The sequence below is a fragment of the Pseudarthrobacter defluvii genome (assembly GCF_030816725.1).
GTDB classification, from domain to species: Bacteria; Actinomycetota; Actinomycetes; order Actinomycetales; family Micrococcaceae; genus Arthrobacter; species Arthrobacter defluvii_A.
In genome coordinates this window covers 2,341,487-2,397,825 of the sequence record NZ_JAUSYG010000001.1, presented here as the reverse complement: position 1 = coordinate 2,397,825, position 56,339 = coordinate 2,341,487, and the positions used below count along the sequence as shown (strand labels likewise).

The 56,339-nt window shown below is 61.7% G+C and carries 58 protein-coding genes and 2 pseudogenes (1 of these 60 cut by a window edge); 37 read left to right on the top strand and 23 right to left on the bottom strand.

The features are described from left to right. The 7 genes from QF031_RS11305 to QF031_RS11275 form a co-directional block, all read left to right on the top strand. Positions 1-759 carry the 3' portion of a type IV secretion system protein gene (locus tag QF031_RS11305; RefSeq protein WP_307427867.1) on the top strand. The gene continues 558 nt to the left of window position 1, outside the view, so the window shows 759 of its 1,317 coding nt (coding positions 559-1,317); its start codon lies off the left edge, out of view; its stop codon occupies positions 757-759. Then, the gene (locus QF031_RS11300) at positions 752-2,251 is read left to right on the top strand and encodes an SCO6880 family protein (RefSeq protein ID WP_307427865.1); all 1,500 of its coding nucleotides are present in this window, start codon (positions 752-754) and stop codon (positions 2,249-2,251) included. The genes QF031_RS11305 and QF031_RS11300 overlap by 8 nt, the downstream gene beginning before the upstream one ends. Further along, a complete protein-coding gene (locus tag QF031_RS11295; RefSeq protein ID WP_307427863.1) occupies positions 2,248-3,693 on the top strand; it encodes an ATP-binding protein in 1,446 nt (481 codons plus the stop codon). Before QF031_RS11300 ends, QF031_RS11295 begins: the two co-directional genes overlap by 4 nt. Before the next feature lie 191 nt (positions 3,694-3,884). Then, the gene (locus tag QF031_RS11290) at positions 3,885-5,513 is read left to right on the top strand and encodes a type IV secretory system conjugative DNA transfer family protein (protein ID WP_307427861.1); all 1,629 of its coding nucleotides are present in this window, start codon (positions 3,885-3,887) and stop codon (positions 5,511-5,513) included. Next, entirely contained in the window at positions 5,500-6,012 is a 513-nt protein-coding gene (locus tag QF031_RS11285; RefSeq protein ID WP_307427859.1) for a hypothetical protein, read from the top strand. The genes QF031_RS11290 and QF031_RS11285 overlap by 14 nt, the downstream gene beginning before the upstream one ends. A gap of 162 nt (positions 6,013-6,174) precedes the next feature. After that, on the top strand, positions 6,175-7,257 hold the full coding sequence (locus tag QF031_RS11280) for an ArdC-like ssDNA-binding domain-containing protein (protein ID WP_307427857.1): 1,083 nt from the start codon (positions 6,175-6,177) through the stop codon (positions 7,255-7,257). A 56-nt stretch (positions 7,258-7,313) separates the two neighbouring features. Beyond that, positions 7,314-7,817 (top strand): single-stranded DNA-binding protein, encoded by a 504-nt coding sequence (locus QF031_RS11275; RefSeq protein WP_307427855.1) that lies wholly within the window; start codon positions 7,314-7,316, stop codon positions 7,815-7,817. 108 nt (positions 7,818-7,925) lie between these two features. Here QF031_RS11275 and QF031_RS11270 read toward each other — a convergent pair whose 3' ends face one another. The 12 genes and pseudogenes from QF031_RS11270 to QF031_RS11215 form a co-directional block, all read right to left on the bottom strand. Beyond that, positions 7,926-8,210, bottom strand: a complete 285-nt coding sequence (locus tag QF031_RS11270) for a hypothetical protein (RefSeq protein ID WP_307427853.1) — start codon at positions 8,208-8,210, stop codon at positions 7,926-7,928. Positions 8,211-8,263: 53 nt separating this feature from the next. Beyond that, positions 8,264-8,806 carry a hypothetical protein gene (locus QF031_RS11265; protein WP_307427851.1) on the bottom strand — a complete coding sequence of 181 codons (543 nt, stop codon included), beginning with the start codon at positions 8,804-8,806 and terminating at the stop codon, positions 8,264-8,266. 20 nt (positions 8,807-8,826) lie between these two features. Beyond that, complete coding sequence (mobF, locus tag QF031_RS11260; protein ID WP_307433306.1) at positions 8,827-12,384, bottom strand: MobF family relaxase; 3,558 nt, start codon at positions 12,382-12,384, stop codon at positions 8,827-8,829. A 731-nt stretch (positions 12,385-13,115) separates the two neighbouring features. After that, the gene (locus QF031_RS11255; protein ID WP_307427849.1) at positions 13,116-14,120 is read right to left on the bottom strand and encodes a hypothetical protein; all 1,005 of its coding nucleotides are present in this window, start codon (positions 14,118-14,120) and stop codon (positions 13,116-13,118) included. Then, positions 14,120-14,602, bottom strand: a complete 483-nt coding sequence (locus QF031_RS11250; protein ID WP_307427848.1) for a hypothetical protein — start codon at positions 14,600-14,602, stop codon at positions 14,120-14,122. Before QF031_RS11250 ends, QF031_RS11255 begins: the two co-directional genes overlap by 1 nt. After that, positions 14,589-15,479: an oxygenase MpaB family protein gene (locus QF031_RS11245; RefSeq protein ID WP_307427846.1), complete on the bottom strand. Its 891-nt coding sequence runs from the start codon at positions 15,477-15,479 to the stop codon at positions 14,589-14,591. The genes QF031_RS11250 and QF031_RS11245 overlap by 14 nt, the downstream gene beginning before the upstream one ends. A gap of 104 nt (positions 15,480-15,583) precedes the next feature. Beyond that, a complete protein-coding gene (locus QF031_RS11240; RefSeq protein WP_307427844.1) occupies positions 15,584-16,114 on the bottom strand; it encodes an SRPBCC family protein in 531 nt (176 codons plus the stop codon). Between the two features lie 900 nt (positions 16,115-17,014). After that, complete coding sequence (locus QF031_RS11235) at positions 17,015-17,428, bottom strand: VOC family protein (RefSeq protein WP_307427842.1); 414 nt, start codon at positions 17,426-17,428, stop codon at positions 17,015-17,017. Between the two features lie 103 nt (positions 17,429-17,531). After that, positions 17,532-19,019, bottom strand: coding sequence for an amylo-alpha-1,6-glucosidase (locus QF031_RS11230; protein ID WP_307433304.1), 1,488 nt, complete (start codon positions 19,017-19,019; stop codon positions 17,532-17,534). Positions 19,020-19,139: 120 nt separating this feature from the next. Then, positions 19,140-19,718, bottom strand: a pseudogene (locus QF031_RS11225) (glycogen debranching N-terminal domain-containing protein); the annotation flags it as partial. A gap of 282 nt (positions 19,719-20,000) precedes the next feature. Further along, positions 20,001-20,231 carry a hypothetical protein gene (locus tag QF031_RS11220; protein WP_307427840.1) on the bottom strand — a complete coding sequence of 77 codons (231 nt, stop codon included), beginning with the start codon at positions 20,229-20,231 and terminating at the stop codon, positions 20,001-20,003. Between the two features lie 400 nt (positions 20,232-20,631). After that, complete coding sequence (locus tag QF031_RS11215) at positions 20,632-21,297, bottom strand: helix-turn-helix transcriptional regulator (RefSeq protein ID WP_307427838.1); 666 nt, start codon at positions 21,295-21,297, stop codon at positions 20,632-20,634. Between the two features lie 85 nt (positions 21,298-21,382). On the opposite strand from QF031_RS11215, the gene folE reads away from it, so the two are divergent. From folE to QF031_RS11130, 17 genes are all read left to right on the top strand, one after another. Beyond that, entirely contained in the window at positions 21,383-22,006 is a 624-nt protein-coding gene (gene folE, locus QF031_RS11210) for a GTP cyclohydrolase I (protein ID WP_307427836.1), read from the top strand. 47 nt (positions 22,007-22,053) lie between these two features. Continuing rightward, positions 22,054-23,307 (top strand): NAD(P)/FAD-dependent oxidoreductase, encoded by a 1,254-nt coding sequence (locus QF031_RS11205; protein ID WP_307427834.1) that lies wholly within the window; start codon positions 22,054-22,056, stop codon positions 23,305-23,307. Positions 23,308-23,459: 152 nt separating this feature from the next. Further along, positions 23,460-24,296, top strand: a complete 837-nt coding sequence (folP, locus tag QF031_RS11200; protein WP_307427832.1) for a dihydropteroate synthase — start codon at positions 23,460-23,462, stop codon at positions 24,294-24,296. Next, positions 24,293-25,123, top strand: a complete 831-nt coding sequence (locus QF031_RS11195; protein WP_307427830.1) for a pyrimidine reductase family protein — start codon at positions 24,293-24,295, stop codon at positions 25,121-25,123. The genes folP and QF031_RS11195 overlap by 4 nt, the downstream gene beginning before the upstream one ends. Positions 25,124-25,285: 162 nt before the next feature. Continuing rightward, a complete protein-coding gene (locus QF031_RS11190) occupies positions 25,286-25,795 on the top strand; it encodes a hypothetical protein (protein ID WP_307427828.1) in 510 nt (169 codons plus the stop codon). Beyond that, the gene (locus tag QF031_RS11185) at positions 25,792-27,675 is read left to right on the top strand and encodes a glycoside hydrolase family 15 protein (RefSeq protein WP_307427826.1); all 1,884 of its coding nucleotides are present in this window, start codon (positions 25,792-25,794) and stop codon (positions 27,673-27,675) included. Before QF031_RS11190 ends, QF031_RS11185 begins: the two co-directional genes overlap by 4 nt. A gap of 92 nt (positions 27,676-27,767) precedes the next feature. Then, the gene (locus tag QF031_RS11180) at positions 27,768-28,151 is read left to right on the top strand and encodes a DUF488 domain-containing protein (RefSeq protein WP_307427824.1); all 384 of its coding nucleotides are present in this window, start codon (positions 27,768-27,770) and stop codon (positions 28,149-28,151) included. 191 nt (positions 28,152-28,342) lie between these two features. Further along, positions 28,343-28,660, top strand: a complete 318-nt coding sequence (locus tag QF031_RS11175; RefSeq protein WP_307427822.1) for a DUF3040 domain-containing protein — start codon at positions 28,343-28,345, stop codon at positions 28,658-28,660. Between the two features lie 71 nt (positions 28,661-28,731). Beyond that, a complete protein-coding gene (locus QF031_RS11170) occupies positions 28,732-28,896 on the top strand; it encodes a hypothetical protein (protein WP_307427820.1) in 165 nt (54 codons plus the stop codon). 129 nt (positions 28,897-29,025) lie between these two features. Further along, positions 29,026-29,280 (top strand): YegP family protein, encoded by a 255-nt coding sequence (locus QF031_RS11165; protein ID WP_307427818.1) that lies wholly within the window; start codon positions 29,026-29,028, stop codon positions 29,278-29,280. A gap of 133 nt (positions 29,281-29,413) precedes the next feature. Next, entirely contained in the window at positions 29,414-29,878 is a 465-nt protein-coding gene (locus QF031_RS11160) for a hypothetical protein (protein ID WP_307427816.1), read from the top strand. Between the two features lie 106 nt (positions 29,879-29,984). Continuing rightward, on the top strand, positions 29,985-30,212 hold the full coding sequence (locus QF031_RS11155; RefSeq protein WP_307427814.1) for a hypothetical protein: 228 nt from the start codon (positions 29,985-29,987) through the stop codon (positions 30,210-30,212). 437 nt (positions 30,213-30,649) lie between these two features. After that, positions 30,650-30,934 carry a hypothetical protein gene (locus tag QF031_RS11150; RefSeq protein WP_307427812.1) on the top strand — a complete coding sequence of 95 codons (285 nt, stop codon included), beginning with the start codon at positions 30,650-30,652 and terminating at the stop codon, positions 30,932-30,934. Then, the gene (locus tag QF031_RS11145; protein ID WP_307427810.1) at positions 30,935-31,195 is read left to right on the top strand and encodes an IS1096 element passenger TnpR family protein; all 261 of its coding nucleotides are present in this window, start codon (positions 30,935-30,937) and stop codon (positions 31,193-31,195) included. A gap of 11 nt (positions 31,196-31,206) precedes the next feature. Beyond that, the gene (locus QF031_RS11140) at positions 31,207-31,587 is read left to right on the top strand and encodes a DUF7793 family protein (protein WP_307427809.1); all 381 of its coding nucleotides are present in this window, start codon (positions 31,207-31,209) and stop codon (positions 31,585-31,587) included. A 651-nt stretch (positions 31,588-32,238) separates the two neighbouring features. Beyond that, positions 32,239-32,373, top strand: a complete 135-nt coding sequence (locus QF031_RS11135) for a hypothetical protein (protein ID WP_307427807.1) — start codon at positions 32,239-32,241, stop codon at positions 32,371-32,373. 86 nt (positions 32,374-32,459) lie between these two features. Further along, positions 32,460-32,804 (top strand): hypothetical protein, encoded by a 345-nt coding sequence (locus QF031_RS11130; protein WP_307427805.1) that lies wholly within the window; start codon positions 32,460-32,462, stop codon positions 32,802-32,804. Positions 32,805-33,091: 287 nt separating this feature from the next. Here QF031_RS11130 and QF031_RS11125 read toward each other — a convergent pair whose 3' ends face one another. The 9 genes and pseudogenes from QF031_RS11125 to QF031_RS11085 form a co-directional block, all read right to left on the bottom strand. Next, a complete protein-coding gene (locus QF031_RS11125) occupies positions 33,092-33,298 on the bottom strand; it encodes a hypothetical protein (RefSeq protein WP_307427803.1) in 207 nt (68 codons plus the stop codon). A 795-nt stretch (positions 33,299-34,093) separates the two neighbouring features. Continuing rightward, on the bottom strand, positions 34,094-34,927 hold the full coding sequence (locus tag QF031_RS11120) for an IclR family transcriptional regulator (protein ID WP_307427801.1): 834 nt from the start codon (positions 34,925-34,927) through the stop codon (positions 34,094-34,096). A gap of 49 nt (positions 34,928-34,976) precedes the next feature. Then, positions 34,977-35,933 carry a PDR/VanB family oxidoreductase gene (locus tag QF031_RS11115; protein WP_307427799.1) on the bottom strand — a complete coding sequence of 319 codons (957 nt, stop codon included), beginning with the start codon at positions 35,931-35,933 and terminating at the stop codon, positions 34,977-34,979. 1 nt (position 35,934) lies between these two features. Then, positions 35,935-36,732, bottom strand: a complete 798-nt coding sequence (locus QF031_RS11110; protein WP_307427797.1) for an amino acid ABC transporter ATP-binding protein — start codon at positions 36,730-36,732, stop codon at positions 35,935-35,937. Next, complete coding sequence (locus tag QF031_RS11105; protein WP_307427795.1) at positions 36,729-37,679, bottom strand: amino acid ABC transporter permease; 951 nt, start codon at positions 37,677-37,679, stop codon at positions 36,729-36,731. The genes QF031_RS11110 and QF031_RS11105 overlap by 4 nt, the downstream gene beginning before the upstream one ends. Before the next feature lie 15 nt (positions 37,680-37,694). Beyond that, the gene (locus QF031_RS11100; protein WP_307427793.1) at positions 37,695-38,618 is read right to left on the bottom strand and encodes an ABC transporter substrate-binding protein; all 924 of its coding nucleotides are present in this window, start codon (positions 38,616-38,618) and stop codon (positions 37,695-37,697) included. 55 nt (positions 38,619-38,673) lie between these two features. Further along, complete coding sequence (locus QF031_RS11095) at positions 38,674-39,120, bottom strand: hypothetical protein (RefSeq protein ID WP_307427791.1); 447 nt, start codon at positions 39,118-39,120, stop codon at positions 38,674-38,676. Positions 39,121-39,122: 2 nt separating this feature from the next. Continuing rightward, positions 39,123-39,797 (bottom strand): hypothetical protein, encoded by a 675-nt coding sequence (locus QF031_RS11090; RefSeq protein WP_307433300.1) that lies wholly within the window; start codon positions 39,795-39,797, stop codon positions 39,123-39,125. 123 nt (positions 39,798-39,920) lie between these two features. Next, positions 39,921-40,175, bottom strand: a pseudogene (locus tag QF031_RS11085) (Rieske 2Fe-2S domain-containing protein); the annotation flags it as partial. A 183-nt stretch (positions 40,176-40,358) separates the two neighbouring features. Here QF031_RS11085 and QF031_RS11080 point away from each other — a divergent pair. The 5 genes from QF031_RS11080 (at position 40,359) to QF031_RS11060 (ending at position 45,539) form a co-directional block, all read left to right on the top strand. Next, entirely contained in the window at positions 40,359-41,021 is a 663-nt protein-coding gene (locus QF031_RS11080; protein WP_307427789.1) for a GntR family transcriptional regulator, read from the top strand. 322 nt (positions 41,022-41,343) lie between these two features. After that, complete coding sequence (gene hxlB / locus QF031_RS11075) at positions 41,344-41,943, top strand: 6-phospho-3-hexuloisomerase (protein ID WP_307427787.1); 600 nt, start codon at positions 41,344-41,346, stop codon at positions 41,941-41,943. Between the two features lie 61 nt (positions 41,944-42,004). After that, complete coding sequence (gene hxlA / locus QF031_RS11070; protein ID WP_307427784.1) at positions 42,005-42,628, top strand: 3-hexulose-6-phosphate synthase; 624 nt, start codon at positions 42,005-42,007, stop codon at positions 42,626-42,628. Positions 42,629-43,131: 503 nt separating this feature from the next. Then, positions 43,132-44,640, top strand: coding sequence for a glucose-6-phosphate dehydrogenase (zwf, locus tag QF031_RS11065; protein ID WP_307427782.1), 1,509 nt, complete (start codon positions 43,132-43,134; stop codon positions 44,638-44,640). Next, the gene (locus QF031_RS11060) at positions 44,637-45,539 is read left to right on the top strand and encodes a glucose-6-phosphate dehydrogenase assembly protein OpcA (RefSeq protein WP_307427780.1); all 903 of its coding nucleotides are present in this window, start codon (positions 44,637-44,639) and stop codon (positions 45,537-45,539) included. The genes zwf and QF031_RS11060 overlap by 4 nt, the downstream gene beginning before the upstream one ends. Before the next feature lie 447 nt (positions 45,540-45,986). On the opposite strand, the gene QF031_RS11055 is transcribed toward QF031_RS11060, so the two are convergent. Further along, entirely contained in the window at positions 45,987-46,121 is a 135-nt protein-coding gene (locus QF031_RS11055) for a hypothetical protein (RefSeq protein ID WP_307427778.1), read from the bottom strand. A 126-nt stretch (positions 46,122-46,247) separates the two neighbouring features. On the opposite strand from QF031_RS11055, the gene QF031_RS11050 reads away from it, so the two are divergent. The 8 genes from QF031_RS11050 to QF031_RS11015 all read left to right on the top strand — a co-directional run bounded on the left by QF031_RS11050 (position 46,248) and on the right by QF031_RS11015 (position 54,223). Further along, positions 46,248-47,072 carry a LysR family transcriptional regulator gene (locus QF031_RS11050; RefSeq protein WP_307427776.1) on the top strand — a complete coding sequence of 275 codons (825 nt, stop codon included), beginning with the start codon at positions 46,248-46,250 and terminating at the stop codon, positions 47,070-47,072. A 42-nt stretch (positions 47,073-47,114) separates the two neighbouring features. After that, positions 47,115-48,262 (top strand): IS3 family transposase gene (locus tag QF031_RS11045; RefSeq protein WP_307422438.1). Its coding sequence is split into 2 segments (ribosomal slippage): positions 47,115-47,388 and positions 47,388-48,262, totalling 1,149 coding nucleotides; the frame shifts between segments, so codons are not numbered across the junction. A 513-nt stretch (positions 48,263-48,775) separates the two neighbouring features. Continuing rightward, positions 48,776-48,922 (top strand): hypothetical protein, encoded by a 147-nt coding sequence (locus QF031_RS11040; protein ID WP_307427774.1) that lies wholly within the window; start codon positions 48,776-48,778, stop codon positions 48,920-48,922. Beyond that, positions 48,919-50,352, top strand: coding sequence for an amidase (locus tag QF031_RS11035; RefSeq protein ID WP_307427772.1), 1,434 nt, complete (start codon positions 48,919-48,921; stop codon positions 50,350-50,352). Before QF031_RS11040 ends, QF031_RS11035 begins: the two co-directional genes overlap by 4 nt. 530 nt (positions 50,353-50,882) lie before the next feature. After that, positions 50,883-51,953 carry a succinylglutamate desuccinylase/aspartoacylase family protein gene (locus tag QF031_RS11030; protein WP_307427771.1) on the top strand — a complete coding sequence of 357 codons (1,071 nt, stop codon included), beginning with the start codon at positions 50,883-50,885 and terminating at the stop codon, positions 51,951-51,953. Positions 51,954-52,020: 67 nt separating this feature from the next. Beyond that, positions 52,021-52,968, top strand: coding sequence for an ABC transporter substrate-binding protein (locus tag QF031_RS11025; RefSeq protein WP_307427769.1), 948 nt, complete (start codon positions 52,021-52,023; stop codon positions 52,966-52,968). Between the two features lie 152 nt (positions 52,969-53,120). Continuing rightward, on the top strand, positions 53,121-53,738 hold the full coding sequence (locus tag QF031_RS11020; protein ID WP_307427767.1) for an amino acid ABC transporter permease: 618 nt from the start codon (positions 53,121-53,123) through the stop codon (positions 53,736-53,738). Positions 53,739-53,815: 77 nt separating this feature from the next. Further along, complete coding sequence (locus QF031_RS11015; RefSeq protein WP_442439599.1) at positions 53,816-54,223, top strand: hypothetical protein; 408 nt, start codon at positions 53,816-53,818, stop codon at positions 54,221-54,223. A 474-nt stretch (positions 54,224-54,697) separates the two neighbouring features. Here QF031_RS11015 and QF031_RS11010 read toward each other — a convergent pair whose 3' ends face one another. Continuing rightward, a complete protein-coding gene (locus QF031_RS11010; RefSeq protein ID WP_307427765.1) occupies positions 54,698-56,014 on the bottom strand; it encodes an ATP-binding protein in 1,317 nt (438 codons plus the stop codon). Between the last annotated feature and the right edge of the window lie 325 nt (positions 56,015-56,339).

Sequence of the window (56,339 nt, the reverse complement as noted above, 5' to 3'; positions counted from 1 at the left end):
TTCCGCTCGTTCGCCCTTGTTGTCCTGGCCGCCGTCGCTCCCGTGGCGCTCATGCTGCTGCCGTGGGATAAGACGAAGTCGTGGGCTCGTCGATGGTGTGAGGTCGTCATCGCTTTGGTCATAGCCAAGCCCCTTGCCGGAACAGTCCTAGCGGTCGCCGTGAAGCTCTTCGCCGATTCGAAGTCCTTCGCCGGACTGGCAGCCGGAACCGTGGGCATGGCCTTGGCTTGCGGTGCGCCGCTAATGTCCTTGCGTCTTGTCAGCTTTGCCGGAGGCGAACTCGCCGCAGCAGCCCAGACTGCCGGAGGTGGCCACATCCTGTCGCGCAGCAGCAGTGTCGCAGCCCGTCAGATCAGTCGGCAGGCGGGCGGCCGCCTCACGCTCGCAAGTCTGGTTAGCCGCTCCGCAATGACAAGGCCCATCAGCTCACGCCCCAGCATCTTCCCGACCCAAGTTTCCGCCCCCACTGTGCCCACTACGGCATTCCCGTCGGGACCCGGCGGAGAGCAGCGAGCCCTAAACGGAGCGTCCCCCACCACACCCCAAGAAGTCCTGCAACCTGCGGACCAGGGGTTCGTGACTGTAATACCACAAAGCCAAGGCGCGGCCCCGCCAACGCCTGCAAGACGGCCCCCTTTGGGGGAGCCCGCACCGCGAGCGCAGCACAGCGGAGCCGCCGCCGGCCAAGCAAGAATGCAACCTCCGAAACCCCAGCCACCAAGAATTGATCCTCCGAAGGGCGGTACCCCTGATGTCTGAAGACGCGCGTGCCCTCGAAGCCGTCAAGTTCCCCAGATATGAACGCCGCGGCTTCTTCCTAGGGCTCAAGTGGTATCAATTGCTGATCGTGAGCGGGGGAGTCGCGGTCGCCGTCGTGGCTGCTGCGAGTCACGGCCCCGCCGGAATGTTTACCTCCGGGCCTGTGTGGCTCGGGCTTGTACTGCTCGGAATCCTGCAGTACTCCCGCATCCCCTATCCGGTCTGGGGGAAACAGATCGCTTTGTTCTTTTGCCGGGCAGCAGCAAATCAGACACGCTTCCTCGCCAAGCCTCAGGCCCCACATCTTGCCGGCCGGCTTGCCCTCCCCGGAGGGCTGGGCAACTTGGAACTCCGGACGACGGCCAACGGCGAATGCTTCATTGTTGACCGCCACGGCAGGGAAGCGATCGCAATCCTGCGCTGCAGCACCAGGTCCTTTGCGTTGTTGGATTCTGACGACAAGGCGTGGGCCGTTCAAGCGTGGTCGCGTGTTCAAGCCGGGATGGCCCAGCGGCAAAGCGTAGCCCGGATCGCAATCCAGGATTACACGGTGCCTTATCCGTCCTCTGCACTGTGGGACTTCTACCGCGACCATGCCCTGCCCGCTGCGAACAGCGACGACACCCTGGGCTGGGGACGGAGCGCCTATGAGGATCTCTTGGGTGCAGCCGGGGCAACCATGAGCCACGAACTCCTCGTCGCGGTCGTGCTGGACACAAGCAAGGCACGACGGCGGATCAAGGAGTCCGGTGGAGGGCTCAACGGTGTTGAACACGTCCTCCGGCTGGAAGTCGAAGCCATGCGCACGTCGTTGGGCACCCACAGCGTGAAGGTCGAAGAATGGATCGACGAGTCGGAGCTGCTGAGAACTATACGAGCAGCATTCGATCCCGCTTCTCTGCCACCAATCAAATCGTCGTTGGCCGCTGTCCCTCTGCTGGAGGATTCAGCCACTGCCGAGACGGATCACCGTCACCTGCAGGGCCCGATGGGCGTCGAGGAACATTGGACCTATTTGCGTACCGACAGCGGGTTCCACCAAACCTTTTGGGTCGCCGAATGGCCGAGACAGAAAGTCTTCCCAGGTTTCCTGCATCCGTTAATTTACGTCGGCGAGTTCCGCCATACCTTCACTGAAGTTGTCCGGGCGGTGCCGACTGCTGAAGCACTGCGGGACATCCGCTCCGCGCAGGAGGCCCACGAAACCCGTCGCCGCATCAATGCGCGCTTCGACAGGCCGCTCACCCGTGAGCAAAAGGCCGAGGAAGAAGAAGTGGCCCAGAGGGAGGAAGAGATCGTCGCCGGCCACGGTGACGTTCGGCCGGCGGCCTACCTGACCGTCACAGCAGCCTCGTTGGAAGACCTGGCGCGGCACCGTCAGGAACTGGAATCTGCTGCCGCGGGGGCGTTCGTGGAACTGCGGCTTCTGTATGGACAGCAATGGGCGGCGTTTGTCGCCGGTGGACTGCCGCTGGGGAGAGGATTGCGGTGAACCCGGCCATGAAGAGCTTCGAGTACCTTCCTTCCGGGAAAAAGGGGAGGGAAAGGAAAGCGCGACGGCGGACGTCACCGTCCCTGGCCACGGGGACGGACTCAGCACTCACCAAGAGACGGTTCGATTTTGAGGCCTTCAGTCTCGGTGGGGACTGGGGCAGCAAGGAGCCGAACTCCCTGCGGGGACCTCACCGGTTGCGTCCTGCCCCGCACCGCGCCTCAACGATGACCTTCGCCGCCGCGTACCCCTTCCTTACTGAGTCAGGTCTTGGTCACGAAGGAACCTACATCGGCACCGACGTCTTTGGGTCCGGGGCCTTCTCGTACGACCCCTGGATCCTTTACGACAAGGGCATCATCAGCGGCCCGTCCATTGTTGTGATCGGCACCGTAGGTACCGGCAAATCGATGTGCGGCAAATCCCTGGTAGCACGGTCCATCACGCTGGGGCGGAAGGCAGCTGTCGCCTCGGATCCCAAAGGCGAGTGGGTCGCCGTCGCAAAAGCTGTAGGTGGAAAGGTCATCAGCGTTGGCCCCGGCCGTCCTGCCAGAGTCAATCCTCTCGACGCCGGACCCCGCCCCAGCGCCCTCACTGAAGCGCAGTGGCAAGCAGTGGTGAGGCAGCGTCGACGGTATCTCCTCGTCGCCTTGGTTTCCCTCATGCGCCAAGGCCTGCCCCTCCGCCCCGTAGAGCACACAGCTTTGGACATCGCCCTCATGGAAACCATGTCTGAGAACTCGAACCCGACATTGCCCATGGTGCTGGACCACCTGCTGAAGCCTTCGAAGGAAATGATCGCGCTTGTCGGCACAGAGGGCGGAACGGCAGTCAGTCATTCCCTGAGGCGGACCGTGTCCGGTGACCTCGAAGGGATGTTCGATGCACCTTCCACCGTCGCTTTCGATGCTGATGCTCCCATGATGGTGATGGACACCTCCGCCCTGATCGGGGCATCAGAGCAGGCGCTTTCGCTGGCCGCCGCCTGCGGCGCCACCTGGCTGGAAGCGGCCATTACGAACCCCGACGGCGGTAAGCGGCTTGTCGTGTACGACGAGGGATGGCGGATGCTCGCCGACCCTTACATGCTGGCGAAGATGAGCGAACAGTGGCGGCTCGCCAGAACGTACGGGATCGCGAACCTGCTGATTATGCACAAGGTGGCCGACCTCAACGAAATCGGAGACAGCACCAGCGGACACCGACAGAAGGCACTGGGTTTGCTGACTGAGGCTGACACCAGGATCATCTACCGCCAAAAGCACGACGCAATGCGGCTGACCAAGGAAGCGCTGGGCCTGACCGAAGCCGAGTGCGAGCATGTTGAGAACCTGCCGAAGGGCGTCGGGCTCTGGAAAGTAGGGAACCGGTCATTCATTGTGGCTAACCGCGTGACCACTGACGAGCTTGCCGTGTTCGGTACTGATGACAGGATGCTGTGAGGAGGCCGGGCAGCCCGCGGGCTGCAAGCGACAACCCGTTGGTCACCGCTGGGCTCATTGGCGCGGCGGCCTACGTGTGCCTCTGCACTGTCGTCCAAGCTGCCGGGCACGTGGTGGTGTCCTGGCGATGTGGCACTTCACCGCCGTCGCCCTTCAACCTGGCGGCCGCCGTCGGACTTTTCGCCAACCGGATGGACTGGATAGTGGCGCCACGCTCCGGCTGTTCAGTAAGCACCGACGCTGTCTGGTGGGTCCTGGCCCCCGCGCTGCTTCTGGTGGGTTCGCTCGCCGTAGGTGCCGTCGTCATATGGCGACGGTGGAAGCAGTCCGGTGGATGGCTGCGGCAGGACATCCTGAACCGCGATGGCGTTGCCCGCCGTGCCGAGATCCTCCACGATTTCGGGGCCAGAGCTGTGCGGAAGCGAGGGAAGTTCACCCGACCCGGACTTGTGAACCCGACTGTGCATGATGTGTCGTGGACGCTGGGCCGCTCCCGCGGCGTCACCGTTCATGTCTCCACGGAGGAGTCGATGGTGATCCAGGGCGCCCCGCGATCCGGTAAGGGCTTGTACGTCGTCATCAACGCCATTCTTGATGCGCCCGGGGCAGTCGTCACGACATCCACGCGTGCGGACAACCTGGTAGTGACGATGAAGGCGAGGGCTACTGGCGGGCGACCCGTGACGGTCTTTGACCCGCAGGGTATGTCGGGGATCCCGTCGTCGCTTCGCTGGTCGCCAGTCCGTGGCTGCGAGGACCCGGATATCGCCACACGGCGAGCGCTGGTCATTACTGCGGATACTGAGATGAAAGGCGAGAACGCTGCCTGGCAGAAGCGCTCGCTGATCGTTCTGCAATGCCTGCTCCACGCTGCAGCTTTGTCTGGGGAAGGAGTGACGGCATTCCGCCGTTGGTCATCCAGCCCTGTCTTGGCGCGGGAAGCTCTCGAGATTCTAGGCCGGCCGGGGGCTGCGCTGGGATGGCAGGCAGACCTGATGGGCATACTGGAGGATGACTCAAGGAACACCTCGAACTCATGGATTGGGGTTTCGGCGGCGGTAGCACCTTTGTCCTCGCCGAAAGTCCTGGCCGCGCTCAATCCGCAGGATGAGTCCGAGGAGTTCGATCCAAAAATGTTCATCCGGGACCGGGGAACGCTTTATCTCATCGGTACCCGCGCCGGCGCCGCTGCCGCGGGGCCCTACTTGTCAGCACTGATCGATGACATCGACAATGCAGCGCGCGAGATGGCCTTTGTGTCACCGGGCGGCCGGCTGGAGCCTCCCCTTTCGCTGATCCTGGACGAGATCGCTAATCTCGCCCCTTGGCCCGGGCTGCCTGTGGCACTGTCCGACGGCGGCGGCATCGGGATCTCAACACTCGTCGTTTTGCAGTCGTTGTCGCAGGCCCGTTCAGGTTGGTCCATTGAAGAGGCGTCGACCATCTGGGACTCGGCGATCATCAAGGTAATTTTCGGGGGCGGGTCCGACGAACAGGATCTGCGCTCCCTTGCAGGGTTGCTGGGTGAACGCAGCCTTACCCTCACCACGAGGTCCTGGTCATCCCAAGGCAGGCAGGACGGCGAGCAAATACGCGAAAGCCCCGTGATCGCTCTGGATGAAATACGGCGGCTGCCCGCGGGAACGGCGCTCATGCTGGGTCGGCGTACTCGACCGATACTTCTGGACCTTCTTGAGTGGCACAAGCGCAAGGACGCAGGGGAGCTGCGCCGGCTGAAAGCCGAGATGGAGCGCGTATTGGCCGACGGACACAGGGAACGCCAGCAGAAGGCGGAAGGGGTGCCGGATGCGCAGCCATGACGAGACGGACGAGTTCGACGTCCAGTCCGCCAATTCCTTTGGGGACGATGAAATCACCGCTCAGCTCTTTCGATCTGCTTTTAGTGGGCCTTCCGCCTCCAAGAGCGTCACCCGCCGTTGGCGGGAGATGACGCCTGAGCAGTCGCAGGAAGTCTGGGGTGTCCTCACCTCTTGGGTGAGATGGCTTGTGGCCACTTACCAACTGACGACGTCGGTCGTTCCCGATTGCTGGTGGCGGCACCCTGAGATTGTGGCTGAGCTGTACGCGCTGCACCGAGCGGAGCTCGCCTCCTACACTCAAGATGACCCGGGCTTCGGTCCGCTCGCCTTTCATGAACGGCTCCCGCACGCCGTCGAACGTCTGAGGATGCACACCCGGACTGCGGGATGCGTCGGGCTGCAGGCGCACAAGGAGCCTGCGCCCCGAATTCTGACTGATGATGATCCCGCCTTTGTTGAGTGGCGCAAGGCTGCTCACCAGCTGATTGCTGACTTCTAAGTCATGTCGCTCTTGTAGTGCTTGGCCATGAACGGGTGTCTGAGCAGCAATGCTGCGGTCCAAGAAGCATGAAGGGTGGCTGTCGTGGCCGCTACACCTGAAGTTCCCCCTACCAACTTGTCTGTCCAGGGCTCCCCGAAAGCCGGTCAAAGCGGCCGCCACATGGCCGCTGAGAAACGCATTGTCTCGTTGATGGAAGGGTTGCACTCCATCTTGGAGGAGGCCGTCGAGTCACCCTCACATTGGCAGGTCTTGCTTGATGCATCGGCCAATTTGTGGCGGTACTCCGGCGGCAACGTTGCACTGCTCATGATGCAGATGGCGCAGAGGGGGACAGATGAGCCGACGCTGGTCGCGGGGTACAAGGAATGGGAACGACACGGCCGCACCGTTCTTCGGGGCGAGCATGCCCTGTGGGTCATTGCACCCCGGACCGCCCGTGTGCAGCAGATGCTCCTGCCCGACGGTACGCGCCAGCGCATTCCTGTGGGCGACAAACCACCCAACGGCGCTATCGACGAGGGGAAGAAGACCCTCATCACCGGTTGGCGCGGCCAGGCAGTCTTCGACGTCTCGCAGACCCAGGGGGAGCCGCTGCTGGTGCCCAGACCGAGTGAAGCCTCGGCCGTCGACGCTCCGCAGCTATGGGATTCATTGGGCCGCGTTGCACGCACGCACGGCTTCTCGATCCAAGTCACCGATGCGCAGTTCGGCCTGACGAACGGTTTTACCGATTTTGCACAACACCAGGTTCAGGTAGGGGGCTGGCTGACTGCGGAGGAGCGCGTCGCCGTGCTGGCACATGAGCTCGGCCATGTCCTGCTGCATGGACCCGACGACAAGGTGGGAAAGCTGTACGGGAGCAGCGTGGAGCATCGCGGGCTTGCCGAAGTCGAAGCCGAGTCTGTGGCGTACACGATCCTTAAGGCTCATGGCATTGACCGGGGTCCCCAATCCGCCAGCTACTTGTCCGGTTGGGCTGACGCGGTGATTGAAGCGGAGCATTCAGTCGCGGCTCGCAGCTCTTCTCCGAGGCAACCCGCCTCGCGGGTCGACATTGCGAAGTCAGTACTAGGCCGTGTCACGGCGGCCACCAAGGACATCCTCGAAGTCACGAATCCTCCGGGTTTTGGCGGGAAGGTTCCGCCCGGTGATGCGTCGCCCCGGCTGCAAGGTCAGGACTCGTTCGCTGGCCCGCAGCATCCGGTCGGGCCTCCTCAGGGATTGGAGATTTCCGGCCCGTAGGGGCGATCGAAGTGTTGGACGGGAGAGCCCCGTCTGCAAATGAAAGGGCAGAAGTTATGAGTACCAAGATCCCGGTCAACATCGCCGGCAACCTTGTCGCGGACCCTGAGCTCACTTACGGCGAGTCAGGGGTTGCGCACACCAAACTGCGCGTGGCCGTGAACCAGCGGATTCAAGGAGCAGACGGGGCCTGGCACGATGGAGATCCGGTCTTCCACAACGTCTCCGCCTTTCGGGCGCTCGCAGAGAATGCCTCGAACTCGCTCAAGAAGGGGGATCCCGTCACGGTATCGGGTGAACTCGAATTCCGCGCATTCGAAAAGGACGGGGAGCGGCGGGAAGCCCGTCGGATTGTTGCTGAAACCATTGGTCCTGACCTTCGGTTCGGCACTGCAGCATACCAGCGCTCTCCCCGGGCCGCAGTAGGCCCGGAAGCTGCGGTAGATGCGGGTGTGCAAGCGGCACCGGAGGCTGCCCAGCCCGCCTACAGCATCTCGACGAAAGGGCCGGTGGCCGTGCCCCCTTTAGGCGGACCAGCTCGGGCTGACATTAGCCTCTGAGCGGGGACCAGCAGGCTCAGGACGCAGCTCTATTGCCTGGTACAGTTCCACAAATTGCGATGGCCTGGTCCTCTGGGGACCAGGCCATCGCCGTGCGCGGGAGCTTCACTACAGCGCGCTGCTGCCCTTCCACTCTCCGGGCTTTACCCGCCTGATGCTCGAGGAATGCGCCCACCCCATGTGGTACTTGCCGGAAGAATCCAGCCATTCGATAAGGCCGTACTTGTGCGTCCATCCAACGGCCTTGCCGTAGATCCCGCCTACATACACAAGCGGACGGCCATACTTCGGGAAATCCCGGAGAGGTGCAGGGTCGTCTATTGGCCGGCTGGCTTCGGCGTCCATGCGAATCATCATTCGCTCGACATCTTCAGGGGAGCCGGACTTGAACATGAAGCCATTTTAGAACATACGTTCGAATACTTTCACCGAAGGTCTCAGTGGTGTCATGGCTGCAGCTGAGCTGGCCGTCCCTCGGCGGGTGCCCAAGCCAAGCAGTCGGCGGCGCTAATGAAGTAAGCATCCGGCCACGGGGCCCCTGGCCTGACTTGTGCCGGGTCGGGGGTGATGAGCAGGATGGATCCTGGCCAGACGGGCTCCGGCAGCGCTTCTATCCAAGCGCGCTGCACATGGTCGAAGCGGTTCCACATGATGGTCACCCATGACCCGGTCGGTTGAGTCGCATCAACGTTCAGCAAAGTCACCTCTGTCGTGGTGCCGCTTGCCAGTTTGAGACTGTTAAAGGCTCTCCAGCGCTCTGCGGCATGTGCCTGCCACTGGCGGGATTGGGAGATGCGTTTCCACCAGAGCAGGCCCAGGAGAAGTGCAGCTGCCAGCCAAATGCCGCCGACAATCGCAGTCACCGAAAGCGGGAGGCTGACGGCCGGGAAAAGTGCCAGGAAGAGAACGATGAGTATCAAGACGCCGGCACTGGTCGATACCAGGGCGACTGTCGCAACTCTGGGTTTCATCACCGGATTTTCGACCATCGTCTTGTCCCTTTATCAGCTTAGAGCTGCCAGCCTGCGCTGGTAAGGACGACCTGCTGTGGAAAGTGCAATTCCCTTGAACTGGTTCCGGGGTGAGGAGGTATTACACGGGAATGGGCGTTGTCGATGGCCTGACTGAGTAGTTCACGCTGGGCAATTTGTTCGCACTCATAGTCGGCCGGAGGCAGGCCCAGGGGCAGGGGAGAGTCCGGCAGCGCCCACCTGTCGCGAAATACGGCAACGTCACGGACCAGCTGCCAGGTTTCGCAGCTGCTGCTCTCTCCGACGGCTTCGAGCAGAGCACGTTTCCACTCAGGGTCCCCTGTCAGAGCTGCAACGTTTACGGTCTCGATCCTCTGGGAGATGCGTGCCTTGACTTGCTCGATCATCTCCGCCAAGTCAGGGCGGCTGGGCGTAAGTTTCTCGGTCATGGGTCCAACAGCCGTCGACGGCATCCCCTTCACGAAGCGACGCAAGCGTGTGCTGAGAACAGCACAGCGGTCGTGGGCGCGGGTGGTGTCGTAGCCGACCTGGGCCAGTATGCGTTCAGCACTCGGGCGGCTGAGGGCTGTGGCCTTTCGCCATGCCGCGACGGCTGCGCCCCACGACGGAGATTGTTCGAATTCCTGGGACGCTCCGGGCGCTTTCTCGTCCATCCACTGTTTTAGGTCTAGCCCTGCAGCGATCTGCGCGAGATAGTCGTATTCTCCGTAGAGCCGCTCGAGGCTGTCAGCCTTCCTGAGTTCGGCGTCGCGTACCTCGTGTGCGGTCCGTTCGGCACCTTCAGCCGCCAGCACCTCGCCAAGGATGCCCTGCCATGAGAGCTGTAGGGATGGATCGACAGCCGGGTGGTCGTCGTCGTCACCTTCGCTGACGTAGGCAAAGTTGCCGGCGCGGCCACGGGTCATGCTCACGTACAGCAGCTCGCGGGTGAGCCGGCCCTGCGTGACGACCGTGTGGCCGGTGTCCACCGTAACGCCTTGGGAACGGTGTGCCGTTGTGGCATAGCCCAGCTCGACAGATGACTCAAGATACGCTCCGGGGAGTATGACACTCGCGCCGGTGTCTCGCCGTCGAGCCAGCAGCGAGGCGTCGCGAAGATAAATCTGTTGGACGTCGAACAGCGTCCCATTGCTCACGAAATTGCCGTCGCTGTCGACTAGCTTTCGGTTATTTCCGCGGGCGATGACCGTGTCACCGGAACCGGCTCGTAGGCCATCGCTGAGAAGCAGTGTGTGCTCGGGATCCACTTCACCATGGGCAACCCGATCCGCCTGCGCCCGTTCATTGAGCAAGCCGACCGTTTCATTGTCGGCGGCGATGAGGATGGATGACTTTCCTGCTCGGGTATCTTCCTGCCACGCGCGGTACGCCTTGTCAGCCATATCCACGTAGCTACCGTGCCGGATCCGCCCATGTCGGGCGTAGTCGGCAATGGCTGAGTACTCACCCCTCCGCAGCTGGAGCGATGATGCACGCTCCCATTCTTCATGGAATCTCCAGACGGTGCTAAGCCGCGTTGCCTTTCCTTCCCGATCCAGCCAGCCAAGGACACCGCCGGCATCGATCGCGTCCAGCTGGCCTGGGTCGCCGACCAAAAGAATCTTTGCATCGGCCTCCCGGGCTTGATGTACCAGGGCGGCAAGCTGGGAAGTGGAAACCATCGAAGCCTCATCAATGATGATCAGCTGGTTTGCCCGGAAACACCACCGCTCCTGGGTGGCGGCGAGATGGGCAGCTTCCTGTGCGAACGCGATGATCCGGCGCTCGCCGACGTGAGACATCTTCAGTTGGGCCTGTATAGCGAAGAAGCGCTCGGCCCTGAAACAGGCTCCTTGCCCCGCCGACTCGTGCAGCCACTTTGTGACATTCTCGGTAGCCATAGCGAGTTCGCGGCCCAGCACATCCGCGCTCGCAGCTGCTGGAGCAAGCCCGACGACGCTTCCGGCGCCGTGCTCTGCCTCCCACGCCGCCTTGACCGCGCTCAACGTCGTGGTCTTTCCCGTGCCGGCGGGCCCAACCATTGCATCCAGCCGGTGGCCGCTGAGGATGATGTCGGCAACTGCGGCTCGCTGGTCGGAGTGAAGCTCCGGCCTCTTCGCGTGCCCAACATGCTCAAGGGAATCCATGACGACGTCGGCAGGCACCACCGGGCCGCCGTCGTCGTTTCTTGCCCCCATGATCGCGTCCTCCCACGCGAGCGTTGACGTGTCGGTGTACAGCCGGGATCCGTGAAAGTCGAAGACGCTGCGTTGCCGGAGCCGGAGGTCCGGGGCTGCGGACGGAGGGAGGCTGTAGCGGTAGTCGTTCAGCGGTACTGACTGTTGTTCCGCCGCGTCGGCGACGGCGCTGATCAGTGCACTCCGGTCCGCAGCCGTGCGGCAGCGGATCTGGGCGCAGACTCGCTCAGCCTCAGCGAGTAGGTTCCAGCGGTTCCAGGTAGAGCGCCTGGCGGCGACGCGTTCACGAGCAAGCGTGGCGACGGAGCTGATCCAATCAGAGGTGAAGTCCGTAAAGGGGAACGGTGAATCCTTGGAGCGTTGTACGGCGGCGGTAACGGCAGCTGGTTGGAATCCTCTGGCTATGGACCGCGCCCGCCATTGGATTGAGAGTTCACGCAGAGGAGTGGCGAGGTCCGCCTTTGGGGTTCGCGTGGCGAGGGTGGCTTGCTGACGAAGCTTGATTATTGTTGCTGCGGTCGGCGGATGGCTGTGATCGGTGGTCCATTCCGCTACGAGGCGGTCTGTTTCCAGATTGATGAGGCGGGAACGATTGGAGAACTCACGGATTAGTTCGTCATCTATTCCGGTCAGTTGTTGGCTGGGGTTACGGGTGTTGGCGGACGGGGACCGGATTTCGGTGGCGCTTCCGAGCGTCCGGTGGAGGGCATCGAACAGGAGTCCGTTGTAGTGTTCGCTTGCAGCGACGGCGGCCTTGTACAGCGTGCGGGAGTCGAGGGTTACCCACGCTCCGTCGGTGACGCGCTGGATCCGGTTGGCGATGACCAAGTGCGTGTGCAGTTGCGGGTCGCCCGTGCGAGATTCCCAGTGGTCGAAGGCAGCGGCTATGGCTCCCATGGTGCCGATATGGGCGACGCCGTTCCGTCCGGCCCGCGTATGGATGACGTTCTCTTCGAGCCATGACAGTGTCGCTGCTACCGCTTCGTGATGGGTTCGCAGGATCTGCTCCTCAATGAGGCGAGGGCTGAGGGCCCAGAGAACCGACACAGATTTTGGCACGCTGAAGGTCAGGTCGAAGCCGACGACGGCGTGACGCACTGTCGGGGGAGCGGTCTTGTTGTCGACGACGGAGGGCTGGTTGTGAGGACGGCCGAGCGGATGCAATGTATCCGGATGCTCGGCTGAGTCGAACACTGCCTTGGCGTCGGTTTCAGTGACCGGCGCCCCGGCCGTGCGATCGATGCCTCTGAGCCCGGCGCCGATCCATCGTCCTTCGGGTGTGCCGGCGTTCATGTAGTAAGTGGTTGCATCAGCGGGAGAAACGGCAAGATCATTCATCATTGTCGTTTTGAAAAGGTAGCGGAGGCCTGACTGTGCCGAGAGCCGCGCGATGGACATCGTCACAGCCGCGGGACTCCTGCCTGCCGGTTCGCAGGATCCCATCCACGTCGGCGAAGGATTTCCAATGTCCTGAGGTCAAGCGCCACTCCCTTTGCCTGGGCAATTGAGACAAGCCACGCCGCGATATGTGCCAGATCCTGGACATTGGTCCTTTGTGCGCGTTTCAGGCGGGCGACTTCTGACTGCAAGAGGTTGTTGCCCCGGAGCTGGTCAGACTTCTCGGCTTCGAGCCTGTCGATTTCGGACGCCTGGGCCCGAAGCTTGGAGGTGAGTATGTCTCGCTGGCGTTGACATGACGTTGTCGTGGATTCCAGTCGACGTTTGATCGCTTGGAGTTGGGCTTTGAGGTGTGGGGCGTTCGTCTTCGGCGCCGGAGCCACTGCTGAACGATGGGTGAGCCGGCGTTTGCGGTCCCGGTGCCGATTGGCGCACCGGGTGGAACAGAATGTTTGACTCTTTCGCGACGGTTCGAACGAGCAATTGCAGTCAGCACAAGTTTTTGTATTCACGTCCGTTCATCAGGGATGGCGTCACTGGCAACATGACTCGCCGTGGCAGCGGCTCACGCCGACGGCCTTGGATGCCAGAGGTGTGAGGGGAAGGACTGCTGCGGTTAGCGGGTTTGAAGTGCCGGGTTGGCACGTGGAGAGGTAGCGCAGGCGGACAGTTGTACCCGCTGATGAGGTTACGCGGCTCTAGGTGCTCGACGGTCATTCGTGATGCACGCCCTATGATGCCGTGTGGGTTCTGCTGCGGCTTTCAAGTTCTCGTTCGGCGGCTTCGACAATGGACCGCTCAAGTGCGCCGAGTCGATTTCCTACGACTGGATTGGCCATCTCGCAATCGCGTATCTCCACCAGGCGCCGATGAAGCTGCGTTTGGGCGTGGCGGCAAAAGAAGAGCATCGGGGTGGCGCGCCGGTTCTGCAACACCAGCTCATGCCGGCCATAAGCAACGTTGTTCCAGATGGGGCCGATCTTGACGAGCATCACCCGCGCACGCAGCCCGAGGATGCCGTGTCTGAGACGGCCAGCCATCCGGGGGAGGAGTAGGCCGAAGCTGACAAGTAGGACAGCAAAGGTTTCGCCTATCCAATACAAGTTGGTCAGGGCAATGGCAGTGGGGCTATCGGCGCCGTCTGCTCCGGTCACAATCCCATACAGCAGACGGTCGAGGAGGACCAGGGCAAACAAGACACAGCCGCCGGCGATAAGAGTGAACGCCGAGCGGAAGACTTTCGCGCCCATGCGGGGGATGTGGCTGCGGCAGGCCCAGGCTATGTCGAGACACACCCACATAATGAATGCAGAGCCCGTCCAGAGGAAGACCGCCATGCCCGGCTGATCGCCATATCTCAGCGGCAAGTTGGGATCCGTCGTATCGACACGGCTGCCGAGAAACCCTGCCGTTACCGCGGTGCACGCCGCGAAGGTGACCCAACGACCCAAGGCGAGTTGCCGCCGTCGTACTCCTGCGTCCGGTACTGCCGCCAGCAACATTGCTGTTCGGAACTGCCAGAACCCAAGGAGGAGAGACAGAAGGGTGACCAGGCCAATGCGGTTGCGGCCGCCGAGGAGGGGATCGCCCCAGTAGTAGACGGCAGGAACGTAGAGCGTGCAAGCGATCGCGGCCAAGATGGTTGCACGGAACACGCTTCCGCGCTCAGGATCCAATGCTGCAGGGAGCCTGAGGATGGTCAACACCCAGAGGGCGGCGGCCGGTACCGCTTCCATCAGCCGAACACGCGCCGAAACGCTGAGGGCTCAGTCGTAGACTCGGTTTCGCTGTTGATTATCCGCGTCGCAAGCTGGTCGGCGAGGGCCTCAGCTGTTACCTCCGCGTCATCGGTGTAGCTGCTGCGACCGAGAGCGCGCACAACATCCACGTCGATGTCGGGGAGGAGTGCGGCGGCGACGTCCCCATGTGTTCTCTGTAGGTCATGTCGCAGGATCATGTGGCTGAATTCGTGCAGGATTATTTGCTGCCGGTGCCAGACGGACTTCACTGGCGCGTGGAGGACGATGTCCCGGTCCGCGCAGACTAGCCAGATACCGCAGAGCTCCGTTCCTGCCAAGCCGGGCAGTTCATCAATTTGTATCTTCCTGCCGCGTTGCGTTTCCAGTTTGTTCTGGATGAACTCCAGGGTGGCGTCGCCCGGCAAACCGAAGGATTTCTCCGCCTTGCGGGCTATCTTTCGCGCGTCACGATAGTTCATGGCTGGCGGTTTGCGGCTGCGGAACGTCGACCGGACCGATCTGACCCAGGGAGTATCCGCCCGGGTACAAGGATGAGCCGGCTTTGCCTGGAGTGAAATGAGGTTTGTGTCCGAGGGGCCGGCGCCGGCGGATGGCATTCCGGATGGCCAGCCCGCGCGTCATAAGGGCTGATGAGACCCAGCTCGGGCGGGGGAGTCCGAGTGCTTCGACAAGGCGCTCGTCGTCAAGCATCACGCTGATGATGTGGCTGGCGAAGGGCCGCAGCGGGCGCGGCAGCCGGCTCTGGAAGACCTGGACTGTCGCGTCCATCAACTGTTGGCCTTCAGCTGATGGAGCGACGTGTGTTGCCTCGTAGCGATCGAAGAACTGCTCGGCTTCAGCGTAGGTAGCGGGAATTTCAACAATATTCATCCGAGCGCCAAGCTCGGTGAAAAAGCTCGAAGCCGCAGCGAGTTCAGCTGACGTTGCCTGTCGCCAGCCATGGTGCTGGGTCCATCTGATGGGCACTACCAGCAGGGTGAGGAGGACGTAGAGGAAGTCATCCTTGCTGCCGGGGACGTTGCGGTGCGCGCGGTTGAGAAGAGCGATCATTTCGCGGCCGCGGTCGCTATCCAGGCCACTCGCGATGAGCTCGTAGATGACGATTGCTGTGTCGTAGGAACGCTTCATAGGCCGCTGTTGTATCTCGCCGTTGGCGTGAAGAGTTGCCGCGATGCTGGGAATGGCGAAGTTTCGATAATAGGAGAGGAAGAGGCCGAGCTCCATGTCTGCTGCCAGGTCGAATAGGACCATATGCCGGAATGTCTCTTCCCAGTCCTCCGGGGCGGCACGCTCCTGACGGCGCTGACTTGCGGCGAGACTTGTGTGGATGATCATCGTCCCCCCATTCTTCCTGCTGCTAGAGAGCGCTCAAAGTTGAGGGTGGCACGGCTCCCCAGCTCGGCGACTGGTTCCATGGTAGGACTGTTGCAATTGCCTGACTAGGGAGACGTAGACGGGTCCACAGGGCTATTTTTAGGTACCGCCGTCAGGGCTTTGATCAGCCCTTTCTCGCCCTGGCGCATCAACAGAGCATGGGCGGCTGTGAAAGCCGGCGCAGCGATCGGTGTCAGCATGTTCATCCAGTGCTCGGTAGGGCGCACACGCCATTCGATGTCCATGCGGGTTGCTTGCCCTCGATCTTCGGGCATGAGCGTTACCCGGCCTGTGCCTTCAAGGTGACCGCCGGCGTCGAACTCTATCTCTCGTGATGCAACCACCCTTGTGGGGTGGATGCTTATGGTGAGCGTGTAGCCCAAAAATGCTTTGAAACTGAGGTGCGCTGTGGTTGCCTTGAGGATGTCTGCTTGGGAGCTGCTCTCGGTTGGCCAACGCTCCAGAGGCGCCGCGAAACTGCAACCCGGCCACCACTGCGGCCAGCTCATGTCGACGTCCGCGATGATGGCCCACACTTGCTCGGCGGGCGCTGGGAGGTACCAATTGGAACTGAGATCGAAGAGACGCGACTCCATGTCGTTATCTTGGCACCTCCGCCAGTGGGCGATGCTCAACTTATCCCCTCGGTTCTGTCAGGTATGAGTTAAAGACCTAGGTGCTGAAACGTGCAAGAACGGGCTTCGCAACCCTATTCTGACGGAGTCGGCGCTGCTTCCTGACGTCCGATTGGGGTGTGCCCCAACGAGGCAGTGATTCCGCAGGCCTTGGGCAAAGGAGCGCCCCGGAGCAGCGCTCTGAAGAGTACTTTTCGGCGCTTTCGAGCGTAACGCCGTATAGGAAACTCTTCGATATACCGGACCGGCTCGCCGCTCCGGTATATCTCAACTGCTGACCGCCCCCTTCTTTTCGTGTACTCGTCTGGGGCCACTGTGTAGAAGAGAAGAACGCCTATGATCCAGAGCCCTTTGGCGTTGATTCCGGCCGGCGCAGTCTCCGAGGCGAGGTGCTCGCTCTCCAGTTCCTCAGGGTCGCGGTCGGGGTTACGGATGCACGCTGCTGCCGGTTTCGGGCAGGGTCAGGTAGACGATGAGGCAGAGGGCGACGATGGCGATTGGCCGTCGTCTGGCGAGTATCACCGGAGGAGTAACTCATCATCGTCCACAGCGCTGCAGCCAGTAAGACTGTGGATGCCGCTAGGCCATCACGATGTTGAAGGCGGCCCCGCGCAATTGTGTGCTTCCGAAACGGGCCACCGCAGGACGGCCATCGATCCTTCCGACCCGTCCACTCCGACTACAAGCCTCCCGCGGTGGTCGAGCAAGCGCGCGGTATCGAGAGTATCCGCCCCTCCCGGATGAGAGGGTGCGCTTTGTTCACTCATGCGATGACATCCAGCTCGAGCACACCGTTCGTAGCACGTAGCACCTGCCTATGGTCCGCGTGATGACCGTGGCCCCCCTTGGTCACGCTGTGAATCACGCAAACATGTGGCTGTCGAAAATTGAACGCGGGTGCTGTGCTGGGTCGGGGTGGGCTATAAGGACGCGAAGGCCGTCAGGGTCACGGCCCTCTAAAAACGTGACACCGCCGGAAGTGTGGGTATCGACATAGCTGCCGGTGCCCTGCAGCGCGCGTTTCAGGCCTTCCAGGCCCTCAGCGCTATCGGTAGCCCACATTAGGAGGTGATGGCCCAACCCGTTGGGGTAGCGTTCAGCTTGCTTGCCGCGTTCAATAATGTATAGCTGGAATCCTTCGGCAGTCAGGAGCAGGGCAGCCTCGGCCGAACGAAGGGTTACCGCACATTTGAACAGGTCCCGGTAAAAGGTCACGGACCGCTCAAGCTCGGATACGTACATAACGGATGATGCAACCTTCGCTGAATTGCCCATTCAGCCATTGTTGACCCGGGAGACGCATATGGCCAACAATAACCGTCAGGTCAGCCCGCAGTTCTCCTCAGGCACGGCGCCCGCCTGCTCCTCAGCAGGCGGGTCAGCGACTTCCGCCACCGGTGGTTGTGCTGTTGCCCATGCGCTCTTTTCCCTCCCCGCCCAGGTTCAATAACTCACTGAGAGGAGGGCGGGGCTCCTGGCGCAGCCTGATGTGTTTTGGCAGTCCACTTACGCTGACTGATGCACCGTCGATGTGAATCGATAACCGGCCGTCACCTGAGAATGGCACGTTGTCAAAATGGAAGCGAGTGTTGTGCGGGGGCAGTGTGGGGGCAAGCCATACCTCGTTCCAGGGAAGCCCCGGGTCGAAACGAAGCAGCGTCCTAATGAGGTGAACCGGTGCTGCCGATGCCCATGCCTGCGGGGAACATGAAGCGGGGTACGGTACTGGTTCAGGATATTTTGACCGGTCCAGGCCACAAAAGAGTTCGGGGAGCCGGCCGTCGAAGTGATCCGCGGCTTCGAGCAAGGAGTATGCCACCTTGCGGGCTTCGTCAACAAAGCCGTGCCGCATCAGGCCCGCAGCTGCGATCGCCGTATCGTGCGGCCATACTGATCCGTTGTGATAGCTGGCAGGGTTGTATGCGCCCATGCTTGATGCCAGCGTCCTGATTCCCCAACCGGTAAACATCTCTGGGGACATCAAGTGTCCGGCTACTTGCCCGGCCTTGTCATCGTCAATGATTCCGGCCCAAAGGCAATGAGCCATGTTTGAGGCGAGTGCGTCAACGGGTTTCTTGTCTTTGTCCAGGGCAATGGCGAAATACCCGCGGTCCGCCAGCCAGAACTGGTCGTTGAAGGCCTGCTTGAGTCTGGACGCTTTGGCCACACAGATGTCCGCGGTCTGCGGGTCCCCGATTGCCGTCGCCAGCAGTGCACGCCCGATGTATGCCGCGTAGGCGTAGCCTTGGACTTCACACAGGGCGATGGGTGGCTCGGCGAGGGTTCCGTCAGCGAAATTTATCCCGTCCACCGAGTCCTTCCAGCCTTGATTTCGCAGACCCTTCTCCGTTTTTCGCTGGTATTCGATGAAACCGTCCCCGTCCCGGTCACCGTACTCCTCCATCCAACGAATCGCTCTGTCCGCTGCCGGGAGAAGCTGACGCATGGCTGCGTCATCGAGTCCCCACCTGCTCAACTCGGCCAGGACGACAACAAAAAGCGGGGTGGCATCAACTGTGCCGTAATAGACCCCGCTGCCCCCCAGTGCCAGTTCCGCCGTGGCGCCGAGACGGACTTCGTGAAGGATCCTCCCGGGCTCTTCCTCGGAGGCTGCCTCTACTTTTGTTCCCTGGTAGTCCGCGAGGGTTAGGAGTGTCCCCTTCGCCAGGGAAGGGTCCAAGAGCAGGGACATGAACGAGGCGAGCAGGCTGTCCCTGCCAAACAAGGCCATAAACCATGGTGCCCCGGCAGCCACCACAGCACGATCAGGATGATCAGGGTTAAAAATGCGAAGAGACCCCAGATCCTCCTGGCTGCGTCTAATGACCTTCTCTACTGCCTCATTTCGTAGATTTGCTGTGGGCATGGACTCTCGCCACTGCATAACGCGGCGGAAGACATCCGGGCCCGTTCCGCGCCCCCCGGCACCGCTAGGGTTGGTCGCGTGCGCAAGAAGCGGTGTGGCGCATATGGTGCCTGACCAGTACCCGTGGGCGGCAATTGTTACGTCTACGACCAGCCACTCCTCCTCAATCCATGCCCCGGGGAATGCGACAGTGATGCGGTCCGTGTTGCCCGCCCGCTCTGACGCCAGCACCAGGCCGTCCGGGCTCATGCGACGGGAACACCGGCTCCTCGAGGTCTGTCTACCCTCTTTAACTTCGAACAAGCTGGCAAAGTCAGCATCCGCAAACAATTCCACGCGGCATTGGAGTGGAGTCTGCGAGTAGTTATGGACGGTGACTACTTCAGTTAGACCCGCCCCCAGAGTGCGTTCACGGTCGATGAGTACAGAAGTGTCAGCGTGATCATCCCTGCGGGCCCTCCCGATAAAAATACGGTGAAAGGGCTCCGGAGTGGTGGCCGACAGCGCCTCAACCGGGACACCCTGAACCTTCAGTGTCCAATCACTGATGACCCGGGTGTCCTGGAAGAACACTCCATGCGGGAGACGGGCCGACATGTCTCCGTTGGAAGAGGAAATGCAAAATGACGTTCCCTGGACCAGGGTGACCGCTCCCGGGCCCAGGGTACCGGCATTGTTATCGACGTTCCCTTGCGCCATCTTCGGCTTCTTCCGCTGTAAACACTATGGTGAAGCGAGAGCCCTGCATGATCCGAAAGACCGCGTCGCCCTCTGCAAGAGGCTTCGACGGAGCCCAAGAGGGTAGAACCGCCACGCATGATGAAAGACAAACCAAGCCGGGAAACATCCCGGTCAAGCATCGCAACCGGAAGCAGCCGTACTTTTTCCGCTGCTTTTAGGCGCTTTCGCGGGGGATTGAGAGGCCGTCCACGGTGGTACTGCAAGTGCTCACCACACTGGCTCAATCGAATTTAATTGATGTCAGCCCGGTCTGAAGTTTCCACTCCACCTCGCCTCGTCGGGAATCGGTAATCCGAATACCTTCGCTGCTCGGCGCAGATCCTCAGCGGCGGTCTCACGCAGCCGGCTCAATTCGTCGAGCCGTTCCTTGGATATTTCATGGCGCCGGAACTGATCTTCAGCGTGAGAAAACTGCTTTTCGGCCTCTTTGAGGTTGGCCTGAGCCTGTGCGACTGGGTCCACTGCAACCATTATCCCAGCATGACAGCTTTAGCGATAAAGGCCATAGGCCCACGGCCTCTGGCATTTCCCCCCTCATGCAGCTCGGAGCCTGAAGGTGCAGCATACGCAGCGACATTGTGCACGGCGTTGGCCGCAACACTCTTTCACAATGGTCGCTTTGCGGCCGTTGTTCAGCCCACAGCGCCACCTGGCTATCGCATATCAACGACGACGGTTGTGCCGCGTCGGGGTGACCCATAATGGCCCCAGGCGGGCCCGATCGAAGCGCGACACAACCGTCTGCGGGCAAGTCGACATCAGTACAGGCGCCCCAGCCCTGCTGCAGACATTCCAGCCCGGCGCTGTCGGCGGCCGGCACCAGGAGGCGGCGGCCCCCCGTTGGGTGGAAGCCAACGCGGGCTGGGGTGCGTCATTCCGTCGAAGTCGTGAGCCGTGAGCAGCAGGCTGAGCCGTCAGCAGCGGGCACAACCCGGTGTTGCTGGTCATTGCACCCGTCAAGTGTGCCCTGGAGAAGTGCAGCACTGAGACCGCAAACAAGCTGGGTGTGGTCGCTGGCAAGGCGGCGGAACGGGCAGTTACACAAAACCAGCCCCTGGCCGTCAACCTCGGGTTCGTAACCGTTGTCGGTCAGAGCTACCTCAAGGTTTCCTGCGGCCACCCCGCGTCGTTGCCCTTCGGCATAGGCAACGGCAGAGAGAGCCTTCTCAACCGGTTCTCCGGTTTGGGCCGCGGTTTCGATCGCGGAGGCGAGCAGGCGCCCCGCCAGCTCGTACTCGCGCGCCGGAATGGAGAGTTGGACTTCATCCAATACCGGCTTGTAGAACTTGCTGGGCCGTCCGGAGCCCGGGCCTGTTTTGGATCCGAGCTTCCTGCTTTCAGTTTCCAGCAGACCTTCCTGGACCAATTTCTCCAGATGGAACGAGGCAGTACTCGGGGCAAGATTGAGCTCTCGAACCAACTGGTCCCGCGTGAGGGGAACCGGGCTGCGTATTAGCGCCTGGTAAAGAGCGCGCCGTACAGGATCGGCCAGCAAAGCCGTGTCGGGATTTCGCGTTGTAATCGGCGAGGAATTCATAGGGAAATTCAATCACCTCCTGGAGGGCTTGACGGAAACAATTATACGCTCTAAATTCAAGATAACCGACTTTAGAGGGGGCGTCATGTTATCCCAGTACACCGCGCGGCAGGACGAGTACGCTGGCCCCGTCGGTGAACTCGACCGGCTTGAACAGGTTGCCCCGGCAGGAATTGACTTGGAGGGGGCCCGGGCGGCCGTCGCGGACTTGCTGGTTGCCTTGGGCAGGGATCTTTCGGACCCTGACCTGGCAGAGACACCCCGCCGTGTTGCCCAGGCCTTCGATGAGCTGCTGACTGCACGGCCGGCGTCATGGACCACCTTTGCGAACACGGAGGGGTACACAGACCTGGTCCTGGTTAAAGACATTCCTTTTCACTCGCTGTGTCAGCACCATCTGTTGCCGTTCCGCGGTGTGGCCCATATCGGCTACCTCCCGGGAAGCAGACTGATCGGGTTGTCCAAACTTGCCCGCGGCCTGGCACATTTCGCCAGGGACCTGCAGGTCCAGGAACGCCTCACCGTACAGACGGTTGAATGGCTGATGGAAACACTGGACGCCCGTGGTGCGGGGGCCGTCCTGGAAGCGGAGCACCTTTGCATGTCGCTGCGCGGGGTTCAGGCAGCCGGGACAACGACGACCACAGCGGCCTTCCGAGGGGAATTGGCCGTGCCCGGACCGTTGAACGAGCGCTTCTTTTCCAAGTAAATGATTTCCCGGGCCTGCCCGTGGCCGGAGAGTGCGGAGGAAGGGTCATGATGAACGATGTGGTAATCGTCGGGGGTGGCCTTGCCGGCGCGACAGCGGCGCAGACCCTCCGGGCCGAAGGCTTCACGGGCACCATCACGCTGGTGTGCCAGGAAAACCATCTTCCCTACCTGCGTCCGCCGCTGTCCAAAGGTTTTCTGGCCGGCCGCGAGGACGAGACGTCCCTGCTGCCCTACACAGCGGATGACTACACCGAACACGGCATTGAGCTCCTGGAGGGAGAGGCCGCCGTAGCCATCAACCGGGCGGCAGCCACGGTCACCCTGGCCCAGGGCCGGGTACTGGAATACGGCCAGCTGCTCCTTGCCACTGGAGCGTCGCCACGGACCCTGGAAGTTCCCGGAGCCGGCCTGCCCGGGGTCCACTACCTGCGGACGCTCGAGGACAGCCGTTCCCTGCGGGAGTCCCTGAAGCGGGCGGGCCCGGGCCAGGGGAGGTGCAGGGTTGTTCTGGTCGGGTCAGGCTGGATAGGGATGGAAGTTGCCGCAACCGCCACGACCCTCGGTGCAGAGGTAACGGTCCTAGGCAGGGACAAAGTGCCCCTGGCCGCTGCCATCGGTCCGGAACTGGGAAGAGTCTTCATGGATCGGCAGAAAGAAGCCGGGGTGAAGTTCTACACCGAAACGATTGTCACCGAAATCGTCGAACGCGACGGCAGGGCTGCAGGGGTCACGACCGGCAGCGGCAGCTATGTGCCCGCTGATGTGATCGTTGTCGCTGTTGGCGTGGCCCCCAATACCGCACTGGCAGAAGCTGCAGGGCTCAGCATCGACAATGGCATACTCACCGATGGGGCACTCCGGACGGACGACCCGCGGATCCTCGCTGCCGGTGACGCCGCAAACCCCTATCACCCTTTCATAGGTGGGCACCTGCGCAGCGAGCATTGGGCTAACGCCATCAGCAGCGGCAAGGTAGCCGCCAGGACCATGATGGGGAAGACGGCACAGCTGGATGATGTCCCGTACTTCTACACCGACCAGTTCGATCTGGGCATGGAGTACTCCGGTTACTCCTCACTGGCATCCAACGCCAAGATGGTCCTGCGCGGAGACCCGGCTTCGCGCAAATTCATCGCGTTCTGGCTCATGCCGGTCTCATCCACCAGGGGATGGGTCGTGGCAGGAATGAGCGTCAACGTCTGGGATATCCAGGACGACATCAAATTCCTCATCAGCAGCGGGCACGAGGTCCAGACATCGCAACTCTCGGACCCGGACATACCGCTTGGCGAGTTGTGATGCCACTCCCGACCGCGCCCCTGACACGGAAGTTACCCGAACCGGTGACAGATGAAGATGCGTGCGGGAACGGCGTGTACGAGCCGGCGTTCCTTCACCCCCTGCACAGCCTCGGGAGCAGAACCATCGATTTTCGCCGCCAGGCGGTTCTCATGGCCATCATCAACCGGACCCCTGATTCGTTTTATGACGCAGGACGGACCTTTGACCTGGACGCTGCCGTTGATGCTTCCCTGGCCGCCGTGGCCGACGGTGCGGACTGGCTAGACATCGGCGGGCAGCCCTTCGCTCCCGGCACCCCGCTCACGACAGAAGAAGAAGCAGACCGCATCATTCCCCTCATCCAGGAAGTCCGCCGCCAGTCCGGCACGATCATCTCCGCCGACACCTTCAATCCCGAAGTGGCCGAACTCAGCATCAAAGCAGGTGCCAATGCCATCAATGACACCTCTGGACTGAGCGACCAGGAGATGGCCGCCGTCATCGCAGCCACAGATGCCCACTTCATCATCACCCACAGCCTCGCCCCGCCCCGGACGCCATGGCCTGAGCCCACGTATCAGGACGTAGTCGGGGAGGTCCGCGACTTCCTGTCCCGGAAAATCGATGAAGCCATCGGCCTCGGCGTCCCTGAAAAGCAAATCATCATCGACCCAGGGCACGACCTGAACAAGAACACCCTCCATTCACTGGAACTCACCCGGCGCCTTGAACAGATCGCATCCCTGGGCTTCCCGGTCCTGGCATCCGTGTCCAATAAAGACTTCATCGGCGAGACACTGGGCAAAGCACGCGATGAGCGGGTGGAAGGGTCCCTCGCCGCCGCCGTGATTTGCCTGATGAAAGGCGCACGGATCCTGCGCATGCACAACATCGCTCCGGCGGCGTCGGCCCTGCACCTCACCGAGGCAGTCCTCGGATGGCGGAAACCACTATCACTGCACCACAACATGAAAAGACGCGGAATCCGCGTCCGGGCGGTGCCATGATCGACCGCCTTCTGCCCAGTCCCGTCACTGCCGCCACCGACACGCAACTCCTGAATTGGTATACCCATCCAGTAACCGCCGATCCCCACGTGAGTTTCAATTTCGTCTCCAGCCTGGACGGAGCCGCGACACTCAACGGCCGCTCCGGAGGCCTGGGTAACGCGGCGGACCGGCGGATCATGGTCCTGCTGCGCCGCACCGCAGACATTCTTCTCCTCGGCGCAGGAACGGTCAGAACGGAGGGCTACTCGGGGGACCTAATCGGCGCAGACGGTGTCCAGTGGCGCCAGGACAACGGCAAGAATGACCGGCCGTCCCTGGCCGTCGTCTCCGGCAGCCTGCGGATCGACCCGGACCTGCCCTTCTTCACATCAACGCCGCAGCGACCTATGGTCATCACGACCGCCGAGGCCAGCAGGGTGAGGAGGAGAAGCCTGGAGAAAGTCGCGGATGTGATTACCTGCGGGCAGCGGCGTCTGGACGTGGACCTGCTGGTCCGGGAACTGAAACGGCGCGGACACTCCCGGATACACTCCGAGGGCGGGCCCCACCTGTTCGGAACATTCCAGCAGGCCGGGCGCGTCGACGAACTCTGCCTGTCCGTTAGTCCTGTCCTCGCCGGAGGATCCGGCACCCGCATCGCCGTCAGTTCCCAGGAAAACTCTGACCCCCGCAGGATGCACCTTCAACACGTGCTCCGCTGCGGGGACATGCTCTTCCTCCGCTACCTGGCCCACCACGGATCAGGCACGACAAACAGCGCGCACGCAAAGGAGTCGGCGCAGGACAAGGGGGATGAACTGCACGGGGCGCAGGCACCGGAGTAAAAGGCCCTGCCGGAAGGGGACACGCCTGCTGAGGAAAGGACAAGAACATGGTTTCAAACACGGCCGACCAAGCTGCCGGCACGCTGGCTTCGTCGCACGCTCCCCATTCAGTGACAAATGTCTATCCGGCGAGATGGCAACCAAAAATGCGAAGAATTCCTTATGCCCTCACCGGCAGAGGCCCGGACGGCTGAGATGGACTGGGGAGGGTGGGCCATGTTCGGGCTCTTGGCAACCGGCGCCCTGACAGTAGTGATGATCGCGGCCCAAATGGCCGGTTGGACGCGTCTGGACCTGCCGCTGGTGCTGGGCACTCTTGTAACGCCTGACCCTGATCGGGCACGGGTCGCAGGATTTTTCATCCATCTCGCTGCAGGCCAGATTTTTGCATTCGGATACGCGGCCACCTTCGCGCGTCTGGGCACCGCGACTTGGTGGATCGGTGCCCTGCTAGGACTCCTCCACGTGGCGGTAGCGCTGACAGTAATCCTCCCCCTGTTGCCAGGGGTCCACCCCCGGATGGCATCGACAAGAGCAGGACCTTCGAACAGGGCAGTGCTGGAACCACCGGGCCTGCTTGGCCTGAACTACGGGATTCAGACACCGGCCGTCGCGGTCCTCGCCCACGTCGTCTACGGCGCCCTCCTCGGGTTGCTCTTGAGGACGGCATGAGGGGCCGGCCCGAGCACGCGACCGAGGAGACGGACCTGGCCAAAAACGTCCAGCACGGAGACCCGACGTGGCAGCCCTCGCCCATCCCCGATTACGGCCTCCTGGGAGACACGCGCACCGCAGCTCTTGTCTCGGCCGGCGGTTCCCTGGACTGGCTCTGCGCCCCGGCCTTCGACGGCGAGCCGATCTTCGGAGCACTCCTTGGCGGCGCCGAAGCCGGAGCGTTCCTTGCCGGACCCGTTCCGCCGGCTCACGAAGTCAGACGCCAGTACCGGCACCACAGCGCAACCCTGGAAACCGTCTGGTCAGACGGGCAAGGTCAACTCATCCTCACCGAGGCCATGGTGGCCGATCTCAACGGCCAATTGCTGCCCACGACGCTTCTGATCAGACGACTCAGCGCCGAGGGATCACCAATGACCGCAGTTATCTGTTTCGACCCCCGGCTGGGCGAACAGCACCAGCGTCCCCGCATCCGCCGCGGCCGCAACCTTGTCTGCGACTGGGGGCCCTTGGCCCTGTCCTTGGGATGCAGCCAGGAACTGGTGCTCGAACCAGGACAGCACACGTACGTGACCATAGAACCTGGCCACCCCGTCACCTTCGTACTGGCCATCGCCCACGGGGAACCCCTCATCCACATCGACCCTTCAACAGCCTGGGACCTCGTCGAAACCGACGAAGCCCGGTGGCGGGCCTGGGCGGACGAAGTCGATGAAGACATCCCCTTCCGTGAACCGGTCCTGCGAAGCCTTCTGACCCTCCAGCTGCTGACGTACTCTCCATCCGGCGCCCCGGTAGCAGCCCCCACCACGTCCCTGCCCGAGGACCCCGGCGGCATACGCAACTGGGATTACAGATACGCCTGGCCCCGGGATGCCAGCATCGGGGTCGCTTCCTTCCTCGGCGTTGGTAAAACCGGTGAAGCAAGAAAGTTCCTCGGCTGGCTGCTGCACGCCAGCCGGCTTGAACGGCCGCGCCTGCCGGCGCTGCTGACCCTTGCCGGGGGACACGTGCCCGCCGAACGCACCCTCCACAACTGGCCCGGATTTGCAGGGAGCACACCGGTCCGCATGGGCAACGGAGCCGCAAGCCAACACCAGCTCGACGGCTATGGATGGGTCCTGGATGCCGCCTGGGTCCTCGTGCGGAGCGGCCACCGTCTTTACTCAGAGACATGGCGGGCGATGCGAGGTTTCGCCGACCTGGTCGCACGGCGATGGCAGGACCCCGACGCCGGAATCTGGGAAATCCGCGATGACGCGGCCCACCATGTGCATTCCAAGATGATGGGCTGGCTCGCCCTCGACAGGGCACTCCGTATCGGACAGACGCACCGCCTGGGCAAACGGCAGCGAGAACAATGGCAAAAGGCCAAACACGATCTCGCGGCCGAAATTAGGTCCAAGGGCTTTGACCCGGCCAGACACACCTACACCCGCACCTACGGATCCCTGGACCTGGACGCCGCTCTGCTTGTCCTGCCCGTCATCGGCCTCGAAGAAAACGGCTCGTCCCGGGTCAAAGGAACAGTCGATGCCATCAGGGAGGAACTTTCCGCTGGCTTCCCGTTCCTCTACCGTTACCCGCCCGGCCAGGACGGACTACCCGGCACTGAGGGGGCCTTCCTGCCCTGCTCATTCTGGCTTGTCCAGGCCCTCGCCCACACTGGGCAGCTCAGTGAAGCAACCGCACTTTTCCAAGCACTCCTGGAGAATGCCAACCAGCTCGGACTCTACAGCGAAGAAATTGACCCGGCCACCGGAGCCCTTCTCGGCAACTTCCCGCAGGCTTTGACGCACGCGGCGCTCGTACAGGCCGCCCTCGCCCTGCGCGATGCCGTCGCACGGAACGAAGCGGCCCCAGGAACCCTTGACTAAGACTGCAGGCACTGCCCCGCCCATCCGCCCTCCACGGAATAGGCACTGAAGAAAAACGGCACAACAAGCGCCACGACGAAGGAGACGACCTGATGGCCAGTCCGAATGCTGTGAAAGTACGACGTATCTACGAGTCTCCACTTCCCGAAGATGGCACCCGCATCCTCGTGGACCGGCTCTGGCCACGCGGCCTGACCAAAGAAAAAGCCCGCATCGACCATTGGTACAAAGCCATAGCCCCATCCCCGCAGCTGCGGAAGTGGTACGCCCATGACCCCGAACTCTTCGAGGAGTTCAGCCGACGCTACCGAGCCGAACTGGACGCACCCGAAGCCCTGGCAGCCCTTGACCAGCTCCGCACCCTGGCCGGCCGCGGACCCCTGACCCTGCTGACCGCAACAAAGGAACCCAGCATCAGTGAGGCTGCAGTGCTGTGCACGCTGATCACAGAAGGAACGCACCCATCGAACACCTAACGCTCACGGCGTCCGCCCACGAAACCCCCTGTTCAGACCGGATTCCTTGACTTCCATGAGCGGCGCTCCTATGGTCAGAATACTAACATCTAAAATGTTAGATTTAGAAGCCGCGAGAGCTAGGAACTGCTAAGCGGCTACGCTGCACGGCCTATTGAAAGGGCTAGCGGCGGTATCAAAGGAGGCTCCAGATGCCGTTGTCAGATAGAGAGCAGAAACTGCTTGATGAACTGGAGCTGGACCTGGTTACGAAGGACCCGCGCCTGGCACAGGAACTGTCCTCTGGTTCTATGGCGGACGGGTTCAGGGCAACCACGTATTTTGCTGCCCTCTCGTGCCTTATCGGCGTCGTCCTGCTTATTGCAGGCGTCGCCTCGCAGGTGATCGCCGTGGGCGTTATCGGCTTCCTCTTAATGGGAGCAGGAACCTACCTTTTCGTGGCGAACGCGCCCGCCCTGACCGCGCCCCCCATAAAGCGCCGTCCAGATTCGGGACCTGGGAAACAATGAAATCACGCTGTATTTCCGCTGCCTGACTTTCGTCTCGCAGACGGTGCAGGCAAGCAAAAGAGGTGTGAGTAATGAGCATTTCAGCCACAGACGATATCCGGGTCCACAGTGAGGCTCCGGCTGAAGGTGACAACACCCGGGAGTTTCCGGAAATCCGGTCCCATTCCCAGGAACCGGCCGAAGGTCCCGACTCTCCGGGGGCGACCGATGCGTCCGAAGATCCACAGCACCCCTAGTCCAAAGAGGACAAATCACTGGCCGGAAACATGGCCTTAACCCAACCGACTCCTTGCGCTTCTGCAGGCGATAGCCCGACAGGTTAGCCCGAAACAGACGAAGCGCCCGAGCCAAGGATCACATCGACCATGACAGCATCATTCGAACTGGTGGTAACAACCGGCGGGGACTTTGAGTTCAGGTTGCTCTCCCGCACCGGGAAAGTACTGGCCGTCTCCGAAAGATACAAGGACAAGAATTCAGCGGTCGCGGGCATCCGCGACGCGCAGGAATCCGCAGCAATGGCTTTTATCAATGACCGCACGACGCGGCCGCCATCGACCCCGGCCCCACCGTCCGGTTTACAGCAGACACAACAGGGCCCATCCCGCTGGTTCGGATGAACCATCGGCGCAGAATCAACAGCTATTCGTAACCGGACCCGTCCCCGTTCCGGGAACCTCCGGATCCTGCCGAGAAGCGAGGAAAAACGCGCTCCCCGGCCCCCACAGCACCAATGCCTAGAAGGAGAGTACCGTGGCTGCCACCTCAATTCCCATGCCCGCTGAAAGCGGCATTAGTCGAACCTTGCAACGGATTCGAACAGAACCTGCCTATGCAGCATTCATGATCCTGCGGGTCGGTTTCGTTCTCCTTCCCGTGGTTTTTGGCCTGGACAAATTCGCCAATGTCCTGACCAAGTGGGAAGGATATCTCGCCCCCTGGGTTGCCGGGCTACTGCCCTTCACCCCCCACATCGCAATGTTCATCGTCGGTGCAGTGGAAATCGCCGCGGGCATCATGATCGCAGTTAAACCGCGCTACGCAGCCTACGTGGTCGCGTTCTGGCTTGCCGGCATCATTATCAATTTGCTGACGTACCCGGGTTTCTACGACGTCGCCCTGCGCGATTTCGGGCTGCTCGTCGCCGCGCTGGCGCTGGCACAGCTGGCACGGACGTTCGATTCGGGGAGATCCGGGCGCGGTATCACCCAGGACTGAAATTCAAGCGGCGAAGACAGCCCTTGAACTCATGGCCGCTGCAAAAAGACATTTTGCAGCGGCTAAGCAATCCACCAACATGTCGGAAAACGAGTGAGGGCAAGAAATGCTTCATTTAGAGAACATCAGCTTCCCAACCACATTCAGCCGCGCGGTTGGACGGCTGATCATGAACATGTTTGGGCCAGCAGACAGAAGCCCTGTCGATACTCCCATCATTCACAAAAACGACGACGAGGAAGCAGCATCCCAGGAGCAGCTTGCCGATATCGAGATAGAACATGACAACGAGGGACATGTCTGGGCGGAGCAGAAAACCCACCTGAAGGAATGATCCTGGACCTCGGTACGCTCCAATGCCCCGATGTCCAAAGTTTGTGGGGTTGGGCGGTGAGAGTGGCGGCCCGATCTGAAGGTTGAGATGAGTATGTCTGATCCTCGCCTTGAAGCCAGGTGCTTAATCGAATCAGGCGCCCTTTCTCTTGAGGACCTCTGGCTTCAATACCGGGCTCGGGGAGAGAACGCCGGCGTTTTGGAACTGGATGCATGCATCCACGACATCCCCCTCCTCAACGGGCTGGAGGTCGAGGTTCTGAGAATGACCTTGAATGAACTTCGACCTTGATATTTACCCCCTTTAACGCGTGCCTCCAGGCGAGCTTCCTCGTCATCGCGGACCGGTAATCAAACCAATTCGAGGAACAGCTTGCTGATATTCCAAGCACAAACCGGAAGTAACCGGGGTGATCCCAGGAAGTTGTAGGTGCATTTATGGAGCAGTCATTCGAAGTCGAATTGGTGAATCAGGACGAGTACCTGGTGCGTGCGGAAGCAGAGGGACAAGCGGTAGAGTCGCTCTTCCGCGTAGATCCTTCCTTTCTGGAGGGGATCGGCTTGGGAGGCTTCGATGGGCGGAGGGTTATTGAAGAAACATCACGGTTCCTCGCCGGGCACCAGTCGGTGATTGATTTCCCTCCAATGATCGATCTGGAAGACATTGCAGCCGCTTACAGCGACTATGTCCCCACGCTCCAGGTCCACCTCAGAAACCGATAAATGTCCACCGGCCCGGCTGATTGGCGCGAACCGCTGGAAGACTCCGGGGGATTTCCCGGATACGAGGACATCGTGGATGCCCTGGCTGACCCGACGCATCCTGACCACGCTGAATATTCCGCCTGGGTAGCCGAAATAACTGAACCCGATGAACCTTTTGACCCTGCTTTCCTGGAGATCCCCGCCTTCCGGCAGATCAGCCGGGCTTTACCCAGGGTGATGCCGTTTCGGATACGGTCAAAACTAGTCGGGCTTTCATGACAGGGGACGGCATGAGCAAGGTGGACATCAAGGGCAAAGGCACGATGGAGTTGTCCGGTGGGGTCCTTTACTTGCGCTGGAAGCACGGGGCCTACGTAGGCATTGACGTAGCCAAGGCCGGCCTCGCAGCCGTCTCGACCCTGGGCCAGGGCGCCACGCTGCCGATGCTGGTCGAAATTCAGGGCGTGACCCACTCCGCGGCCGCTCGAAGAGTCTTTCCCGACCCCTCCACCATCTCGCGTATGGCGCTGTTGGGTTCCTCTCCCGGTGATCGCGTGATCGCCATGTTCCGCCTGCCCGTATCGCCGACCGGATTCCCGATCAGGTATTTCACATCTGAGGAAAAAGCAAAGGCGTGGCTGCTTGAAGACTCCGTAGAGTCACCTGCATAGCGTGCACCACCCGAATAAATTTCTTGAAACATCCGTCATCCTGGATCACTACCCTCCCCGCCGCCCTGTTACTGCTTACGAAGCTGAACTGCTGACGCGTCCGCGACCGGTCAGCTGGAGAAATTAACAGTGCGAATCGGCTGCCGCATCGCGGGGATGACTACGGACGGAGGGCAAGCTCATGTCCCTCCCTTCCGCTTAGTGAGCTGTGATGCCAGGTGTGCATCGGTTGCGGTTCTTGGGCTGGGCATAGGGGTATCACCGTGCTTGGAACGCCACTGCTGGTCAGGCATCTTCAAGAGCCAACCCGATGCACCACGGGACGCGCTAGACCGTGGCTCACGGGGCCGCTGAGCCGAGAACTTTTCCTCGGCTAGGAAGCTTGCGGGACTTCGGAAACGTGAAGCTAAAAAAGCAGTACGTCGAAATGCAAACTCTAGTTATTGAATCAAATTTGCAGCAAAGGCCATAGTCGCAAGAAAACGACAACCAAGTACGTGGCATAAAACTCCGAAAATTTGATGCGGCATCAAGCTCCTCCCGCCACTGCTGCCGGCGATGCCCGTCTCACGAAAGTCTTCCCGGGCTGGCAAAAAAAATAAAAATGGGTATGGTATGGGTAGTAACGCAATCAAAGAAAGGTGTATTCCGATGTCCGGAAAATCCCCTAAAAGCGGCGCTGCTAAAAAACCCGGCAAATCCATTCTGGAAAAGCGGGCCGAAAAAAGGGCTAAAAATGAACATAGCGAACTAAATTTTGTAAAACCGCGTAAAAACCAGCGCTGACACGCCAGCGGGCGGCCAGCTCCAAGACTCCTAGCCCGCCCGGCCGCCCGCTCCACACCTCGAACCAGATTTTCAAGGACTTGACCATGCATACCTGCAGCGCCCTCGTGGTCCCGGCCCGCCTCGCCCAACCGGTGCACGTCAAAGCCGTGGAACTGGACGTGTCAGCACTTCAGCGGGTGGCTACCGGGGAGGTCGGCGTCATCGTCGGCCGTGACTGGCACGTCTACCTGGACAGCGAAGCGAACCAGGTGGCCACCCCGAACCTGCGTGCCGAGGCCCTCATCCGCGAAGCCGGTATCGAGGTCGAAGAAACCCTCCACGGCACCGCCCTGTTCCTAGGCCACGGAAGTGACGCTGAAGAGGCCGACGCACCCCGCCGCCTGATCAGGCTTGCTGAGCAACTGTTCGACCTCCCACTCGCCGCCTAATCGACGCGTCACACGGGCCAAGTCAGGGCCTCAGTTTGGCAACATGGGCTCTGCCTGAGGGCGCAATATCAAACACAAGGGTCCAAAGGCTTTGTCTTCTGCCCAACCGGGGCAGGGGTTCCCCTTGCTCGAGGTAGCGAAATGGTTCAGGGTCTCCGTCCGGCCGCCACCAGCCACATATTGGTGCAGGGTCACCAATATGTACGCTGCCGTGGGATTCCCGTAGTCAACCCTGAGGTTGGGTCCTGTCCCGTCACAAGCGTCTGGTCAAGCTGCGCCGCGGACTTCTACAGTAGGTCGAGCTCGCGGGTCTGCCCGTAGGGAACTGTCGGGCATAGGGTGACGCTGAAACGGCTGTAATGGTGTCGCGTTATGAGGACGCCGCGGCTTTTATCGGCTTTTGCCGCATGGATAGCATTTGCGACTGCAGCAGAAAGCTGATCGTCTCTTTCAACAGGGTTTTGAACAAACAGATCGGCGATGAGTTTTGGCATGGTTCCACAGCCTTTCGAAGTGTCGTCGTTTTCATTGCGTGGAGTGGACGCTCGGGCCCGGCACCGCGTTTCCGTGGAAGCCGTCTCTTTTTACGGCTGATGCGCTCAGTGTTTCGGGCCTCGGTGGTGCTGTGGGGCGCGGGCGGTGGGCGGCAATGCGAAGACGAGGGTCCACAGCGTCTTCCTGCCGCAGAGTTGAGGGGTGATTTGTCCCTGTTTTAGGTAGCGGAGGGGTGTGGGATCTTCATCCGGACGCCACCAACCGCTCACTGGTGCGGGGTCCCCGGTTGCTGCCGTAGGGTGCGGCCCCTCCGGGTTTGGATTTCCTTTGCGAGGCCTCGGATCCGGCCTGGCCGGGTCAGGGGACATTCTGGACCTGGTCTTCTTTACATGGGTTTTGAACCAGGGCCTCCCAAGTTGCGAGCATTGGAAGGCCCTGGTGGCTTTGGGGCATTCAGGCGTCATTGTTGTCAGCCGGGGGCTTGGGTCAAGGCCCTTGCGGTGCCGCACCGGAGCCGGGAATAGGACCACCGCGAAAGCGCAAGACAAATGCACCACGGCTGTGTCGTCAGTCGGTCTCGGGTCCCTCGCAGTAGTGGCACCCGTTGGGGCAGTCAACCGCGTCTACTGTGGACTGCGGAACAGCGCGTCTTTCGCGTGTGGAAGCCATCTCTGTTGGAGCTTTTGTGGTTGGCCGGGCTAGCTTAGGAAGGTTTTCTTCAAAGTCATTGACCGCGGCCCTTGGAGGATATAAGGGAACAGCCAAGGCCTGTGTTCCTGTGTCTGTGCTGAGAGTCATGAGGCGACCAGTGTTGGCCAAGGGCCATGTATTCGCCGGGACAGCTCGAAGGCGGTCTTTTTTATGGTGTCTGCCAGCGCTTGCTGAAGCGGGACCGGGAAGTCTTCCTCAACGTATGTCACCGCGATGGCCGCGGTAGGCCAGCCGTGCTGGTCCTTGACGGCGACGGCGATCGATCCAAACCCTGGGATGGTCCGTCCGTATTCCGCGGCATAACCTCGTTGGCTCACTAGGTTCAACTCCGATGACAGCGTCTGGTATTTGGTGATGGGTAACGAGCCCTGTTGGGGGGCTGCAAACGCGGCCGCGTTCGGGTAGAGAGCGCGTACATGTGCCCTGGGTGCTGCAGCCAGAATGGCGCGGCCAGTCGCTGTGAGGTGGCTGGGGAGCCGCATACCGACAGCGGAAATAAAGGATGGTTGACTCTTCGCGGGCTCTTCGAAGAGGTACCGGATGTCGCGTCCGTGAAGTACGGACAGGTGCGCGCTCTTCCCCGTGGCTTGAGCGAGGCGGGCAAGCAGCGGCCTGCCTACCCGCGATAGTGGTTCATCCTGCGAGTAAGCGGAGCTGACTTCCCGTGCGTCCACCCCCAGGCCGTATCGCCCTTGAGAGGGCAGGTGGGTGACGAATCCTTGGGCTTCCATCACTCCAAGCAGGTCGTAAATGCTGGACCGGGGAAGGCCGAGTTCATCAGCGATCCTTGAAGCGGGTATGGGGGCCTTTTTGGCAGCGAGCAGTTGAAGGATACGAAGGGTGTTGTGGGCTGAGGGAACTTTCGATGCAACAGTGCGACGGCTGCCGGCACTGTTGCCGCTGTTTTCTTCTGCCATGCTTCCTCTTGATGCTGGTAGCCGGGTTAGGGGACACTCTGGTCTGGGCCTAGAGGTCGAGGACGAGTCTGGGGCTCTTGCATCTGGAGACACAGATCATCATGGTCGCTCCTTCTTCGCGCTCCTGTGGTGAGAGGAGCGTGTCCCGGTGGTCGATGTCTCCGGCTATTACTGGTGTTTCGCACGTTCCGCAGATGCCTTCGCGGCAGGAGTTGGGCACGTTGATACCTGCTGCTTCCAGCGCTTCCAGGACGGAGGAATTGGCCGGTACGGGTACTTCCATGCCGTCGGCCAGCTCCAGGGTGAACGCTGAATCGGTTGACGTCCCCGCACTGGGTTCGGCGGGCTCGAGTGAAAACCGCTCGCAGTGGAACGCTGAGGCGTCGTCCCAGGACTTAGAGGCCGTCTCTAATGCATCGAGCAGTTTCTGCGGGCCGCAGGCGTAAACCTCGGTTCCTGCCTCGAGTTCACTGAGTAGGTAATTGAGGGGGAATGGCCCGAGCTCTTGGCTGACGTGGATTGTGGCGCGCCCTCCGAGCGCTGTGATCTCGTTGAGGAACGCCATCGAGGTGCGGCTACGGCCAAGGTAGAGCAATTCCCACGGGATACCCTGGTGCGTTGCAGCCCACACCATCGGGAGGATGGGAGTGATGCCGATGCCTCCGGCGATGAACAGGTACCGCTCGGCGGGATGCATCGGGAAGTTATTCCGTGCTTCCCGGACCTGGAGCTTTGTGCCCGGCATGAGTTCGTCATGGACGTAGGCCGAACCGCCGCGCCCCTGCGGCTCCTTGAGAACCGCAATGCGCCATGCCTTGGTTTCATCCGGGTGTGAGCACAGGGAGTACTGCCGGAGTATTCCGTTGGGGAGGAGCACGTCGATATGGGCACCTGGTTCCCAACCGGGCAGATCGTGTCCCAAGGGGTGTTTTAGTGTTACTGACACTACTTGGCGGGACTCATGATTTATTGAGTGGACCACCAGTTCGAAAAAGCCGTTGTCCATGTCAGTTCGCTGTCGCTTCGTTGAGAACGGACGCCAGGAAGGTTTGTGTCCGTTCATTGGTGGGATTGGTGATCACCTCGCGGGCGGGACCTTGTTCTACGACGTGCCCCTCGGCCATGAAGACGACGCGGTCTGCGACGTCCCGTGCGAAGTTCATTTCGTGGGTGACGACGATCATGGTCATTCCTGAAAGCGCAAGGTCTTTCATGACTTTCAGGACCTCTCCGACGAGTTCCGGGTCCAGGGCAGAGGTTGGTTCGTCGAAGAGCATCAGTTTGGGTTCCATGCACAATGCCCGGGCTATGGCTACGCGTTGCTGCTGTCCGCCGGAGAGTTGGCGCGGGTAAGCGTCTGCCTTGTCCCGGAGTCCCACTTTTTCGAGCAGACCGATGGCGCGCGCGGTTGCGGTATTTTTCTTTTCCTTCTTCACGAGGCGGGGTGCCTCGATCAGATTTTCCAAGACCGTCATGTGGGGGAACAGGTTGAACTGCTGGAAGACCATCCCGATGTCCATCCGTTGCCGGCAGATGTCGCGGTGGTTTTGCTCGTGGAGCTTTGTGCCTTTGAGGTCGTATCCGACGATATTTCCATCCACCCACATCCTGCCGCCATCGACCGTTTCAAGGTGGTTGATGCAGCGCAGGAAGGTACTTTTCCCTGAGCCGGAGGGGCCGATGAGGCAGACGACTTCACCGGGGGCGACTTCCATGTCGATCCCTTTCAGGACCTCGTTTGCCCCGTAGCTCTTGCAGATTGAATTCGCCTTGACCATAGGGGCCGGCGCTGCTGGGACCGTCATCGCGGGCCGCCTTTCAGGGAAATAGGTTTCAGAGACAGCGCGTCGTGGGTGCGGACGAATTTACGGAGCTGCTGAAGGGGTGTCGGTGGCAGGTTGCGGTGGTTTCCACGGGCGAACCGGCGCTCGAGGTAGTACTGGCCAATGCTGAGCACTGTGGTGATGAGGAGGTACCAGAGGCTCGCGACGATCAGCATGGGGATCGTTTCAAAGGTCCTGGCATAGATGACCTGCGATGAGTAGAGAAGTTCCGGGACGGAAATAACGCTGACGAGCGAGGTGGACTTGAGCATCCCGATGGTTTCGTTACCGGTAGGGGGAATGATGACACGCATCGCCTGCGGCAGCACGATGCGGCGGATGGTCTGCATCCGGGTAATACCCAAGGCTTCGGCCGCTTCTATCTGTCCGTTGTCGACCGAGAGGATACCGGCGCGAACGATTTCGGACATGTAGGCGCCCTGGTTCAGGCCAAGGCCGAGGATGGCTGCGGTCAGCGGGGTGATGAGCTGGTTGGCGTCCAGGTGCAGTCCGGGGATGCCCAAGGTGATCACCGGGTACAGCGCTGCGAGGTTGAACCAGAAGAGCAGCTGCACCAGGACTGGTGTGCCCCGGAAGAAGCTGACGTAGGCAAAGGCTGCTGTCCGAACAACAGGGTTGGGGGAGAGCCGCATGACGGCAAAGATGACCCCGAGGACCGTGCCGATGACCATGCTGACCACGGTCAGTTCGAGAGTGATGAGGATCCCGCGCCCGATGGAGGCTTCCGTGAGGTAGGCGGCGACGACGTTCCAGCCGAAATTTGGGTTGGTCATCACCGATTGCAGGAGCAATCCCGCAATGATCAGGATGATCAGGGCCGAGGCCCATCGGCCGGGGTGCTTGGCTTTGACGACGGTGTATTCGTCGCCGGTCATTCCGGCGGCCAGCCGGGGCGTTGTTGTTGTCATTAAGGGCTTTTCCGTTTACTTAGTTGCCAACACGTCGGCGGTTACCAGAACGCTTTTGGGGACGCCCCACTTCTCGCTGATTGTTGAGTAGTGGTTGCTGTTGATAACGTCCCGGACGGCTTCCGTGACCGCTGTCTTAAGTCCGGAGTTTTTGCTGAGCGCCAGGCCGATAGGTTCTGGTTTGTACTCTTCGCCCGCGGCGAGTTCGAACTTGCCGTTGGCTTCCTTGGCCTGGTAGGCGAGGGTGACGCTGTCGGCTACGACACCGTCTATCCGCCCTGAGACCAGGGCGAGATTGGCGTCGGACTGGGAGGGGAAGTTCTGCACGTCAATAGGCTGGTGTCCTGCTTCTGAGCATTGGGTGGAGAAGGCAGGGAGGATTTCCATGGATTGGATGGAGCCTTTTTGTCCGGCAATGCGTCGGCCGCACATTGTCATCGGGTCCATCGTCATCTGGTTCGGGTTGCCTCTCAGGACCGCGACTCCTGATCCGCTCTTGATGTATTGAACGAAGTCCACGATTTTCTCGCGTTCGGGGGTGACCGAGAAAAAGGATGCCGCCATGTCGTATTTCCCTGATGCCAGGCCGGGGAGAATGGTGTCGAACGATGCCGGGACATGTTCGACTTTCAGCCCCAGGGTTGCGCCGACGGCGTCGGTGAGGTCAACATCCCAGCCGATCATGGTTTTGTTGTCGGTGTCGAAGTACTCAAAGGGCGCATAGGTGGGGTCCGAAGCGACCCGCAGGACGCCGGCCGTCCGGATGCTTTCGGGCAGCAGTGCCCGTGTCGTTTCGTTGACCGGGAGTGCTGAGTCGGTGTTTGCGGAAGACGGTGCGGGGCCCTGGGGGGAGGCGTCCGATGTCGCTGCGCAGGAACTGACGGACAGGGCCAGGAAGATGGCTCCTGCCAGAAGCAGCGGGTTTCGGGGATGGCTCATGGTAATACCTTTCGACGCTGAAATGTACTGAAGCCGTGCATGGTTGAGGAGGGGTTTATGGAACCCATCGAAGGACTTTTGCGCGGGTGGGGGAGAGGGTGATGACTTGCACTGCCGAGTGGCCGGCCGTGAGGGAAAGCCGTATGGCCTCGGGGTCTTCGCCCTCAACGATGAAGGTGTCCCCTGGCCGGAGCCACCGCTTCCACGGTCCGTCCTCTGCCGCTACGAGGGCCTCTCCGGTGAGACCGGCCATGACGATTTGTTCTCCGGCTTCCCGTTGGAAGACTCCTGTGAAGTTTCCTTCGTAGCGGGTGCTGCTGGCGCTGACATGGTCATCGTTGGCAGTGACAGCAGCTAGCGGTTCGGCAGCGGATTCGTCCAGTTCCACCGTCCACCGCCAGGGGTCCCCGCGCTCGGCTGAGTCAGGGTTGGCGGCGAGGATTCGGGCGCCGGAGGGCCCTGTTTGAGCCCCCATGTCGTTGGCGCGGATGAGCATCCACATCTTTAGTCCCTTCCGACAGCGGCTGGCACGCGGGTAGAGGTTGCCGGGGGCGCCTGCTGCTCCTTCCGAAGCAGGGCGGCGAGGATGCGGCGCGCCTTGGCAACGCCCCCGTCCTGGGCGATGAGCACATCATGCTCGCCGGGGGGCCTGGTGCTCATGCCAATTTCCTGGGCTTCCAGGGCTGCGGCGTCCTCGTCCAGGACGGTGCCCAACCCGACCCGGAGATCATCGGTGGCCTGGGCGTTGTCGACGGCGAAGTTGCGGCTGAATGCGTAGTAGTACCAGGTGTTGTGCTCGTCAATCGGGGTGATGCCGTTGAGCACCTTGATCAGGAAACCTTCTTCACGCGGGCGCCCTTCCCCGGTAATGCCTGAGTGCAGTACGTGCAGGTTGGGCACGAAGAACTCGGTGCAGTGGAAGCGGTCGAACAGACCGCGGGCGTTCATGGTCTCCGCGTACAGGGGAGGAGCCTCAACGGAGGGCATCAGGCGGTCGACACTGACGACGTTGCCGTCCACCTCAACGGTGATCCCATGCTCGTAAATGTAGTCGTCACCGACCGTTGTCTGGTGCAGGAACGACTCGTGAGTCAGGTCCAACAGGTTGTCGTGAATAAGGTCGGCCCTGCATTTGAAATGGTACGAGTGGGTGACCGTAGCCCATTCGGGGTCGACCATCCAGTGCGTGTCTGGAATCAGGGCCGGATCTGCCAGCTCGGCATCGCCCGTCCAGACCCAGATCCAGCCGTCTTTTTCAACGAGCGGGTACTTGCGAACCCGGGCCCGCTCCGGAATCGAAGTTTGGGCGGGGACACGCGTGCATGCCCCATCAGATCCATAGGTAAACCCGTGATAGCCGCACTCCACCGAGTCGCCAACTGTCCGACCTTCAGAAAGCGGAAAGGCACGGTGGGCACAACGATCAGCCAACGCCACCGCCTCGTTGTCCTGTGTCCTGAAAAGGACAATCGGTTGCGCGCAGATCACTCGCCGTATGGGCTTGCGGGAAACGTCCGTGGACCATGCCGCCACGTACCACGTGTTTAAGACAAACATCTTTGTTCTCCTCCAATTGAGTGTATACACTGTATTCAGACCTTGTGACTCAGGTCAAGTGCTTTTCTCTCGCAGCCGGCAGGGCAGTGCTGTTGTGTCCTCATCCAGTTACGCGCCAGTGCAGTGACGGCTTGGGGGGAACTACTTCGTGACAAAATTGCAGAAACCGAAAGCAGAGGTGCCATGGCCGTACAACTGAAGGATCTCCGGCCGCTGGCCGAGAAGGTCTACGATCTCATCACGGCTGATATCGCCACCGGGAAAATAGCGTCCGGAACCGCACTCGTTCAGGAACAGGTCGCTGCCCAGTATGGGGTTTCACGCACTCCCGTCCGCGACGTGTTGACCCGGTTGACGCTGGAGGGGCTTACAACACTCGTCCCTGGACGCGGGTACGTCGTCAATCAGCTCGATGAAAGCGAAATCGCTGACGTCTTTGACGTTCGCTATGCCCTCGAAGCCCTCGCGGTACACCGCGCATGTGGGCACTACACTCCTCAGCAAATGCTGCGCATGAGTAGCCTCATTGAGGAGACCGCCCTGATCGACCCGTCGGACAACCTGGAGCTGTTCCGGTTGGGCCAGGCCTTCCACATAGCCCTCGTCGGACCTGCCGGCAACAGCTTTCTGCTCAGTGTCCTCACTTCCGTATGGAACCACCCCATTCAGAAGCGCATCACAATGACTTACCGTCAAGGTGAGGAGTACCAGAACAAGGTGGTCGATGACCATCGCCGCATCCTCAATGCGCTTAAAAACGGGGATGCGGACCAGGCAATCGAACTCCTGCGGCACTGCCATGACGTGACTGACCCGACCCGCGCGCAAGCTGCGCCCGCCAACTGACGCGTCAGATGCAAGCTGCTACGGCCTAGTGACCCAAGCGGCCTAACAACACACGATGGCTATGGGGCTTCGAGCCCGTTGCCACGCTGTCCGTAACTATACCTGCCGCGAACACCCCGACCCGGGGACGTAGCTGCCGCCTCAACCCGTCGCCGTGCGCCTTTCAACATAGGTTCCTCGGACAGCTGGCCAGAGCAAACTGACCCTGCCCCCAAATCCACTTGACCACAACCGCGGCGCCTGTATACAGTGTATACAAGGGGCAATGCCTTGCCGGAGGTATTAAGGTGCCCAAGCCAGTAGCAGCTCAAAGGAGAGCAACATGCCGAGCGTTTCAGAAGTGAGCCCTGTCCAAGCCGGAACTGTGGGGGCAATTTCTCGCAGCCTTTCGCTTATTCAGGGCGAGGTTGCAGACACTGCAGCCCGGGTCAGCGTTCAAGAACTCGCCGCTCTGGCCGGAGAGCTTGCCGGGGCCCCTCGCGTCTTCGTGGCAGGGGCGGGCCGGAGCGGGCTTGTCCTGCGCATGGCTGCGATGCGTTTGATGCATCTTGGCCTGACCGTCCACGTCGCGGGCGACACCACCACTCCCGCAATTGGAGCCGGCGACCTGCTGTTAGTGGCTTCCGGCTCTGGAACAACATCAGGTGTCGTGCGGGCCGGAGAAACTGCGGTCAAGGCCGACGCCCGTGTTGCAGCCTTCACGGCCAACGCGGGCTCACCGCTGGGCGCACTGGCGCACACTCTGGTAATTGTTCCTGCCCCGCAAAAAACTGACCACGGATCCGGGGCGTCCCAACAGTATTCCGGAAGCCTCTTCGAACAAGTGCTGTTCCTCGCTGCCGAGTCGGTCTTCCAGGCCCTATGGGAGAAAGCCCAAATCCCTGCCGATCAGCTGTGGACCCGGCACGCGAATCTCGAGTAGCAGGCAGGGCTCAACTGCCGCCTTTCCTCTTACCCTCCACATCCCTACAGAAAGAACCCTTATGAAACTCCAAGTCGCAATGGATCTGCTCACCGTCGAGGACGCACTCGAACTCGCTGGCAAGGTCGCTGAATACGTAGACATCATCGAACTGGGCACACCCCTGATCAAGGCTGCCGGACTGGGCGCCGTCACGGCTGTCAAGGAAGCGCACCCGGACAAGATTGTCTTCGCGGACATGAAAACCATGGACGCGGGGGAGCTTGAGGCGGACATCGCGTTCACGGCTGGCGCAGACCTGGTATCCGTGCTCGGTACCGCGGACGACTCAACTATCGCGGGCGCCATCAAAGCCGCCCGGGCACATGGCAAAGGCATCGTCGTTGACCTCATCGGCGTGGCAAACAAAGTAACCCGTGCCAAGGAAGCCCACGCTCTCGGTGCGGAGTTCGTCGAATTCCACGCTGGCCTGGATGAGCAGGCCCAGCCCGGCTATGACCTGAACGGCCTGCTCAGCGCAGGGGAGGAAGCCCGCGTCCCCTTCTCCGTTGCCGGCGGCGTGAAACTCTCGACCATCGAAGCCGTGCAGCGTGCCGGAGCGGAGGTCGCCGTTGCCGGCGGCGCTATCTACGCCGCAGCTGACCCCGCCCTGGCAGCCAAAGAACTCCGGGCTGCGATCGGCTAGGAAGGCCCCTAAAGTGTGGCGGTCCGCGCCTGTCAAAGGTGCGGACCGCTACGTCCACCCTGCTACGAACCCGACAACTAAAAACCCTGACGTTCACTGGACAGACGCACGTCAATCCAGAGTGGACGAGTGTTGAGAGCGGAAACTTCGATGTCACGACCTATAAGACAACCCGTATCACGGTGGGAAGCATTGAGCTCCGGAGACGACATCGAAGTATGGTTTTCCGAATCATTTCAGTACTCCGGCCGAGTCGATCAAGTCGGCAATCAGGGCGAGCTCATCTGGGTGATCGAGAATGGGACAGCCCATCGGCGGCTCTTCCTACGGGAGGACGGTGTCCTGCTGTGCCCTCTATGACTCCATCCCCGCAGCGGCTGCATCCCACCCAGGGTGCCACCGCCACCCGGACTTCCACACATGCCAAAAAAGATTCAGGTAAGGAGTGGCATTCAGCCGTGCTTGACCCTACTTGCACACGGCGACGCCCCCGGCGTAATACATTGCGGGATCCGCGTGACCGCCGTTTGAACCGGATTGCCGGTCCGTCGTCGTTGGTGCTCTTTGGGGTAACGGGGGATCTTGCCCGGAAGAAGCTGTTGCCGGCCGTGTATGACCTGGCCAACCGCGGGCTGCTGCCGCCGAGCTTTGCGCTGGTGGGTTTTGGGCGCCGGGAGTGGACTGATGAGGATTTCGCCGGTCAGGTGAAGGCTTCCGTGCAGGCCTACGCGCGCACGCCCTTTGATGAGGCGGTGTGGAACCAGTTGTCCGAGGGCATCCGTTTTGTCCAGGGTGAGTTCGACGACGACGGCGCCTTTGAGCAGCTCGGCGAGACCATTAAGGAACTGGATGATGTCCGCGGCACCCGCGGCAACCACGCGTTCTACCTCTCGATCCCGCCCAAGGGGTTCGAGCAGGTCTGCCGGCAGCTGTCCAAGCACGGCCTGGCGCAGGCCGAGGGGGACAAGTGGCGGCGTGTGGTGATCGAGAAGCCGTTCGGGCACGACCTCGAGTCGGCCCGGCAGCTGAACGACATTGTGGAGTCGGTGTTCCCGCAGGACGCGGTGTTCCGGATCGATCACTACCTGGGCAAGGAAACGGTGCAGAACATCCTGGCTCTGCGCTTCGCGAACCAGCTGTTCGAGCCGTTGTGGAACGCCAACTACGTGGACCACGTCCAGATCACCATGGCAGAGGACATCGGCACCGGCGGCCGTGCAGGGTATTACGACGGCGTGGGCGCGGCCCGCGACGTCATCCAGAACCACCTGCTCCAGCTGCTGGCCCTGACCGCGATGGAAGAGCCCATCTCCTTCAACGCCGATGACCTGCGCGCCGAGAAGGAAAAGGTCCTCGCAGCCGTCAAGCTCCCCGATGACCTCTCCACGCACTCAGCGCGCGGCCAGTTCACCGGCGGCTGGCAGGGCGGCGAACAGGTCCAGGGCTACCTGGAGGAAGAAGGCATCCCGGCCGACTCCACCACCGAAACGTTCGCCGCAATCCGGGTGGACATCCATACCCGCCGCTGGTCCGGCGTGCCGTTCTACCTGCGCGCGGGCAAGCGCCTGGGACGGCGCGTGACCGAGATCGCCGTCGTCTTCAAACGGGCACCGAACCTGCTGTTCCGCGACCACGGCGAGGATGACTTCGGCCAGAACGCCGTGGTTATCAGGGTCCAGCCCGACGAGGGCGTGACCATCCGGTTCGGCTCCAAGGTTCCCGGCACGCAGATGGAAGTCCGCGACGTCACCATGGACTTCGGCTACGGCCACTCCTTCACCGAATCCTCCCCGGAAGCCTATGAGCGGCTGATCCTGGACGTGCTCCTGGGCGAACCGCCGCTGTTCCCGCGGCACGAGGAAGTGGAGCTGTCCTGGAAGATCCTTGACCCGTTCGAGGACTACTGGGCCACCCTGGACGAACAGCCCGAACCCTACCCCCCGGGCAGCTGGGGCCCGGCCTCTGCCGATGAGCTGCTGGCCCGCGACGGACGAACCTGGAGAAGGCCATGATTGTAGACCTGCCGGACACCACCACCTCCAACGTTTCCAAGAAGCTCATGGCCCTGCGCGAGCAGGGCGGCGTGATCGCCCTGGGCCGGGTGCTCACCCTCGTGGTGGTCACCAAGTCCGGGCTTGAGGAAGAAGCGATCGAGGCCGCCAACGATGCCAGCCGGGAACACCCCTGCCGGATCATCGTCCTGGCCGACGCCGGAGCCGACGCAGCGGACCGGCTCGACGCCCAGATCCGGGTGGGCGGGGACGCCGGCGCGTCCGAGGTGATCGTACTGCGCGGCTACGGCCAGCTCGCCCACGAAAACGAATCCCTGGTGGCCGCGCTGCTGCTCCCGGACGCGCCGATCGTGGCCTGGTGGCCGCACGGTGCCCCGGAAAACGCCTGCGAAACCTCCATCGGGCGGATCGCGCACCGCCGGATCACCGACTCCGCCAACGAGCCGGACCCGCAGGCAGCACTGGAGAGAATCCACAAAACCTACCGCGCCGGGGACACCGATCTGGCCTGGACCCGCCTGACCAACTGGCGGATCCAGCTCGCAGCCGCCCTGGACGGAGTCGATTCCTCGCCGGTGACCGCCGTCGCCGTCGAGGGTGCCTCGGACTCCCCGTCCACCATCCTCCTCGCGGCTTGGCTCACCCTCGCCCTGGAAGCACCCGTCACCATCGTGGCGGACCCCGCCGGAACCGGCATCCGCCGCGTCCGGCTCACCCGCCCCGGCGGCGACGTCCAACTCTTCCGTCCTGGACTGTCCGTCGCCGAGCTGACCCAGCCGGGCCAGCCCGCCCAACGGATCTCGCTGCCCCGCCGCAGCCTAAGCGAATGCCTTGCCGAGGAACTCCGCCGCCTCGACCCCGACGAAGTCTTTGGAAGCTCTCTATCGAGGCTGAGCTGATGCATATCATTCGCTTTGCAGAGCTGAAGGTCCAATCCTGGCGCAACGGCGGTGGTGTCACGCGGGAAATGTCCGTCCTGCCGGCTGCAGCGTCCGGCGCGCCAGTCCCAGTCAGGTCCAGCCATGACTGGTACTGGCTGGTGAGCATGACGAACGCGTGTTTACCGTTATCGAGGCAGATTACCTGGTGCTGGCAGGGGACGACTGGGAACGGCGTGTGGCAAAGCATCCGCCGTTCCTTTGCTCCCGGGAGGACATGGTCCACGGATCCCTCCCCAGCGGTGGCATCAAGGATTTAAACATGATCACGCGAACAGGCAGCTTCAAGTGTTTTACGTCTATCACTGATTTTCGGCGAGACCATACCTATCCATCCTCAAAGGGCAGTCGGGAATCTTGTTGCACGGGCAAACCAACGTCAGCGGCCACGCTGAAGAACTGGAGCCATTATTGCGGTACGACGCGGTAGTGGTCGCGAGGAAGACCGAGCAGGGATTCCTCGACGTGGTCTGCATAACGGGGAGCTTGGGTGGACGGGGAGATCGCCCCGGCCGCCTTGCCCACCCGATCGTTAAGTGGCATCTTTCGACGACAGCTAGGCCGGGTTCCGTTTCCTTGAGGTTGCTGACCTCGTTCCATGGCCCTCCTTTTACATCGGCTTCGGGGCCTGTGACCGCGCGGAACCGCGCAGCATGCGAGCAATAGCGGATGGCTAGGCCCTTCACCCTGACCCAGCTGCGGTACTTCGCGGTAGTGGCAGAGCTCGAGAGCATGACAGCGGCGGCCGAAAGGCTTTTGGTGACGCAGTCCACATTGTCTACCGCCATTGCCCAGCTTGAGGTTAGCCTGTCGACGCAGTTGTTCGTGCGGCCCAGGACGCGCGGCCTGCGGCTGTCGCCCTTGGGCCGACAGCTGGCCCAGGACATCAAAGTCCTGCTGGAGCACGCCGATTCCTTGTATGAATCAGCCCGGGGGCTTGCGACGAGCCTGGTGGGCGAACTCAAGGTGGGGGTATTTTCCCCGCTGGCACCTTTCAGGCTTCCGACTATCCTTCAGACCTTCGAAGTTCAGCATCCGGGTATTGAGGTCTCCGTCCTCGAAGCCGATTTGGCCAGCTTGCAGACAGCCCTGCTGGAGGGCCAGTGCGACGTCGCATTGACGTACAATCTTGGCCTGGGCCGAGGCTTCACCCACCAGGTGCTTGAGCTGGTGCCCCCGCATGTCCTGGTCCATGCAGGACATCCTGCGGCGTCCCGCCCTGAGCGGAGCATCGCGCTGCGGGATCTCGACGGCGAAGCCTCGGTTGTCCTGGACCTCCCGTACAGCCGGGAATATTACGAGCAGCTATATGCCATCGCCGGGGTGGTGCCCAAGGTGCGGCACCGCTTCGCCGGCTATGAAACAGTTCGCTCCTTTGTGGCCAAGGGCCACGGGTATGCATTACTCAACCAGAGAATTCACAGTGACCTGACCTATTCCGGGGGCAGGGTGGTGGTGGTTGGGTCCCCAGATAGAAGTCCAGTGTTTGTGTGAGTTTCGTGTCCGAGAATGGACGCAGGAGGAAATTCACGAATCATGGCACGCAGACACACCCCTGAGCAGGTCATCGCCAAGGTCCGGCAGGGCCAGAAGATGCTCAATGACGGGCGCCCGATGGTCGAGGTAATCAAGGAGCTCCAGGTTACCGAGGCGACCTGGTATCGGTGGTTGAACCAGTACGGGTCCGAGAAGAACGCCGAGGCGTCCAAACGGACCAAGGAGCTGGAGAAAGAGAACGCCCGGCTTAAGCGGCTGCTGGCGGAGAAGGAACTGGCCATCGACATCCTGAACGAGGTGGCCAAGGGAAAATTCTGAGCCCCGAACCCCGCCGTCGTGCCGTGCGCATGGCGGTGGAGAAGTTCGGGGCGTCCGAGCGTTTCGCGTGCGCGGTGCTGGGGCAGAACCGGTCCGCGTTCCGCAAGAAGAAGCCCGATATGGGCTTTGAGGAAGCCCGGCTCCGTGCAGCCTTGCGCGCCGTCGCCGGGCAGCACCCCGCGTGGGGCTGGCGGAAGGTGCGCTGGCACCTGCTGGCTCAGCCTGAGTGGGACGGCGTGGTGCTGAACAGGAAGCGGGTGCGACGGCTCTGGCGCGATGAAGGCCTGGTCTGTAAACCCCGGGCGAGGAAGAAGCGCCGGACCGGGCCCGGCGCCGGTGAACAGAAGCGCCTAACTGCCCAGTACCCGATGCATGTGGTCAGTTTCGACTTCCAGTCCGATGTGACCTCTTGCGGACGGCACATCCGGTTCTTTAACGTCATCGACGAATACACCCGCACGGCGCTGGCGGTCATTCCGCGCCGGTCGTTCAAGGCCGCCGACGTGGTCGCTGTGTTGGAGAACATCATCGCCGAGACCGGCACCGCCCCGACCTACGTGAGGTGTGACAACGGGCCCGAATTCACCGCCGCCGCACTGATTGAGTGGTGCAACACCGCCGGCGTGGATACCGCCTTCATTGACCCGGGATCACCCTGGCAGAACGGCTTCATCGAGTCCTTCAACGCCCAGTTCAGAAGGGAACAACTCTCCGGAGAAATCATGGACACCATGGCCGAAGCCAAGTATTTGGCCGACGAATGGAAAGCTATCTACAATCATGAACGGCCCCATGGATCCCTGAACGGCATGACGCCGAAGCGCTACTGGGAAAACTGGACGCAAGAAAACCAATTAGCTATCGCATAGGCGCTGGACTGCTAACGGGGGTCCAACCAGTGGCTCTGAGCCTGACAGACGACTTTCCACCGATCGAGGTGATGCTGGTCCGGCCCGAGGGGGCACAGCCCACCCGCAGGGCCCTTGCCTTTGAGGAGACCTGCATGCGTCTCTACAAAGTCCGAGCCCACGGCAGCTCGGCGGGAGATTCAATAAATCCCCCTAACCTGCATTAATAAAATCCATGACTCCATCAAAAACTATCAATTGGACAGATGTGAAGGCATAACCGAGAGTTGGTGCAGTGTGGTAGCCAAGGGAGCCTTTAACCGGCCATTCCTGCGAGGCCGACCTCGGCCGAGCCCCAAGCGCGACAACCACATTCATCAAAGGAGATTGAATGGTTCCGGTTCACGCCCAATGTGTCAGCAGCATTTCCCAACATGGGCATGCCGGCAAGACCGTGGCTTCAGCAGACTTCATTTCCCACGGCCGTAACAAGTTAAGGGAAATTGGAAACGCCGCGGTTCTAGCATGGCTGTCATGACGGTCAACGACACCCGCGGCCGGGAAGCCGCTACCGGCGCCGGCATGGTGACCAAGGTGGACATGCTCACTGGCGTGACCCGCGAGCTCACCTGCAGGTCCCTCCCGGAATCCTCCGCGCTGCCAGCGGAGGCCCTGGTATGACTGAACTCCACTACCTCGACGCCGTCACGGCATTGCAACTCTTCCGTGCCCAGAAACTTTCTCCTGTGGAGCTCCTGGAAGCGGTGATCGCCAGGACGGAAGCCGTCAACGGCCAAATCAACGCGCTGACTGAAACCCTTTTCGAGGAAGCGCTGCCCGCCGCACAGCAGGCAGCTACCAGATACGCGCGCGGCAGGGACCTGACGCCGCTGCTGGGGCTGCCGATCGCTGCCAAGGAGAAACACGGACTCAAGGGACGCACCCTCTCGCAGGGACTAGTGGCGCGGAGAGACGAGCTGGCACCGGTGGACCACCCCGTCATCGAACGGATCCGGCGAGCGGGCGGAATCATTCACACCCGCACGACCACACCGGAATACAGCTGTGCCACAGTCACCCACAGCCCGCTTTGGGGCGTCACCCGCAACCCCTGGAACCCACAGTATTCCCCGGGGGGTTCTTCAGGAGGCTCGGCCGCTGCGCTGGCTGCCGGCCTCGCGCCGCTCGCCACCGCCTCCGACATCGCCGGCTCAACCCGGCTGCCGGCCTCGTTCACGGGGACGGTCGGGTACAAGGCGCCCTACGGGCGGATTCCAGGCCTGGCCCCGCTCTCCGCCGACCACTATCGCGGCGACGGCCCGATGGCGCGGACCGTCGCAGACACGGCGCTGCTGGCGAGCGTCATGGCCGGCCGGCATCCCGGGGACCACACCTCCCTCCCGGGCAGCCACACGCTGTTCTGCCCTCCGGCTGCCGATGCCGCCGCCGCGGTGGCCGGCATGCGGTTGGCACTGTGCATCCGACTGGGGAACTACCCCGTTGCGCCGGACGTGGAGGCTAACACTCGCGCCGTGGCCTCCGCCCTGGGTGCAGCCGGAGCTGCGGTGGAGGAGATTGAACTGCCATGGACCATCGAGGAAATCAGCCGGACGGTGTTCACGCATTTCGGCTACCTTTTAGGCCCAACCATCGAGGATGAGACCGCCAACTCAAGGGGACTGCTCGCCGCCTACACCCAACGCTTCATGGCTGACACCCGAAAAGCCGCACAGGACAACCGCTTCGTCGACGGCATCAGAGCGGAGACGCGCATCCAGGCTGAGCTGGCCGCTGCGATGGATGGCTTCGATGCCTTGATCTGCCCTGCTTCCGCCATTGCCGCGCTCGAGGCTGACGGCATGTACCTTGACGGGATTGAAGCCGGTGACGTGCATTTGGAGCATTACTGGCAGGGCCACATGACGGCGCCGTTCAATATCACCAACCGTTGCCCAGTGCTAGCCGTGCCGAGCGGAATGGCCGACTGCGGCATCCCCACCGGGGTCCAGATAGTTGGGCACCCGTTCGACGACGCCACGGTCTTCACCGTTGGCGCCGCCGTGGAAGCCGCGCGGCCCTGGGCCGCCCGCCGTCCGACCTCCTGGCGATGAGCCGGTGACGAGCTAACCGTTGCCTGCCCCTTCCCACGCCCGAGTCTCGCATCATTCGTAGTGCCGCAGCAGTCCTCTTCCCATGCGCTTCATCGGGTACCCATCGTTCCTGTGGCCGGTCGAGAGAAGCTGCGGCTGTCGCGAATCAAACGCTCACTCAAAAAGTGGTGGTCGTCACATATGCCATCGAATACAATGTATACAAGGAAGAAGGAAACTGAGAAAATGTATGCGTTCAACAATCGGCACAGAGCGGCGTTGTCCGTGGAAGTGGAGCCTAAGCCTGTTCACCGGGCCACGTGCGAACAGCCGATGGCCCATTTCGGCACCCAGGACAAACGAGCCGTCGCGCTGGCGGACCAACGTGCCTTTCCGCTGTCCAAGGGCCGCACCGGTGGCGACTCTTTGGAACCTGGCTACCCCGGCTCCGCATGTGGTCCCAATGGCATGTGCACCAAAGTGCCTGCGCAGTCCTTGATCCCGGGACACGCAAAGGTGCGCGATTATCCGGTACTAGCCAAGGTTCTTCTGTGGGTCCCTTGACCGCCGGTATTGCCGTTGAGACCCAGCGGCGTACGTCAGGTCCGGCACTGTACGGCATCGAACTGGGCCGTGCCGGCAAGCAGTTGGGTTTTGCCGGCCTGTCGCATTCAGACAACGTTCATGACAACGGGCTGATCACGGTACCAGTTGCGGTTATTTCCTCGGGGCCCGGGCCGACGGCGTTGCTAGTGGCTGGCACTCACGGGGACGAGTACGAAGGCCAAGTGATTCTGCAGGAAATGATCCGATGGCTGGAACCGGAGCATCTGAGCGGCACGGTGGTCATCGTGCCCGCAGCCAACGCACCGGCGGTACGGGCCGGTACCAGGGTTTCGCCTGTCGACGGCGGCAACCTCAACCGCAGCTACCCAGGACAGCCGCGCAGCGGTCCCACGGACCAGGTTGCCGAACTGATCGCTGGCACGCTGCTGCCGAAGGCCGACGTCGTCATTGACCTGCACTCGGGCGGATCCAACTCCACCTACCTGCCGAGCATGTTCATCTACCGTGGGCCCGACCAACGGACCTGGGAGCGGAAGGTTTCCGCGTCGCGGGCCATGAGACTGCCCTATGTGATCGTGGTACAGCCCCGCCTGGAACCTGGTTCGCTCAGCACCGCGGGCGACGATGCGGGAGTGCTGGCACTGTCCACGGAACTCGGCGGAGGAGGCACCGTGGATCCGGGCGTCTTGACGGATGCGCGGCGCGGCGTGCGCTCGCTGCTCGCCCACGTAGGAGTCCTGGCAGCCCAGCCCTTCACCGAGGTGCAGGCTGCCGGAACGGTGGTCGCCGAGCCTGTCTGGTTGGAGTTGGTGCCCAAGTCCCCGGTCATGGCCACCACTCCGGGCATCTTCGAGCCACTGGTGGGCTTGGGCCAGCGGGTCCGGGCAGGCGATCCAGTTGCCCGGGTCCACGCCATCGATGACCTTGAGCGCGCACCGCAGGAATACACGGCTAGGTTGGATGGCATCGTCGCCATCCTGCGTCGGCCCTCCCTGGCCTCGATAGGCAGCTACCTGCTGCACATCGCACCTGAATTTGAAGCACCGAAGCACTGATCGTCTCCTGATCAATGCCGGGTATTCGTTACCGGACAATGCGGTCCGGACCATGAAAGGAAAATACATGCGTCATTCCCGTCGCCGCGACACCCGCTCAACCATTTTGGTCGCCTCGGTCCTGCTAGCCCTGTCCCTGAGCGCCTGCACCAACGCCTCTCAGGCCGCCCCGGAGCCGGCAGGTACCGCTGCTTCTGAAGGCTCCACTCCCGGCGCGGAACCCGTTGCGCTTAACGAGGCGGCAAGAAATCTGCTGCCTGAGAAGATTCGTGCAGCCGGAACCCTGCGTGTGGCCTCGGACCCGACGTACGCTCCGTTCGAGTACTACGACACGGACAACAAGACGATGATCGGCTACGACGTCGACTTCTCGGACGCGGTGGGTGCTGCCTTGGGCCTCGAGGTGGAGCACGTACCCGCAACGTTCGATACCATCCTGCCGGGTCTGGCCTCCGGGAAGTATGACATGGCGATGTCGACGTTCTCGATCACCCCGGAACGTGAGAAAATCGTAGACTTTGCGGAGTACCTCAACGGCGGCTCCGGTGTCGCCGTTCTGCCTGGAAACCCTCAGAAAATCTTTATGGACCCCTTGAGCATGTGTGGCAAGAAGATTGCCGGTCAGAAGGGCTCAATCCAATCCATGGAGTACCTTCCCGAATTTTCCGAGCAATGCACGACGGCAGGCAAGGAGCCTCTTACTATCCAAAACTTCCCCGGGCAAACGGACGCCAACCTCGCCCTGGCATCCGGTCGGGTGGACGCTGTCGTGGCAGACAGCATCTCGTTGGCCTACCAGGCAAAGAAAACTGGAGGCAAGTTCGAACTGGCGCCCGGAGAAGACTACGAGCCCGTCCCCACAGGTATCGCCCTTGCTAAGGACGGCGGGCTGAAGGAAGCGGTCACCGAGGCCACCCGCAGCATCCTCGACAGCAACTATTACGAGGTAATGCGCGTTAAATGGGGCCTTCCGAAGTCCGTCCTGGTCACCTCCGAAGTCCTCGATAAGAAGTAGAGGAGAGGAAGCAGAGCGCGACTGCCCTGACCAGCCGAAGTGAGCTAGCAGCGTCCACCGGCGATGGCTATACCGCTCTGAAGGCCAAACATCCCCGCAGGTGGCTGTCCGCGGACGTCGTTATTGTGATCGTGCTTCTGCTGCGTTCTGTAATGACCACCCCCAACTTTGGCTGGGAAATCGTCGGGCTCTATCTGCGCGATGATTCCATTGACCGGGGCATTCTCGTCACGCCTGGTTTGACGGCGATCAGTATGGCTATTGGTATCGTGCTCGGCGTCGTTTCGCAGTCAAGCGACTTGCGGCCAACCCGATCGTCGCGGTGCCGCTACGCCTACGTGAACTTCTTCCGAGGCATCCCGGTGCTGGTGCAAGCTGTTCTGGTTCAACTTGGCGGCGCTGTACCCTGTCATCAAGTTCGCCATCCACCCGTTCAACTGGACGCGAACCAAATGATTACGCCTATGATGGCCGCCATCCTGGGACCGGGTCTGAACCAGGGCGCATACATGTCCGAGAATGTCCGTGCCGGCATCCTCTCGGTGGACCACGGGCAGACGGAGGCAGCCGAGGCCTTAGGCATCACCCGGATGCAGATTATGCACCGGGTGGTGCTGCCGCAGGCTATGCGCGTGACTATCGCGCCCACGGGCAACGAAACGATGGCCTGCTTAAGACAACCGCGCTGGTCAGCGTTATCTCGGTGCCGGAACTGCTATATTCGGCGCAAATCATCTACGCACGGACCCTCGAAACTACGCCGTTGCTGATCGTCGCGTTGGAGAACCTGATCGAGACGCCGCGACTGGTCCGGAAGAAAAAGAAAGTAAAAGCAGTGGCGTGAGCCATGTCCTTGTTGGAGAAGGTCGGGCTGACCGAGAAGGCGCGGTCCTATCCGCGTCAGCTCTCCGGCGGTCAGCAGCAGCGGGGTGGCGATCGCCCGCGTCTGTGCATGGAGCCGCAGCTCATGCTCTTTGACGAGCCGACGTCCGCCTTGGACCCGAAGCTCGTGGGGGAAGTCCTGAAGGTGATGAAGGACTTGGCGAAGACGGGTATGACCATGGTTGTGGTCACGCACGAGATGAACTTTGCCCGCGATGTTGCCGGCCGGGTGGTCTTCATGGCCGATGGCTATGTAATAGAGCGGGGGCCAGCCCGGCAGACTATCACCAAACCGCAGAACGAACGCACCAAGGCCTTCCTTGCCTCGGTGTTCTCCGAACCGTCGTCGTCTGAACTTACAATGGTGAATTGATCAAGATGCGTTCGATCCAAGGCGGGTCCAGCAGCGTGGTCCTCAAACTTTGGTTCCTTAGTGGGCGGAGTGGACACCGAGATGTATGACGTCAGGGTAGATCAGGAGCGAACCGGTGCTGGAATGCCTTCGGGCACTCCCGGCACGTGTCAGGAGTAACCGCTGCCGTCCTTCCCGCTGTCATGGCGTTAGTTTCGATTCAAGCGAGGGCCATTGCCCTTCATGCCGACAACGTAAGGCCAAATCCGGACCACAGCCCCATATGCGACGAGGGTCAGTGCACTAGCAACGAGGGTCATTGCCCCGTTATTGGCAAGCCACATCCGAATTTTCACGCCAGCACGTTTTCTTCAACATCATGCGGAAGCCCTCTCAACCGGTAGAGCAAGAGCGCCACATGAAGCGATGTTCGAGATTCCTGGTAATTCAACTGCACGCCCAGCCGCTTTTCTAGGCGCTATGCCTTAGCTGCACCTAAACGCGGGCCAAGGCTTTAATATCCCTGCGGAAGTCTTGGTGAACTTCTTCGCTGACGGTGGTGCGGGTATCGCCAATGGCGTTGAGGTAGTCCTGGGTTGAGGGGCCTTTTCGGACGGTCTCCCGAACGGAAAGTGTGCCGCCGGAGGGGAGCCCGCAGTCGTCGTACACGGCCTTCTCAAGGGCACGCTGGGAGGCGCTTCGGGCGGCGTACTCGATGTCCGCAGGTGAGAAGCCTTCGGTGCGTTCCACCAGCAGTTCCACGTCCACGGCGTCCACCACGGCCGCGGGGATGAAGCGTTGCCACATGGCTTCGCGTGCCTGGCGGTCGGGCAGGCCGATGGGGATGACGTAGTCGAAGCGGCCGTGGCGCAGGAAGGCGGTGTCCAGGGCGCGGATGAAGTTGGTGGCGCAGACCAGGAGCCGGCCTGGCTGTTCGCGGAAGGCCGGGATGATTTTGAGCAGCTCGTTGGTGACGCCCTGCAGTGGCGACGGCGGTTCGCCGGAGCGCTGCGAGGCGATCTCCTCCACCTCGTCGATGAACACCACGGCGTGCTCCAGTTCCGCGATTTCGAGGAACGTCTCGCGGAGAGCACCGGCCAGGCCTTGCGGATCGGCGGCCAGCCGGGAGGGGAAGACTTCGACGAAGGGCCATTCCAGCCGCGAGGCGATGGCTTTGGCAAAGGTGGTCTTCCCCGTGCCGGGCGGCCCAAAGAGTACGACGGCGCGCGGCGGCACCACGCCGAATTCGTCGGCGAGGTTCGCTTCAGCAAGAGGAAGGACGAGCCGGCGTTCCAGCAGTTCCTTTTCCTTGCGCATGCCCGCCACGTTTTCCCACAGGTCCCGGGCCAGGACGCGCCCGCCAAGCTGGCCCAGCGCGCCGAGTTCCTGCCGCTGGACGGGGATGGTCCGCTCGAAGTAACGCAGGTTCTTCTTCAGGGCAAAACCGCGGCCCAGGAACGCCTCAACCCTGGTTTCCGATTCCGGCATCAGGGCCGAGAGCTTGTTCAGCCCGTGCGGCGCCATCCGGTTTTCAACGGCGGCCAGCAGCGAGGTGCCGATACCGCGGCCGCGGCATTCGGGCAGCGTCGCGAGGAAAACGATCCACCCCTGGTCGTGCGCCGCGCGGCCGACGGCGGCACCCATCACCTGCTCGCCCAGCACCGCCACCACGGCATGGTCCTTCTCGCATGACGCGAGGACCTCGGAAAGGGCGTAGACCGGCTCGACGTTGTGGGACTTGAGGGTCTCCCAAAGATGCAGGATCCCGTCCAGATCCGCTGAATGGAAGTCCCTGATCCGCCAATTGGTCATGAGCTTCTCCTGATTGGTATTTTCTGCAGACATACGTCACCTGTTGTTCCAGCGTCAGTCAGTCCGACGCCCAGTCCTTACAACATCTCAGCGATTTACCACGAATTGATGCATAGTGTTTACAGGCTCCCGCTCCACAACAAGGCGACTAGGGCGTTTCTCCCCAAGTCGTTACCCAAATGCTGACCGCACCGGTCCCGGTCACCCCCGCACCCCAATACTCGAAGCGCGCTGACAATTGGATATTGTCAGTGCTTCTATGATTCCGTCGCTAAGGCGAGCTACCGGACCTCGGGGTGCCTGTTGCGGAGGGCGTGCCGGTCCG

Coding starts and splice junctions, on each gene's coding strand:
- QF031_RS11140 (WP_307427809.1), top strand. CDS start 31,207: ATGAGCAAGGTGGACATCAAGGGCAAAGGCACGATGGAGTTGTCCGGT.
- QF031_RS11290 (WP_307427861.1), top strand. CDS start 3,885: ATGGACTGGATAGTGGCGCCACGCTCCGGCTGTTCAGTAAGCACCGAC.
- QF031_RS11195 (WP_307427830.1), top strand. CDS start 24,293: ATGATCGACCGCCTTCTGCCCAGTCCCGTCACTGCCGCCACCGACACG.
- QF031_RS11060 (WP_307427780.1), top strand. CDS start 44,637: ATGATTGTAGACCTGCCGGACACCACCACCTCCAACGTTTCCAAGAAG.
- QF031_RS11165 (WP_307427818.1), top strand. CDS start 29,026: ATGACAGCATCATTCGAACTGGTGGTAACAACCGGCGGGGACTTTGAG.
- QF031_RS11240 (WP_307427844.1), bottom strand. CDS start 16,114: ATGGAGTCGCGTCTCTTCGATCTCAGTTCCAATTGGTACCTCCCAGCG.
- QF031_RS11285 (WP_307427859.1), top strand. CDS start 5,500: ATGCGCAGCCATGACGAGACGGACGAGTTCGACGTCCAGTCCGCCAAT.
- QF031_RS11215 (WP_307427838.1), bottom strand. CDS start 21,297: ATGAATTCCTCGCCGATTACAACGCGAAATCCCGACACGGCTTTGCTG.
- QF031_RS11185 (WP_307427826.1), top strand. CDS start 25,792: ATGAGGGGCCGGCCCGAGCACGCGACCGAGGAGACGGACCTGGCCAAA.
- QF031_RS11125 (WP_307427803.1), bottom strand. CDS start 33,298: ATGCCAAAACTCATCGCCGATCTGTTTGTTCAAAACCCTGTTGAAAGA.
- QF031_RS11090 (WP_307433300.1), bottom strand. CDS start 39,797: ATGGTCGACCCCGAATGGGCTACGGTCACCCACTCGTACCATTTCAAA.
- QF031_RS11145 (WP_307427810.1), top strand. CDS start 30,935: ATGTCCACCGGCCCGGCTGATTGGCGCGAACCGCTGGAAGACTCCGGG.
- QF031_RS11080 (WP_307427789.1), top strand. CDS start 40,359: ATGGCCGTACAACTGAAGGATCTCCGGCCGCTGGCCGAGAAGGTCTAC.
- QF031_RS11150 (WP_307427812.1), top strand. CDS start 30,650: ATGGAGCAGTCATTCGAAGTCGAATTGGTGAATCAGGACGAGTACCTG.
- QF031_RS11095 (WP_307427791.1), bottom strand. CDS start 39,120: ATGTGGATGCTCATCCGCGCCAACGACATGGGGGCTCAAACAGGGCCC.
- QF031_RS11055 (WP_307427778.1), bottom strand. CDS start 46,121: ATGCCACTTAACGATCGGGTGGGCAAGGCGGCCGGGGCGATCTCCCCG.
- QF031_RS11115 (WP_307427799.1), bottom strand. CDS start 35,933: ATGGACAACGGCTTTTTCGAACTGGTGGTCCACTCAATAAATCATGAG.
- QF031_RS11265 (WP_307427851.1), bottom strand. CDS start 8,806: ATGGTCGAAAATCCGGTGATGAAACCCAGAGTTGCGACAGTCGCCCTG.
- hxlB (WP_307427787.1), top strand. CDS start 41,344: ATGCCGAGCGTTTCAGAAGTGAGCCCTGTCCAAGCCGGAACTGTGGGG.
- QF031_RS11300 (WP_307427865.1), top strand. CDS start 752: ATGTCTGAAGACGCGCGTGCCCTCGAAGCCGTCAAGTTCCCCAGATAT.
- QF031_RS11190 (WP_307427828.1), top strand. CDS start 25,286: ATGCCCTCACCGGCAGAGGCCCGGACGGCTGAGATGGACTGGGGAGGG.
- QF031_RS11110 (WP_307427797.1), bottom strand. CDS start 36,732: ATGACGGTCCCAGCAGCGCCGGCCCCTATGGTCAAGGCGAATTCAATC.
- QF031_RS11050 (WP_307427776.1), top strand. CDS start 46,248: ATGGCTAGGCCCTTCACCCTGACCCAGCTGCGGTACTTCGCGGTAGTG.
- QF031_RS11255 (WP_307427849.1), bottom strand. CDS start 14,120: ATGGAAGCGGTACCGGCCGCCGCCCTCTGGGTGTTGACCATCCTCAGG.
- QF031_RS11020 (WP_307427767.1), top strand. CDS start 53,121: ATGACCACCCCCAACTTTGGCTGGGAAATCGTCGGGCTCTATCTGCGC.
- mobF (WP_307433306.1), bottom strand. CDS start 12,384: ATGTCCATCGCGCGGCTCTCGGCACAGTCAGGCCTCCGCTACCTTTTC.
- QF031_RS11105 (WP_307427795.1), bottom strand. CDS start 37,679: ATGACAACAACAACGCCCCGGCTGGCCGCCGGAATGACCGGCGACGAA.
- QF031_RS11040 (WP_307427774.1), top strand. CDS start 48,776: ATGACGGTCAACGACACCCGCGGCCGGGAAGCCGCTACCGGCGCCGGC.
- QF031_RS11175 (WP_307427822.1), top strand. CDS start 28,343: ATGCCGTTGTCAGATAGAGAGCAGAAACTGCTTGATGAACTGGAGCTG.
- QF031_RS11250 (WP_307427848.1), bottom strand. CDS start 14,602: ATGAACTATCGTGACGCGCGAAAGATAGCCCGCAAGGCGGAGAAATCC.
- folP (WP_307427832.1), top strand. CDS start 23,460: ATGGCCATCATCAACCGGACCCCTGATTCGTTTTATGACGCAGGACGG.
- QF031_RS11100 (WP_307427793.1), bottom strand. CDS start 38,618: ATGAGCCATCCCCGAAACCCGCTGCTTCTGGCAGGAGCCATCTTCCTG.
- QF031_RS11010 (WP_307427765.1), bottom strand. CDS start 56,014: ATGACCAATTGGCGGATCAGGGACTTCCATTCAGCGGATCTGGACGGG.
- QF031_RS11230 (WP_307433304.1), bottom strand. CDS start 19,019: ATGCCCACAGCAAATCTACGAAATGAGGCAGTAGAGAAGGTCATTAGA.
- QF031_RS11170 (WP_307427820.1), top strand. CDS start 28,732: ATGAGCATTTCAGCCACAGACGATATCCGGGTCCACAGTGAGGCTCCG.
- QF031_RS11135 (WP_307427807.1), top strand. CDS start 32,239: ATGTCCGGAAAATCCCCTAAAAGCGGCGCTGCTAAAAAACCCGGCAAA.
- QF031_RS11025 (WP_307427769.1), top strand. CDS start 52,021: ATGCGTCATTCCCGTCGCCGCGACACCCGCTCAACCATTTTGGTCGCC.
- QF031_RS11015 (WP_442439599.1), top strand. CDS start 53,816: ATGTCCTTGTTGGAGAAGGTCGGGCTGACCGAGAAGGCGCGGTCCTAT.
- folE (WP_307427836.1), top strand. CDS start 21,383: ATGTTATCCCAGTACACCGCGCGGCAGGACGAGTACGCTGGCCCCGTC.
- QF031_RS11245 (WP_307427846.1), bottom strand. CDS start 15,479: ATGATCATCCACACAAGTCTCGCCGCAAGTCAGCGCCGTCAGGAGCGT.
- QF031_RS11120 (WP_307427801.1), bottom strand. CDS start 34,927: ATGGCAGAAGAAAACAGCGGCAACAGTGCCGGCAGCCGTCGCACTGTT.
- QF031_RS11235 (WP_307427842.1), bottom strand. CDS start 17,428: ATGGGCAATTCAGCGAAGGTTGCATCATCCGTTATGTACGTATCCGAG.
- QF031_RS11275 (WP_307427855.1), top strand. CDS start 7,314: ATGAGTACCAAGATCCCGGTCAACATCGCCGGCAACCTTGTCGCGGAC.
- QF031_RS11035 (WP_307427772.1), top strand. CDS start 48,919: ATGACTGAACTCCACTACCTCGACGCCGTCACGGCATTGCAACTCTTC.
- QF031_RS11270 (WP_307427853.1), bottom strand. CDS start 8,210: ATGTTCAAGTCCGGCTCCCCTGAAGATGTCGAGCGAATGATGATTCGC.
- QF031_RS11220 (WP_307427840.1), bottom strand. CDS start 20,231: ATGGTTGCAGTGGACCCAGTCGCACAGGCTCAGGCCAACCTCAAAGAG.
- QF031_RS11205 (WP_307427834.1), top strand. CDS start 22,054: ATGATGAACGATGTGGTAATCGTCGGGGGTGGCCTTGCCGGCGCGACA.
- QF031_RS11180 (WP_307427824.1), top strand. CDS start 27,768: ATGGCCAGTCCGAATGCTGTGAAAGTACGACGTATCTACGAGTCTCCA.
- QF031_RS11130 (WP_307427805.1), top strand. CDS start 32,460: ATGCATACCTGCAGCGCCCTCGTGGTCCCGGCCCGCCTCGCCCAACCG.
- hxlA (WP_307427784.1), top strand. CDS start 42,005: ATGAAACTCCAAGTCGCAATGGATCTGCTCACCGTCGAGGACGCACTC.
- QF031_RS11155 (WP_307427814.1), top strand. CDS start 29,985: ATGCTTCATTTAGAGAACATCAGCTTCCCAACCACATTCAGCCGCGCG.
- QF031_RS11280 (WP_307427857.1), top strand. CDS start 6,175: ATGGCCGCTGAGAAACGCATTGTCTCGTTGATGGAAGGGTTGCACTCC.